General features: G+C 71.6%; 49 protein-coding genes (1 of these 49 only partly in view). 24 read left to right on the top strand and 25 right to left on the bottom strand.

Translation table 11 applies throughout. From position 1 onward, the window contains the following. Positions 1-557: 557 nt before the first annotated feature. The 9 genes from FV226_RS11820 to FV226_RS11860 all read right to left on the bottom strand — a co-directional run bounded on the left by FV226_RS11820 (position 558) and on the right by FV226_RS11860 (position 9,716). Positions 558-1,367: an MBL fold metallo-hydrolase gene (locus FV226_RS11820; protein ID WP_147763071.1), complete on the bottom strand. Its 810-nt coding sequence runs from the start codon at positions 1,365-1,367 to the stop codon at positions 558-560. Positions 1,368-1,410: 43 nt separating this feature from the next. After that, on the bottom strand, positions 1,411-2,208 hold the full coding sequence (locus FV226_RS11825; RefSeq protein WP_147754283.1) for a TatD family hydrolase: 798 nt from the start codon (positions 2,206-2,208) through the stop codon (positions 1,411-1,413). Between the two features lie 62 nt (positions 2,209-2,270). Further along, positions 2,271-3,836 (bottom strand): methionine--tRNA ligase, encoded by a 1,566-nt coding sequence (gene metG / locus FV226_RS11830; RefSeq protein WP_147763072.1) that lies wholly within the window; start codon positions 3,834-3,836, stop codon positions 2,271-2,273. A 51-nt stretch (positions 3,837-3,887) separates the two neighbouring features. Next, positions 3,888-4,949, bottom strand: a complete 1,062-nt coding sequence (locus FV226_RS11835; RefSeq protein ID WP_147763073.1) for a DNA polymerase III subunit delta' — start codon at positions 4,947-4,949, stop codon at positions 3,888-3,890. Beyond that, positions 4,939-5,667 (bottom strand): dTMP kinase, encoded by a 729-nt coding sequence (gene tmk, locus FV226_RS11840; protein ID WP_147763074.1) that lies wholly within the window; start codon positions 5,665-5,667, stop codon positions 4,939-4,941. Before tmk ends, FV226_RS11835 begins: the two co-directional genes overlap by 11 nt. Before the next feature lie 31 nt (positions 5,668-5,698). Beyond that, positions 5,699-6,907 (bottom strand): D-alanyl-D-alanine carboxypeptidase family protein, encoded by a 1,209-nt coding sequence (locus tag FV226_RS11845; RefSeq protein WP_147763075.1) that lies wholly within the window; start codon positions 6,905-6,907, stop codon positions 5,699-5,701. A gap of 235 nt (positions 6,908-7,142) precedes the next feature. Next, positions 7,143-8,399, bottom strand: coding sequence for a septal ring lytic transglycosylase RlpA family protein (locus FV226_RS11850; protein ID WP_147763076.1), 1,257 nt, complete (start codon positions 8,397-8,399; stop codon positions 7,143-7,145). A 323-nt stretch (positions 8,400-8,722) separates the two neighbouring features. Further along, positions 8,723-9,040, bottom strand: a complete 318-nt coding sequence (locus FV226_RS11855; RefSeq protein ID WP_147763077.1) for a ribbon-helix-helix domain-containing protein — start codon at positions 9,038-9,040, stop codon at positions 8,723-8,725. Beyond that, a complete protein-coding gene (locus FV226_RS11860) occupies positions 9,024-9,716 on the bottom strand; it encodes a ParA family protein (protein WP_147753340.1) in 693 nt (230 codons plus the stop codon). Before FV226_RS11860 ends, FV226_RS11855 begins: the two co-directional genes overlap by 17 nt. Positions 9,717-10,241: 525 nt before the next feature. Here FV226_RS11860 and FV226_RS11865 point away from each other — a divergent pair. Next, a complete protein-coding gene (locus FV226_RS11865; RefSeq protein WP_147763078.1) occupies positions 10,242-10,838 on the top strand; it encodes a PAS domain-containing protein in 597 nt (198 codons plus the stop codon). A gap of 88 nt (positions 10,839-10,926) precedes the next feature. Beyond that, the gene (locus FV226_RS11870; protein ID WP_147763079.1) at positions 10,927-12,573 is read left to right on the top strand and encodes an acyl-CoA synthetase; all 1,647 of its coding nucleotides are present in this window, start codon (positions 10,927-10,929) and stop codon (positions 12,571-12,573) included. 37 nt (positions 12,574-12,610) lie between these two features. Here the strand turns inward: FV226_RS11870 and FV226_RS11875 are convergent, their stop codons facing one another. Both FV226_RS11875 and FV226_RS11880 read right to left on the bottom strand, forming a co-directional pair. Beyond that, positions 12,611-14,884 (bottom strand): TonB-dependent siderophore receptor, encoded by a 2,274-nt coding sequence (locus tag FV226_RS11875; protein WP_147763080.1) that lies wholly within the window; start codon positions 14,882-14,884, stop codon positions 12,611-12,613. A 240-nt stretch (positions 14,885-15,124) separates the two neighbouring features. Continuing rightward, a complete protein-coding gene (locus FV226_RS11880; protein ID WP_246691576.1) occupies positions 15,125-16,357 on the bottom strand; it encodes an alpha/beta hydrolase in 1,233 nt (410 codons plus the stop codon). A gap of 350 nt (positions 16,358-16,707) precedes the next feature. Between FV226_RS11880 and FV226_RS27945 the strand changes: the two genes are divergently transcribed. Beyond that, positions 16,708-16,869 carry a hypothetical protein gene (locus tag FV226_RS27945; RefSeq protein WP_187273662.1) on the top strand — a complete coding sequence of 54 codons (162 nt, stop codon included), beginning with the start codon at positions 16,708-16,710 and terminating at the stop codon, positions 16,867-16,869. A 50-nt stretch (positions 16,870-16,919) separates the two neighbouring features. Here the strand turns inward: FV226_RS27945 and FV226_RS11885 are convergent, their stop codons facing one another. Both FV226_RS11885 and FV226_RS11890 read right to left on the bottom strand, forming a co-directional pair. Further along, on the bottom strand, positions 16,920-17,435 hold the full coding sequence (locus tag FV226_RS11885) for a hypothetical protein (protein ID WP_147763081.1): 516 nt from the start codon (positions 17,433-17,435) through the stop codon (positions 16,920-16,922). A gap of 158 nt (positions 17,436-17,593) precedes the next feature. Next, the gene (locus FV226_RS11890; RefSeq protein WP_147763082.1) at positions 17,594-18,709 is read right to left on the bottom strand and encodes a replication protein RepA; all 1,116 of its coding nucleotides are present in this window, start codon (positions 18,707-18,709) and stop codon (positions 17,594-17,596) included. A gap of 828 nt (positions 18,710-19,537) precedes the next feature. On the opposite strand from FV226_RS11890, the gene mazG reads away from it, so the two are divergent. After that, positions 19,538-20,410: a nucleoside triphosphate pyrophosphohydrolase gene (mazG, locus tag FV226_RS11895; RefSeq protein WP_147763083.1), complete on the top strand. Its 873-nt coding sequence runs from the start codon at positions 19,538-19,540 to the stop codon at positions 20,408-20,410. Between the two features lie 121 nt (positions 20,411-20,531). Here the strand turns inward: mazG and rimO are convergent, their stop codons facing one another. Next, positions 20,532-21,890 carry a 30S ribosomal protein S12 methylthiotransferase RimO gene (gene rimO, locus FV226_RS11900; protein WP_147763084.1) on the bottom strand — a complete coding sequence of 453 codons (1,359 nt, stop codon included), beginning with the start codon at positions 21,888-21,890 and terminating at the stop codon, positions 20,532-20,534. A 325-nt stretch (positions 21,891-22,215) separates the two neighbouring features. Here rimO and pabB point away from each other — a divergent pair, with 325 nt between their 5' ends. From pabB to FV226_RS11920, 4 genes are all read left to right on the top strand, one after another. Next, positions 22,216-23,610 (top strand): aminodeoxychorismate synthase component I, encoded by a 1,395-nt coding sequence (gene pabB, locus FV226_RS11905; RefSeq protein ID WP_246691578.1) that lies wholly within the window; start codon positions 22,216-22,218, stop codon positions 23,608-23,610. A gap of 160 nt (positions 23,611-23,770) precedes the next feature. Then, positions 23,771-24,391 (top strand): aminodeoxychorismate/anthranilate synthase component II, encoded by a 621-nt coding sequence (locus FV226_RS11910; protein WP_147753333.1) that lies wholly within the window; start codon positions 23,771-23,773, stop codon positions 24,389-24,391. Further along, positions 24,378-25,256, top strand: a complete 879-nt coding sequence (locus tag FV226_RS11915; RefSeq protein WP_147763104.1) for an aminotransferase class IV — start codon at positions 24,378-24,380, stop codon at positions 25,254-25,256. The genes FV226_RS11910 and FV226_RS11915 overlap by 14 nt, the downstream gene beginning before the upstream one ends. Then, on the top strand, positions 25,253-25,684 hold the full coding sequence (locus FV226_RS11920) for a DoxX family protein (protein ID WP_147763085.1): 432 nt from the start codon (positions 25,253-25,255) through the stop codon (positions 25,682-25,684). Before FV226_RS11915 ends, FV226_RS11920 begins: the two co-directional genes overlap by 4 nt. A 179-nt stretch (positions 25,685-25,863) precedes the next feature. Here FV226_RS11920 and FV226_RS11925 read toward each other — a convergent pair whose 3' ends face one another. Then, entirely contained in the window at positions 25,864-26,625 is a 762-nt protein-coding gene (locus FV226_RS11925; RefSeq protein WP_147753399.1) for an invasion associated locus B family protein, read from the bottom strand. A gap of 296 nt (positions 26,626-26,921) precedes the next feature. On the opposite strand from FV226_RS11925, the gene FV226_RS11930 reads away from it, so the two are divergent. Beyond that, positions 26,922-28,298 (top strand): AMP-binding protein, encoded by a 1,377-nt coding sequence (locus tag FV226_RS11930; RefSeq protein ID WP_147763086.1) that lies wholly within the window; start codon positions 26,922-26,924, stop codon positions 28,296-28,298. 316 nt (positions 28,299-28,614) lie between these two features. Continuing rightward, the gene (locus FV226_RS11935; protein ID WP_147763087.1) at positions 28,615-28,959 is read left to right on the top strand and encodes a hypothetical protein; all 345 of its coding nucleotides are present in this window, start codon (positions 28,615-28,617) and stop codon (positions 28,957-28,959) included. Between the two features lie 29 nt (positions 28,960-28,988). Here FV226_RS11935 and FV226_RS11940 read toward each other — a convergent pair whose 3' ends face one another. Further along, positions 28,989-29,285 (bottom strand): succinate dehydrogenase assembly factor 2, encoded by a 297-nt coding sequence (locus tag FV226_RS11940; protein ID WP_147753396.1) that lies wholly within the window; start codon positions 29,283-29,285, stop codon positions 28,989-28,991. A 60-nt stretch (positions 29,286-29,345) separates the two neighbouring features. Continuing rightward, the gene (locus FV226_RS11945; RefSeq protein ID WP_147763088.1) at positions 29,346-29,696 is read right to left on the bottom strand and encodes a 4-fold beta flower protein; all 351 of its coding nucleotides are present in this window, start codon (positions 29,694-29,696) and stop codon (positions 29,346-29,348) included. Positions 29,697-29,950: 254 nt separating this feature from the next. Here FV226_RS11945 and recG point away from each other — a divergent pair, with 254 nt between their 5' ends. The 3 genes from recG to mfd all read left to right on the top strand — a co-directional run bounded on the left by recG (position 29,951) and on the right by mfd (position 37,450). Next, positions 29,951-32,107, top strand: coding sequence for an ATP-dependent DNA helicase RecG (recG, locus tag FV226_RS11950; RefSeq protein ID WP_147763089.1), 2,157 nt, complete (start codon positions 29,951-29,953; stop codon positions 32,105-32,107). A gap of 119 nt (positions 32,108-32,226) precedes the next feature. Further along, complete coding sequence (locus FV226_RS11955; protein ID WP_147763090.1) at positions 32,227-33,444, top strand: UbiH/UbiF family hydroxylase; 1,218 nt, start codon at positions 32,227-32,229, stop codon at positions 33,442-33,444. A 391-nt stretch (positions 33,445-33,835) separates the two neighbouring features. After that, on the top strand, positions 33,836-37,450 hold the full coding sequence (gene mfd / locus FV226_RS11960; protein WP_147763091.1) for a transcription-repair coupling factor: 3,615 nt from the start codon (positions 33,836-33,838) through the stop codon (positions 37,448-37,450). Positions 37,451-37,589: 139 nt separating this feature from the next. Here mfd and FV226_RS11965 read toward each other — a convergent pair whose 3' ends face one another. Further along, entirely contained in the window at positions 37,590-38,882 is a 1,293-nt protein-coding gene (locus FV226_RS11965) for a patatin-like phospholipase family protein (RefSeq protein WP_147763092.1), read from the bottom strand. A gap of 214 nt (positions 38,883-39,096) precedes the next feature. On the opposite strand from FV226_RS11965, the gene FV226_RS11970 reads away from it, so the two are divergent. Next, positions 39,097-40,149 (top strand): CoA ester lyase, encoded by a 1,053-nt coding sequence (locus FV226_RS11970; RefSeq protein ID WP_147753390.1) that lies wholly within the window; start codon positions 39,097-39,099, stop codon positions 40,147-40,149. Between the two features lie 94 nt (positions 40,150-40,243). Here FV226_RS11970 and FV226_RS11975 read toward each other — a convergent pair whose 3' ends face one another. Further along, a complete protein-coding gene (locus FV226_RS11975) occupies positions 40,244-41,254 on the bottom strand; it encodes a helix-turn-helix domain-containing protein (protein WP_147763093.1) in 1,011 nt (336 codons plus the stop codon). Between the two features lie 53 nt (positions 41,255-41,307). Here FV226_RS11975 and FV226_RS11980 point away from each other — a divergent pair, with 53 nt between their 5' ends. Then, positions 41,308-42,021 (top strand): DJ-1/PfpI family protein, encoded by a 714-nt coding sequence (locus FV226_RS11980; RefSeq protein ID WP_147753543.1) that lies wholly within the window; start codon positions 41,308-41,310, stop codon positions 42,019-42,021. Between the two features lie 90 nt (positions 42,022-42,111). Then, positions 42,112-42,465 carry a heat shock protein HspQ gene (hspQ, locus tag FV226_RS11985; protein ID WP_147753544.1) on the top strand — a complete coding sequence of 118 codons (354 nt, stop codon included), beginning with the start codon at positions 42,112-42,114 and terminating at the stop codon, positions 42,463-42,465. Positions 42,466-42,509: 44 nt separating this feature from the next. On the opposite strand, the gene FV226_RS11990 is transcribed toward hspQ, so the two are convergent. Continuing rightward, positions 42,510-43,139: a nicotinamidase gene (locus FV226_RS11990; RefSeq protein ID WP_147753545.1), complete on the bottom strand. Its 630-nt coding sequence runs from the start codon at positions 43,137-43,139 to the stop codon at positions 42,510-42,512. Between the two features lie 85 nt (positions 43,140-43,224). Then, positions 43,225-44,199 (bottom strand): quinone oxidoreductase, encoded by a 975-nt coding sequence (locus FV226_RS11995; RefSeq protein WP_147763094.1) that lies wholly within the window; start codon positions 44,197-44,199, stop codon positions 43,225-43,227. Positions 44,200-44,650: 451 nt separating this feature from the next. On the opposite strand from FV226_RS11995, the gene FV226_RS12000 reads away from it, so the two are divergent. Then, positions 44,651-44,926 carry a hypothetical protein gene (locus FV226_RS12000; RefSeq protein WP_147763095.1) on the top strand — a complete coding sequence of 92 codons (276 nt, stop codon included), beginning with the start codon at positions 44,651-44,653 and terminating at the stop codon, positions 44,924-44,926. 4 nt (positions 44,927-44,930) lie between these two features. Here the strand turns inward: FV226_RS12000 and FV226_RS12005 are convergent, their stop codons facing one another. Together FV226_RS12005 and FV226_RS12010 are read right to left on the bottom strand one after the other, a co-directional pair. Further along, positions 44,931-45,743, bottom strand: a complete 813-nt coding sequence (locus FV226_RS12005; RefSeq protein WP_246685575.1) for a DUF502 domain-containing protein — start codon at positions 45,741-45,743, stop codon at positions 44,931-44,933. Between the two features lie 29 nt (positions 45,744-45,772). After that, the gene (locus tag FV226_RS12010; RefSeq protein ID WP_147763097.1) at positions 45,773-47,197 is read right to left on the bottom strand and encodes a PepSY-associated TM helix domain-containing protein; all 1,425 of its coding nucleotides are present in this window, start codon (positions 47,195-47,197) and stop codon (positions 45,773-45,775) included. 390 nt (positions 47,198-47,587) lie between these two features. Between FV226_RS12010 and FV226_RS12015 the strand changes: the two genes are divergently transcribed. The 6 genes from FV226_RS12015 (at position 47,588) to FV226_RS12040 (ending at position 53,309) form a co-directional block, all read left to right on the top strand. Continuing rightward, positions 47,588-48,295: a cell cycle transcriptional regulator TrcR gene (locus FV226_RS12015; protein ID WP_147753550.1), complete on the top strand. Its 708-nt coding sequence runs from the start codon at positions 47,588-47,590 to the stop codon at positions 48,293-48,295. A gap of 335 nt (positions 48,296-48,630) precedes the next feature. Beyond that, positions 48,631-50,355 (top strand): 30S ribosomal protein S1, encoded by a 1,725-nt coding sequence (gene rpsA, locus FV226_RS12020; protein ID WP_147753551.1) that lies wholly within the window; start codon positions 48,631-48,633, stop codon positions 50,353-50,355. A gap of 433 nt (positions 50,356-50,788) precedes the next feature. Continuing rightward, complete coding sequence (gene sppA, locus FV226_RS12025) at positions 50,789-51,772, top strand: signal peptide peptidase SppA (RefSeq protein ID WP_147763098.1); 984 nt, start codon at positions 50,789-50,791, stop codon at positions 51,770-51,772. Between the two features lie 54 nt (positions 51,773-51,826). Then, positions 51,827-52,138: an integration host factor subunit beta gene (gene ihfB, locus FV226_RS12030; protein WP_147753553.1), complete on the top strand. Its 312-nt coding sequence runs from the start codon at positions 51,827-51,829 to the stop codon at positions 52,136-52,138. Between the two features lie 146 nt (positions 52,139-52,284). Beyond that, complete coding sequence (locus tag FV226_RS12035) at positions 52,285-52,641, top strand: LapA family protein (protein ID WP_147753554.1); 357 nt, start codon at positions 52,285-52,287, stop codon at positions 52,639-52,641. Positions 52,642-52,667: 26 nt separating this feature from the next. Next, positions 52,668-53,309, top strand: a complete 642-nt coding sequence (locus FV226_RS12040; protein ID WP_147763099.1) for a phosphoribosylanthranilate isomerase — start codon at positions 52,668-52,670, stop codon at positions 53,307-53,309. Between the two features lie 113 nt (positions 53,310-53,422). Here the strand turns inward: FV226_RS12040 and FV226_RS12045 are convergent, their stop codons facing one another. Further along, positions 53,423-54,133: a GNAT family protein gene (locus FV226_RS12045; protein WP_147763100.1), complete on the bottom strand. Its 711-nt coding sequence runs from the start codon at positions 54,131-54,133 to the stop codon at positions 53,423-53,425. Then, on the bottom strand, positions 54,130-54,774 hold the full coding sequence (locus FV226_RS12050) for an FMN-binding negative transcriptional regulator (protein ID WP_147763101.1): 645 nt from the start codon (positions 54,772-54,774) through the stop codon (positions 54,130-54,132). Before FV226_RS12050 ends, FV226_RS12045 begins: the two co-directional genes overlap by 4 nt. Before the next feature lie 90 nt (positions 54,775-54,864). On the opposite strand from FV226_RS12050, the gene FV226_RS12055 reads away from it, so the two are divergent. Next, positions 54,865-55,881 carry the 5' portion of a PLP-dependent aminotransferase family protein gene (locus FV226_RS12055; protein WP_246691577.1) on the top strand. 528 nt of this gene lie beyond the right edge of the window, so 1,017 of the gene's 1,545 nt are visible here — the first part of the coding sequence; the start codon lies at positions 54,865-54,867; the stop codon falls past the right edge of the window.

A 55,881-nucleotide genomic window follows, 5' to 3' on the forward strand; every position in this document is an offset into this window, starting at 1 on the left:
AAATCCAGGGCTATCAACCCCAAACCACCTTGCCCGTCTTGGAGAACCGTGATACCGAACCAACCACTCGGTGGTCCGCCTCAGCGGTGGGAGGCGTCTAAGCCCGCCCAGACCCCCTGTCAACCCCGTTTTCAGCAGCGCTGAAATCCGGACCCGACACTCACAACCGACAAAAACAGCAGAGCGTCCGGTTTTCACCGGCCTGCCCAGCCAATCCATCGGAGGTGATACCGGCTCCGAAAGGTCCGCGTCGCCGCCGCCCCGTTGCCGATGAGCGGGGTATACGGACCACGCAGACGCCCGTCAACAGGGGGGCGCAAAGAATCCGAAAAATCCGCGACAGGCATGTGACGGGGCCCTGGATCCGGCCTGTGCCGCCGGATGGTGTCTCTCGATCGTCAGGTCTTCCTGGTCGAGCGGCGTCTGCAAAAGCGCTCGGTTTCGTTTGCCGGATCGATCGACGTGACCCCGCCGCTTCTACCGTCGTGGTGGCCAGGGTGACCGCGTTCCACGGGTCCGGAGCGCCTTCACCTCCCCGCCTTCGGCGTCGAGCCGTTCTAAGCGGGCAGGTCGAGGGTCACGGTCAGCCCGTCGTAGGCGGGCACCACGCCGGGCGGGAGCTTGGCCGCCAGGGTCGCGTGGTCGAGGTCGGTGTGCAGGTTGGTGAGGATCGCGCGGCGCGGGCGCACGTCGTCGATCAGCGCCAGCGCCTCCGAGACCGAATAGTGGGTCGGGTGCGGGGTCTCGCGCAGGGCATCGATGATCAGCAGGTCGAGGTCGTGGAGGCGCGCGCGCGACGCGTCCGGCAGCAGGCTGAGATCCGGGATGTAGGCGGCCGGCCCGAGACGGAAGCCGAGGGCCGCCTCGTTGCCGTGCTCCACCGGCAACGCCTCCGCCTCGATCGCCCCGCCCTGCCCCTGCACCGCGACGGTCTCGTGGTGCGGCAGGTCGCGAAGCTCGAGGATCGGCGGGTAGGCGCTGCCCGGCGGCGTCGTGAAGCAGTAGCCGAAGCGTGCCCGGAGCAGGTCGCTCGTCAGCGCGTCGGCGTGGACCGGGATGCGCGCGCGCATCTGGATCACCAGGGGGCGCAGGTCGTCGATGCCGTGGGTGTGGTCGGCATGCGCATGGGTGAACAGCACCGCATCGAGCCGCGTCACGCCCGCGTCGAGCAGCTGCTCGCGCAGGTCCGGCGAGGTGTCGATGAGGAGCGTCGTGGCGGCGTCGGCCTCCCGGCGCGCGACGAGGATCGAGCAGCGGCGGCGGCGGTTCTTCGGGTCGCGCGGGTCGCAGGCGCCCCAGCCGTAGCCGACGCGGGGCACGCCGCCGGACGAGCCGCAACCGAGGATGCGCAAAGTCAGCGTCGCCATCCGGACCTCCGGCTCGGGTGGTATCCGAGGACGGCGCCGGTTGTCACGCGGGCGCGCCTGCCTTCGGCTGCGTCTTGGCGAACAGGCGATGGAAATTCGCGCTGGTGAGGCGCGCGAAGGCCTCCGCGTCGAGGCCGAGGGTTGCGGCAAGCGATCGCGCGGTGTCGGCGGTGTAGGCCGGCTCGTTGGTCCGCCCGCGATGCGGCTCGGGGGCGAGGAACGGCGCGTCGGTCTCCACCAGGATGCGATCGTGCGGCACCTGCCTGGCGATGTCGCGCAACGCGGTGGAGCGGCGGAAGGTGACGATCCCCGAGAACGAGACGAAGAGGCCGAGCTCGACCCCGGCCTCGGCCAGCCGCGCGCCGGACGAGAAGCAGTGCAGCACCGCCGAGAACCGGCCGCGGCCCATCTCGTCGGCGAGCACCCGCTCCATGTGCTCGTCGGCGTCGCGGGCGTGGATCACCAGCGGTAGCCCGGTAACGCGGGCGGCCTCGATGTGGGCGCGCAGCACCTGCTCCTGGACCATTGCGGGCGCCGCGTCCGCGTAATGGTAGTCGAGCCCCGCCTCGCCGATGCCGACGCAGCGCGGGTGGTCGGCGAGCCGGGCGATGACGTCCGGCGCGACGTCCGGCTCCTCGGCGGCCCCGTGCGGATGGGTGCCGACCGTGTACCAGACCTCCGGGTGGGCCTCGGCGATGGCGCGGTAGGTGTCGGCCTTGGCGACCCGCGTCGCGATCGTGAGCATCCCGCCGACGCCGGCGGCCTTCGCCCGGGCGATCACGCCGGGGAGGTCGGCGGCGAAATCGGGGAAGTCGAGATGGCAGTGGCTGTCGACGAGCATGCGGTCCGGGAGCCTGGGCGAGGGGTTCGTTCGGCGGATTCGATGCGGCGGAGACGGCCGGCTCAGGCGGCCGGGGCCTCGGGCTTCTCGAACCGCGGGAAGATCGGGCTCGGCGCCGGCAGCGGCGTTCCGGGGGCCAGGCGGGCGCCCTCCCCCACGTGGGCGAAGTCGCGCCGGCCGGCCGGCACCGCCAGCACATCGAGCAGGCTCGCGGCCGAGCGCGGCACGAAGGGCTGCACCAGGATGCCGACCGCGCGCAGCACCTCCGCGGTGACGTAGAGCACCGTGCCCATCCGCTCCGGATCGGTCTTCTTCAGCTTCCACGGCTCCTCGGACGCGAAGTAGCGGTTGGCGTCGGCCACCACCGCCCAGATCTCGGCGAGGATGGCATGCAGCGCGAGGTCGTCCATCAGCGCCCGCGCCCGCGCCGGCAGGGCGTCGGCGGCGGCGAGCAGGGTCCGGTCGGCCTCCGTGAAGGCGCCGGGCTCCGGGACCACGCCGGACAGGTTCTTGGCGATCATCGAGAGCGAGCGCTGGGCGAGGTTGCCGAGGTCGTTGGCGAGGTCCGCGTTGATGCGGGTGATGATCGCCTCGTGGCTGTAGCTGCCGTCGCCGCCGAACGGCACGTCGCGCAGCACGAAGTAGCGCACGGCGTCGACGCCGTAGGTGTCGGCGAGGTCGATCGGGTCGAGGACGTTGCCGAGCGACTTCGACATCTTCTCGCCCTTCGAGAGCAGGAAGCCGTGGCCGAAGACGCGCTTGGGCAGCGGCAGCCCGGCCGACATCAGGAAGGCCGGCCAGTACACCGCGTGGAAGCGAACGATGTCCTTGCCGATGACGTGCAGGTCCGCCGGCCAGAACCTGCGCCGTTCGTCGGCCTCGTCGGGGAAGCCGGTGACGGTGAGGTAGTTCGTCAGCGCGTCGACCCAGACGTACATGACGTGGCCCGGCCGGTCGGGCACCGGCACGCCCCAGTCGAAGGTGGTGCGGCTGACGGACAGGTCCTTGAGGCCGGAGCGGACGAAGCTCGCGACCTCGTTCATCCGCGATTCGGGGCCGATGAAGTCGGGCTGCGCCTCGTAGAGCGCCAGGAGCCTGTCCGCATAGGCCGAGAGACGGAACAGGAAGTTCTCCTCCTCCATCCACACCACGGGGGTGTCGGTGGCGAGCGAGCGGCGGGTGCCGTCCTCGAGCAGGCGGGTCTCGTCCTCGCCGTAATAGGCCTCGTCGCGGACCGAGTACCAGCCGGCATAGGTGTCGAGGTAGATGTCGCCGTTGGCCTCCATCCGCCGCCAAAGCGCCTGGGCGGCGGCGGTGTGGGCAGGTTCCGTGGTGCGGATGAAGCGGTCGTAGGCGCAGTCGAGGCGGTCGGCCACCGCCTGGAAGCGGGCCGCCATGCCGTCGACGAAGGCCCGCGGCGTGGTGCCCGCGCGCGACGCCGTCTGCTGGATCTTGAGGCCGTGCTCGTCGGTGCCGGTGGTGAACAGCACGTCGTAGCCGTCGAGGCGCTTGAAGCGGGCGATCGCGTCGGTGGCGACCACCTCGTAGGCGTGGCCGATATGCGGCGCACCGTTGGGATACGAGATCGCCGTGGTGATGCTGAAGGTTTTGGCGGTCACGTCGGACATTCCCGGATACACGGCTCTGAGGGATCGGCGCCGATCCGTCGGGACGATGCTCTAGCCGGTCCGCACGGCGCCGGCGAGGTCCGCGAACAGCGACAGGACCACGGGCCGGCGATCGAGATTGTAGGTCGCGGCCTCGCGCGCCGTACGGCCGAACTTCTCACACACCTCGACCAGGGCCGCAAGGCGGGCCGGCGGCTCCGCCCGGCGGCGATGGAGCTCGGCCGAGACGAAGCGCTCGACGGTCTCCAGCCCGGCTGCGAACAGGGGCTCGGCCTCGCGCCCGGCGAGCTTGTCGGCGAGCTTGAGGACGCGGCCCCAATCCGGATGCCCGGCGCGCGACAGCAGGGTCTCCATCTCGGCGACCAGCCCCTGCATCGCCGGGTCGAGCATCGCCACCGCCCGGGCCACCGAGCCCTCGGACAGGTCGGCGGCGCGGGCGAGCGCCTCGGCTGACGGGGCCGGGAACGGGGCGGGGAAACCGGACACCACCGCCGAGACGGAGGCCGCGTCCAGCGGCCGGAGCGCGAGGGCGCGGCAGCGCGAGCGGATCGTCGGCAGCAGTCGGCCCGGCGCGTGGCTGACGATGAGGAACAGCGCGCGGACCGGCGGCTCCTCCAGCATCTTCAGGAGCGCGTTGGCGCCGTTGCCGTTCAGGTCCTCGGCGCTGTCGACGATGCAGATGCGGTAGCCGGCATTGCCCGCGGTGGAGCCGAACAGCTCCAGGGCCTTGCGCACCGCGTCGACCGGGATCTTGGTCGGCAGCGTCTTGGCGGTCGGCACCCGATGGCGGCGCAGGGCCACGAGGTTCGGATGCGAGAGCGCCGCGATCTTACCGACCACCGGATCGTTCGCGGCGATGCCAAGGCCGGGCGCCCGCGAGGCGCCCTCGGGGTCGGCGAGCAGCCGGCGGGCGACGCGGTAGGCCAGGGTCGCCTTGCCGATGCCGGCGGGGCCGCCGATCAGCCAGGCATGGTGCAGGCGACCCGAAGCGATGCCCTCGGCGAAGGCGGCCTCCGCCTCGGCATGGCCGACGAGGCGCGTGGTCTCGCGCGGGCGGACGATGCCGGCGAGGTCGCCGGGCTCGACGTCGTCGGGCGCGCGCTCAGGCGGCATCGGTACGGCCTTCGGTGTCGTCGACGAGATCGGGCAGGCGTGCGGCGACCGCCCGCCGGACCGCCTGCGCGACCGCATCGGGGTCCTGCGCCGCGTCGACGAGGACGCAGCGCATGGGTTCGGCCTCCGCGATCGCCCGGAAGGCGTCGCGCAGGCGGCGGTGGAAGGCGAGATCCTCGGCCTCGAAGCGGTCCGGGGCGATCTGCCCTGCCTGCGACGCCTCTTGTGATGCCTCTTGCGACGCCCTCTGACCAGCCGCGCGCGCGCGCGCGCGGGCCAGACCGATCTCAGGGTCGAGGTCGAAGACCAGGGTGAGGTCGGGCCGCGTCGGCCCGACGACGACGCGCTCGAGCGCCGCCACGGCGGTGGCGTCGAGGCCGCCCGCGGCCCCCTGGTAGGCGCGGGTCGAGTCCATGAAGCGGTCGCACAGGACCACCTCGCCGGAGGCCAGGGCCGGGCGGACCAGCCGGTCGAGGTGGTCGATGCGGGCGGCCGAGAACAGCAGCGCCTCGGCAAACGGTCCGTAGGGCTTGGCGATTCCGGCGAGCAGCGCCGTGCGGATCTCCTCGGCGCGGACCGAGCCGCCGGGCTCGCGGGTGGTCGTGACCGTGCGATGCGGGGCGAGCGCCCGGGCGAGGCGGGCCACCTGGGTCGACTTGCCGGCCCCCTCCCCGCCCTCGAAGGTGATGAAGACGCCCGGCGGTGTCGGAGCGGTCATGGCTGAACGGAGCCGCCGCGCCTCTCCGTCGTCACGACGGGTTGGCGGACTTGTCACTGGTCCTGTCGCCTTTGCCCGCCTTGTCGAAGGCGCGGCGGACGATGCCGGTGCTGAATTCGAGCGCGGCGTCCATCGCGCGCTGCTGGAGCGTGCCGGCCTCCACCGAGGCGCCCGCGTAGAGCGGCTGGTCTAGGGCGACCGCGTCGCCGCGCATGATCCTGAGGCGGCCGACCTCGCGGCCCTCCGTCACGGGGGCGACGAGAGGTCCCTGGTAGATCGCGCGCGCGGTGACGCGGTCGGACGACCCGCGCGGCAGCAGCACCCGCACCGGCTTCTTGGCGACCAGCGGGACCGACCCCGACGCGCCCCCGAACACCGAGGCCTCGGCCACGGTCTCGCCGGGGGTGAAGACCTGCCGCGGCTCGAAGGCGCGGAACCCCCACTCCATCAGCTTGCGCGCCTCGGCCGCGCGGTCCCGCGCCGTCTTGAGCCCGGAGATCACCATGATCAGGCGCTGGCCGTTCTGCACCGCCGACCCGGTGAGCGCGTAGCCGGATTCCTCGAGGTAGCCGGTCTTGAGCCCGTCGGCCCCGATGTCGAGGGCGAGCAGCGGGTTGCGGTTCTGCTGCTTGATCTTGTTCCAGGTGAACTCGCGCTCGGAGAAGATCTTGTACAGGTCCGGGTAGGTGTCGATGATGTGCGCGGCCAGCTTGGCCATGTCGCGCGCGGTGACCCGCTGGTCGGGCGCCGAGTAGCCGGTGGCGTTGCGGAAGGTCGAGCGCGTCAGCCCGATCTCCTTCGCGCGCTGGTTCATGATGCCGGCGAACGCCTCCTCGGAGCCGGCCATGTTCTCGGCGATGGTGATCGCCGCATCGTTGCCCGACTGGACCACGAGGCCGCGCAGCAGGTCCTGCATCTTGATGCGGCTGTTGACCTGAGCGAACATCGACGAGCCGCCGCCCCCCGCCCCGCCCCGGCGCCACGCGTCCTCGGTGACCGTGAACTCGGTGTCCGTGCTCAGGCGGCCCGATTTCAGGGCGTCGAACACGATGTCGGTGGTCATCAGCTTGGCCATGCTGGCCGGGGCGAACGGCTCGTCGGCCGCCTTCTCGAACAGCACCGAGCCGGAATCGGCGTCGACCAGGATCGCGTGCGGCGCCGCGGTCTGGAAGACCTGGGCGCAGGCCGGCGCCGCCAGCGCGCAGGCCGCCGCCAGAAGGAAGACCCAGGTCCTGCGCATCACCAACTCCCGTGCGGCCGGGCCGCCACGTTTCCGAACGTCCCGCCTCGCATAACAAGCGTGACCATATTACGGTTTCCGCGCGGGATCGAATGCGAAATGACGCAGCGCACCGCCTCGCACACCCTACGGTGCGCATTCCCCCGATCTCAGATGGCCTTGCGTGAGGCGTTCCGAGGCCCCGGGGAGCCCCTTTCGCGGGGACCGGCCGGGCGCTTTCGGGCCCGATCGCCCGTCAGTAGATCCCAGCGAGCCGTGCGCCGCGCTTGTCAGGTGACTTGTCGGCAAACTTGGCCGCCGGCTTCGCCGCGAGGTCGGGACGGCCCTTCGCGGCCGTCTGCGCCGTCCCCTTGCCCCCAGGGGCAGTGGCGGTGGCGGGGACGTTGGTGAGACGCGCGAGCGCGAGCTTGGCCGAGGGCAGCATCGCCGGCGGCACCGCGCCAACCCGGGCCGCCGGGGCCCGCGGTGCCGCGGCCTGCGCCATCCGCGGCGCGGCGGGGGCGTTCGCGGCGAGGCGGACCGGCACGGGGCGGCCAAGGACCTTCGCGCCCGGCGCTTGAGCCGGGATGGCACGCTCGGCGGACGGGTTGAGCCCGGCCACCCGCACCGGCTCCGGCCGGAACGGCTGCCCGCGCACGGCCGTCGGCTGCAGCGCGGCCGGCACGGCCACCGCCGCGCGCGCCAGAACGATCGGCGCGCGCACCGGCCGCGGGGCGGGCGCCTCGTCGCGCTCCTCGCGCTCGGGGGCCGGCTTGAACGCCAGCGGCGCCGGCGCCGTCCGCGAGAACCGCTCCGGCTCCTCCGAGGGGCCGAGGTCGGCCACCATCACCGGGGCGCGCCCGCCCGCCGGCACGCCGTCGGTTCGCAGGGTCGCCAGGAGCTTGCGGTCGTCGGAACCGGCGACCGAGGCCTTGCCGAGATAGGCGACGCGCACGTGCGCCGTGCCCTTGTTGTGGAATTCGAGCGCCCGGGCGACCTCCTCCGAGACGTCCATGACGCGGTCGGCGTGATAGGGGCCGCGGTCGTTGACGCGCACCACCATCGAGTAGCCGTTGGCCGTGTTGGTGACGCGGACGTAGCTCGGCAGCGGCAGGGTCGGGTGGGCGGCGGCGATCGAGTGCCGGTCGAACACCTCGCCGTTGGCGGTCATGCGCCCGTGGAAGGCGGCGCCGTACCAGGAGGCCAGCCCCTCGCGGACGTAGCCGCGGGCATCCTCCTTCGGCACGTAGGTGCGGCCGGCGACGACGTAGGGCTTGCCCGAGAAGCGGCGTCCGCCGCCCTTCGGGATCACGTCGCCCTCGTTGTAGAGGCGCGGGCTGGTCTTCACGCCGTATTTCGGGTCGAGCCCGTTGCCGGCGGGGCCGGCGAACTTCTGCGGGTTCGTGCTGCAGTTGGCGGTGGCCAGCGCGATCGCCGAGACCGCGAGCAGGCGCCGCAAGGGGAGCGGGCCGCGGCACGAATCCGGGATTCGAAGAAGCGTCGAACGCGCCATGCCCACCGGATCCGCCTGTACGCCACGTGCCGAGACACCGGCCCGCGGGGAAGCGGTCGCGCCGGAGCATTCGGTTCGCCCCCTGCACAAGGGGACGGTCACCGAACGAACCGACACTTGTCCGAACGCCGTAAAGGAAGCCTGAACGGGCCGGGCGCCGGGGCGTCCGGCTCACGGGATTCACAGGGTTTCGCGCTCCGTCGACGCATGAGGATGCGGCAGCAAAGCGTTGCACTGACATTCAGAAAGCGGGTTCTGGCCCATCGACGGGACCGGTCGGACGTGCCGCCTCGGCCGCGGGGTTTCCGGGCAGGCCTCGGATCTCAGCGCGGGAGATGCTCCGAGAGCTGCTCGATCGAGCGGGCGCCGCGCTGCTTGAACAGCAGGTCGAGGGCTTCCAGCATGATCGCGTGCATCTTCGTGCGCTCGGCGTAGGCGAGGTCGCGCAGCTGGTCGTAGACCGGCGGCTCGAGGTAGACCGACATCTGTCGTGCGCGCTCCTTCAGGGTGGCGGGGCCGCGCTTCTGCGGGGCTGCGCCGCGGTCGAGCTGGACGATCTCGGCGGTCTGCGGCGCCCCGCGCGTGGCCGGCGACGAGGCCGCGACGATCGAGGCGAGGTTCAGCTTAGGCGGCTTCGACATGCTTCACCGCCTTGCCCGAAACAAGCTTGCCCGAGACCGCCTGCCCCGATCCCACCTTGCCCGCCTGGGTGCGCTTCTCGATCCAGGACCAGAGCCGGCGCACCTCGCCCGCCGCCTGCCCCTTCGGGTTGAACTCGGTGACGCCCTGGCCGACGCCGATCGCGTCCTGGTGGTCGGTGCGCGCCACGATGTTGACGTCGGGCAGGATGCCCAGCACCGCGAGGCCGTCGGCCGCGTCGCGGATGCGGTAGGAGCGCGGCGGCGTCTGGTTGAGGACGAAGGCGAACTTCTTCTCGAGCCGGTACACGGCGGCCAGGGTCGGCTTGAAGGCGCGCAGGTCCGCGGGCGTCGGCCGGCACGGGATGATGCAGAGGTCGGCGGCGCGGATCGCCGAGAGGGTGCCGGTGGAATCGACGCCGGGCGTGTCGATGAAGACGTAGTCGTAGGACGATTCGCGAAGCTGGTTCATCACCGCGTCGATCTGCGTGGCGTCGATCTGCGCGACCTCGGGGCCTTCCGCGGTGCGGTGGTCGAGCCAATCGGAGATCGTGGCCTGGCGGTCCATCTCCAGGATGCAGACCGAGCGCCCGGCCTCCTGCGCGGCGACCGCGAGCGAGATGCAGAGCGTGCTCTTGCCGCTGCCCCCCTTCTGGGTGACGAAGGTGATCGCTTTCATCGGGTGGTCCTCGGTTCAGGCTTGCCGTGTCCAGGGCTTGTTTCGTCTAAGGCTTGCTTCATCCAAGGCTTGCTTCGTGCAAGACCCGCTTCGCCCGAGGCTTGCTTTGCCTAGGACTTGCCTGGGTCGAGATCGGCCTGCGGACGTTCCGTTCGCGAGCCGAAGCGAAGTTGCGGCGCACGCGCTCGGAGCAACCTAGCGTCAAGAGATCCGCGCCGAGGCGATGATCCTGTGACCCAGGGATGCCGTGATCCCGATATCGCGTCGGTTATGGTTAAGAGGCCGTTAACGCAGGCGCGGGCCGTGCCGCACGGCCGGGCGCCTGCCGGAGGTCCGTCGACGCCGCGGCGCAGGGCGGACGCGGAACGCGGATCCAAAGCCAACCTCAAGTTCGTTTTTGCGGTCCCGGACGTCTTGGCACTTTTCTTAACTCAGGTAATGAATTAGATTGGTTTCCAGCCTCAACGCGGTGGTGGTAAATATACCTCAGGTTTACGTTCTAGAGGATCGGTCTTCAGGAGTTGCATGACACAGGCCCCGCCCCCTCATCCGAACGACGATCTCCGGGCGGTCCTCGATGCCTCCGGCGTCGTCGGCGCCTGGGTGCACGACCACTGGGCGGGGCGCCTCGCGCTGTCGGGCGACTTCGCCGGCCTGCTCGGCCTCGATCCCGAGGTCGCGGCCGCCGGCGTGTCGCTCGGCGCCTTCCTCGACAGGACCCATCCCGAAGACCGCGCCCGGATCGAGAGCTGCCTTCACGCGGCCGGCGAGGTCGGCGGCCCGATCGAGGCCGAGTTCCGCACGCTCGAATCGGAGGTCGGGACGCGCAAGCTCCTGATCCGCGGCCGCGTCGAGCGGAACGCGGCCGACGGGACGGCGCAGGGGCGCGGCATCGTCATCGACATCACCGAGAACCGGTCGGCCGACCTGCGCCAGGCGGAGCGCCTGGTGAACCGCATGGCCGAGCACGTCATCGCGCTGCGCGCGCTGGCCGACGGCCTCGGGCAGGCGAACCTGACCAAGCTGGTCGACGGCCTGATGATCGAGATCGGCTTCGAGCTCGCCAAGTTCCTGCACGAGCCGCACACCCTCGGGCCGGGGCGGGCCGAACGCCACCACTGATCGGAGCGGGTTTCGGTGGGCCGAGGGCCGTTGGACCCCGCAGCCGCGCGCGGTACTGTCCCGGCGACACCTTGGCCCGGAGGCCGCCATGCGCCGCGACACGATCTACGACCGCGACCTCGACCGGAACCCGGCCAACCACCAGCCCCTGACGCCGCTTGGCTACCTCGACCGGGCGGCGCGGGTCTTCCCCGATCAGGTCGCGGTGATCCACGGGCCGCTGCGGCGCTCCTACGCCGAGCTCTACGCCCGATGCCGCCGCCTGGCTTCGGCGCTCGCCGCCCACGGGATCGGTCGCGGCGACACCGTCGCGGTGCTGCTCGCCAACACCCCGGCGATGATCGAGTGCCACTACGGCGTGCCGATGGCCGGCGCCGTGCTCAACACCCTCAACACCCGCCTCGACGCGGCGGCGCTGGCCTTCTGCCTCGCGCACGGCGAGGCCAAGGTCCTCGTCGTCGACCGCGAGTTCTCGGGCATCGCGCGCGAGGCGCTGGCGCAGGCCGGGCGCAGCCTGCTGGTGATCGATGACGACGACCCGGAATATGCCGGCGCCGGCGAGGCCCTCGGCACCTGCGACTACGAGGCGTTCCTCGCGAAGGGCGATCCCGAGCACGACTGGGCGATGCCCGACGACGAGTGGGACGCGATCAGCCTGAACTACACCTCCGGCACCACCGGCGACCCGAAGGGCGTGGTCTACCACCATCGCGGCGCGGCCCTGCTCTCGCTCGGCAACGTCGTCATGGGGGCCTTGGGGCAGCACCCCGTCTATCTCTGGACGCTGCCGATGTTCCACTGCAACGGCTGGTGCTTCCCGTGGACGCTGTCGATCGTGGCCGGCACCCATGTCTGCCTGCGCCAGGTCCGGGCCGGGGCGATGTACGCGCTGATGGCCGAGCACGGCGTCACCCACCTGTGCGGCGCGCCGATCGTGATGCAGCTCCTGATCAACGCGTCCGACGCCGAGCGCCGGCCCCTGCCCCGCCGGGTCGCGTTCTTCACCGCCGCCGCACCCCCACCGGAGGCGGTGCTGGCGGGCATGCGCGAGGCGGGCTTCGCCGTCACCCACCTCTACGGGTTGACCGAGAGCTACGGCCCGGCGGTCGTCAACGCCTGGCACGCCGAATGGGACGACCTCCCGGCCGACGCCCAAGCCGCGAAGAAGGCGCGCCAGGGCGTGCGCTATCCCGTGCTCGAGGGCCTCGACGTGCGCGACCCCGAGAGCCTCGAATCCGTGCCCGCCGACGGCAAAACGATGGGCGAGGTGATGATGCGCGGCAACGTGGTGATGCGCGGCTACCTCAAGAACCCGGCCTCCACCGAGGCGGCGTTCCGGGGCGGCTGGTTCCACACCGGCGACCTGGGCGTGAAGCACGCGGACGGCTACGTGCAGCTCAAGGACCGCTCGAAGGACATCATCATCTCGGGCGGCGAGAACATCTCCTCGATCGAGGTCGAGGACGCGCTGTTCAAGCACCCGGCGGTCGCCGCCGCGGCGGTCGTCGCCAAGCCCGACGACAAGTGGGGCGAGACGCCGTGCGCCTTCGTCGAGCTGAAGGAGGGCGCGTCGGCCGACGCCGACGACCTGATCCGCTGGTGCCGCGGCCGGCTCGCCGCCTACAAGATGCCCCGGACCATCGTGTTCGGCGAGCTGCCCAAGACCTCCACCGGCAAGGTGCAGAAGTACCTGCTGCGAGAGCGGGCGCGCGCGGGGTCGGAGCAGGAATCGTAGCCGGCGACGCGGGCGGCACGCGCCGCCCGCGCGGGGATCACCACTTGTAGGCGAGGCTCGCCACCACGCGGCGGGCGTCGCCGTAGAAGCACGAGAAGGACGACTGGCAGGAGGAGACGAAACGGCGATCCGCGATGTTGGTCGCGTTGACGGCCAGCCGCCACCGGTCCCAGTTGTAGTGCACCTGCGCATCGAACAGGACGTATTCCGGCACCCGCAAGGTGTTGGCCGTGTCGGCGTAGGATCGACCGACGTAGCGCACGCCGCCGCCGAAGCCGAAGCCGCGCCATTCGCCGGCGGGAATGGTGTAATCCAGGAACAACGAGGCGAAGTTCTCGGGAATGTTCACCGGCACCTTGCCGAGGGTGGTCGGGTCGGCGCTCTTCTCCGTGGTCAAGCCGTAGACGGTGTAGGCGGCGACCGCATTCAACCCTTCCGCGAGGGTCGCGGTGAACTGCGCCTCGAAGCCCGTGGAACGGACCTGTCCGATCTGGGATGAGAAGAAGGTGTTCGGAACAGGCGTCTGCACGTTCTGGCGATGGATGTCGAAGCCGGCCAGCGTCAGGAAATAGCCCGCACCCGGCGGCTCGAACTTGACGCCGCCTTCGATCTGGTCGCCGGTCTCCGGCTTGAAGGCCTGATTGTTGATGTCGGTGCCGAGCAACGGCTGGAACGAGGTCGAGTAGCTGACGTAGGGCGCCAACCCGAAATCGTAGTTGTAGATCAACGCCGTGCGATAGGTGAAGGCGCTGTCGCTGCGGCCGTTGCTGCCGGCCCCGGCAGTGAGCTTGTCGACCACCCGGTTGTCGGCGAAGTCCTGTCGGCCGCCGAGGACGAGGGTCAGGCGATCCGTGAGCTTGATCTGGTCCTGGAAGTACAGGCCGAGCTGCGTGAAGGAATCCGCGTTGACGAGGTAGGGCGAGGGGCGGCCTGTCGCCGGTCCGTAGGTCGGGTTGATGATGCTGATGTCGGGGACGGCGTAACCTGCCGCGAAGTTGGTGCCCTGGTTGTCGTGCAACTGGAAATTCTTGTAATCGAGGCCGATCAGCAGGTCGTGCTTGAAGATTCCGTCGAAGAAGCGCGCCTCGGCCTGGTTGTCGACCTGGAACAGCCCGATCTTGCTCGACGTCAGGAACTGGTAGCGCGCAAGCCGGGTCTCTGCGGCGTTGCTGTAGCCGAGCTGGCCGATATCCGAGTTCTGGAAGCTTTCGCTGAACGAGTAGCGCAGGTTCTGGCGGATGGTCCACGTCTCGTCGAAGGCGTGCTCGAACTCGTAGCCGGCAAAAGCCTGCTGCCGTCGGAAGGTGTTGAAGCCGGCGTCACCCAGATTGAGCGAGCGCGGGATGTACAGGCCCGACAGGTTCCGACGCACGGTGCCGGAGTAGGGCAGGAAGTTCGCGGTGACGGCCGTGTTGTCGTACTGGTAGCTCGTCAGCACCGTGAGCTTGGTCGCCCCGTCCGGCTTGTAGGTGAAGGCCGGTGCGATGTAGCCGCGGTCCTCGGGAGCGCCGTCGACCTGGGTGCCGCCGGAGCGGCCGAAGCCGGTGAGCCGGTAGAACCAGTGGCCGGACTCGTCGGCCGGGCCGCCGACGTCGAAGGCGGCGTATTTCTGATCGAACGAGCCGCCTCCGACCTCGACGTAGCCGAACGGATCCAGCGGCGGCCGCTTCGTGATCTGGTTGATGATGCCACCGGGCGAGCCCGCGCCGAACAGCACCGCGGCCGGCCCGCGCAGGATCTCGATCCGCTCCAGGCCGAAGGTCTCGGCCTTGAAGGTCCCGAAGCCGTAGTTCAGGAGCTGCAGCCCGTCACGGTAGATGCCGTAATCGCTCGCGACGAAGCCGCGGATGGTGAAGTAATCCACGCGGGAATCGGCGCCGAAGGTGCCGGAATAGACGCCGGCGACGTACTGCGTCGCCTGGGTCAGGGTCTGGGCCTTCTGCGCATCGATCTGCTCGCGACCGACGACGCTGATCGATTGCGGCGTCTCGATCAGGGGCGTGTTGGTCTTGGTGGCGGTGGCCGAGCGGGTCGCGACGTAGCCGTCCACCGGGCCGGTCGGACTCTCGATCGCGCGCGCGCCGACGCCGGAAGCCACGGGCGACGCCGGGCCGGCGCGGCCTTCCACCGTCAGCGTCTCGAGCTGCACGCTCGCCTCGGCGGGCGGGTTGCCGACGCCGCGGCGCGGCGCGGTCGCCTCCTGCGCCTGCGCGGGGGCCGACGGGACGAGGGACGCCAGCGCGAACAGCGAGGCGCCGGCCAGCACGAGGCTGCGCAGGTCCGGAGTTGGGCGGAGGGCGGAACGACACATGGGACTGAGGGGCCTTGCCAGGATGCGGACAGCAGAGGTCAATCGCTGCGAAACAGGCTTCGCGGCGTTGTTTGGAATAATGCTAAACTGATGTTCTAATTGGCTTTTCTGGATCTTCGTTACGGCCGGGGCCTGGCGCGCACAAGGCCTCGGCGGACGGATGCGCCCGCCTGTGGCCTGCACGCCACGGTTGGTGCCGGCACCGCGGGCTTCGCTCGGTTCGATCGGTCTCGACCGGCCTCAGCGCGGGCGCGCGGCGATCCAGCCGATCAGCGCGTCGGCGACCGCGTCGCTGTTCTTCTCCAGCATCATCATGTGGCCGTTGCCGCGCAGGCCCGCCTCGGCGAGCTTGAGGCTGTCGGGCCGGGCGCCGGCCTGGGCGAGGAAGGCGGTGGTGCAGTCGTCGACGGCCGTGCGGAACGAAGCCTCGGCGGTGACGATCACCGCGGGCACGCGGGCGAGGTTCGGGAGGCTGCGCACCGGCTCGCCCTGGAGCCAGCAGCGGATCCGCCCCTCGGCCGCGGGCGCCTTGGCCTGCATCACCACGAGATCCTCGGGCGACTTCACCGGCGGGTCGAAGGTCAGCGGCACGCGGGTGATGCCGTAGGCGCGGGCGCGCCCGTCGCCCGACTTCTCGTAGAAGTCCTTGCCGCCGCGCAGGCGCACGTCGAAGAAGGGCGGCCCGTTCGGCTCGACCGCGACGTGCGCCTTCACGAGGTCGGGCCGCGCGTCCGAGACCGCCCATCCGAAGAGCCCGGCCTGGCCGTGGGTGACGAGCACCGCGGGCCCGATCTTGTCCAGCAGGGCGATCAGCGCCGGGTCGACCAGCTCCTCGGTCTGCTGCGCGCCGGCGAGGTAGGGCACCTGGCTCGCGAAGAACTGGTCGAAGGCGGCGTTCCCCTGCACCCCGGGGCCGCCCGGCCACTGGGTGTGGAGCTTGGCCTGCGGGAACAGGTCGTAGAGCTCCTGGGCGGTGTAGGTCTCCTCCAGGGCGCGGGTGGAGAACCGGGCGTAGGGGCCGTAGACCTCCGGGTTGGTGCCGGAGCGGCCGCGGCCGACCTGGTCGACGATGTAGACCGCAAACCCCTTCTCGACGAAGCGCTGGGCCCAGCCGGGCCGGCCGTCCGGCGTGCCGAGGAAGTTGACCCCGGTCTGCGAGATGCCGTGGACCATCACCACCGGCCAGGGCTGCGTGACGGCGGCGGGCCGCCGCGACTGCACGAACATCTGGCCGACCATCACGGTCTTGTCGGCGACGCGCTCGTAGCGGCCGCCGACGTAGAAGTAGCCTGCCACCGTCGGAGGCCCGCCGGCTGGGGCGTCCTCGGCGGCGGACGATGGCGCCGGCGCCAGGAGGGCGGCGAGGCTCGCGACGAGGGCCGCCGCGAGCCGCGCCCGGTGCCGGCTCGGCCGCTTGCGCACCACCTGCCCTGCGCGCGCGCCGTGCCGTGAAATGCCTCGCGTGGCGACCATGCCGTGCTCCCGCCGAGGCCCTGCCCTCGCCGGGCGGCTTATCGCGGGATTTGCCGCGATGGACCAGCCGTGCGGCGCCGCACCTGACCGGTTCGACCCGGAATTTCGCGCGCCGACACCTCGATGGCGGCCAGCGTCGGCGCGAACCTGGGGGCGAACCTGGGGGCGAACCGGCAAACGTTCACGAATTCTCCATCCTCGTTGCGTTTCATGCAGGTCTCGCGTGCGGTGGCGCACGAGGCTTGATTCGAACGCATGACTGCCACCGCCCGCGCCCCGGTGGTGCCCCGCGAAGGCGAGGCCCACATCTGACGGGAACGCAAACCTCTCCCCCACCAGGATTTTTCGCCGTGGACGTCGCGACCGCCAAGACCCTCGTCTCCGCCATGCTGGTCGGCGCCATCGTGGTGTTCAGCATCGTCTCCCTGCGGATGTTCGTGCTGGAGGTCGGGCGGGATCTCCGCTCCGCCCGGGCGCAGCGCGCCGCCTCCGGTCGCGACACCGTCGCGTAGGGCCGGAGCGGGCGCGGCTTCGCCCGCACCTCATTCTTACCCTGCCCCGCCTACTCCGCCCCGAGCGCCGGCGCGTAGACCGCGTCGCCCAGGCGCCGCAGCGGGCCGTGCGGCCCCGAGCGCTTCCACAACCGGGTGTTCAGCGCCGCGACTGGGTCCTGGCCGGGGACCGCGAACCCCTCGGCGACGAGGGCCTCCAGGATCTCGCCCGCATGCATCGGCCGGCCGGCCCGCACGAGGATGCCGCAGGCGGCCTCGATCAGGGCGCGGCCGTAGCAGCGCGCGCCTGCCGGATCGACCTCGAAGGCGACGGGCACCCGCTGCGGCGGCTCAGGCGCGGCCGGCATGGTTCGGATGGCGGCCGGCGCGCGCGGCGAGACCGCCTCGGGCGGTTCGTGCAGCTCCGAGGCTCGCTCCTCGGACTGGGCCGGCGCCGGGCCAGCGCCGCGCAGGCGCCGGCCGAGTTCGAGATACAGGACGTGGTCGGCGATCTCGCGGTCGAGGGCCTCGCGCCGACGGCGCAGGTCCGACAGGCGCGCCTCGATCTCCGCTTCCGACAATTCCATCACGCCCGGCGCTTTCCTTCCAATGGAAGAGATGGAATATCATCATTCCTAGAGGGAAGGAAGATGCAGAGGCGGTGGCAGCTCGCGACGCTTCAGGGAATGGAACACTCGTTCCCAACGACGGAGCAGCTCGTATCGCTGGAATACACGGGCATTCCCTAAACGGCTCCCTCTTTCCCTGCCTGCATCTTCCGTATTCCCTTGCGGGGCGGAACGAGGAGCATGCCGGGATCGGCCGGCTGCAGGGTCATGCCGCCGTCGTCGAGGGCGACCGGCAGCTTGGGAAACACCTCGCACAGATGCGCGACGTCGGTCTTGAACGCCTGACGGAAGCTGCGGATGCAGGCGTTCTCGGCGCCGAACTGCCCGTGCAGGTTCGTCCAGGTGAGCCGCAGGGGTCGCTGCAGGGCGCGCAGGCGGTAGCCGACCCAGAACAGCAGGTCCAGCTTGCGCGCGGAGCCGGAGAAGGCCCGCGCCGCCCGGATGTCGACGGGCAGGGCGTGCCGGATCAGGTTGTCGTAGAAGTCCTGGTGGAACTGCACGGTGCGGGACCAGGCCGCGCCCTCCCCGTCCCTCGCCCCCTCCCGCGCGCTCGGGCGCCACAGGTCGAGGCTGCGGAACGGCGGCACGTTGAGGGTGCTGGCCTGGTCGTGCCCGTCCCACAGGCCGATCTGCATCGAGCAGGCGGCGAGCCGGTTGAGCTGTTCCTTGAACTGCCGGATCGTGCCGCGCTCGCCGCCGGTGACGGCGAACCCCATCTCGCGCATGAAGCCGGACAGGGAATCGGCGACCTCGATGGTCGGGCTGCGCTGGCGCACGGCCTCGGTGCAGAGGTGGAGCAGCACGAGCCGCGCCTTCGGGCCGTAGGGCAGGCCCTGCGGCTCCATCTCGCCGGTGACCGGGCTCTTCAGCCGGCCGGCGACGAGGTTGAGCGAGTTGCGCCCGTAATCGCGGGAGAACTCCCGTACCGGGCCGGGATCGCGATAGGGCAGGCCGCACAAGGCCAGCACCGAATGGATGTGCTGGAGGTTCTCCGGCACGGTCGGCTGGTTCTCGATCACCTCGCGCACCGCGTCGCGCCGGCGCTGGTCCCGCCCCATCCCGGCTCGCCGCCCGGCGACCGCGCCCTGGGCCGAGGCCTCCGCGTCGCGGACCTGCTGCCGGTGGAGGATGTGCTCGACGATCTGGGCGAACAGGAAGCCGCCACGCGCCGCCTCGACCTCCGCGCGGAGGTCGGCGTCGCGGATGCCGGCCAGTCTGTCCTCGATCCCCATGCGTGTCGTCCGAAAACTCCGCGACCGCACCGTGGGCGGACCATCCCTCCCGGCCCCGCCGCAAGCGGCAGCCCGAGCGCCCGGCAGGGTCCTGCGAGGCGCGGGCCGTGATGACACGATTCACCGGCCCGGAGTCTCCCGCCGGGCCGGAGTCCTTCGGGGGCAGGGCGGTTATCCCGGCAATCCACGCTTCCCCTCCCCTCGGCCGTCCTCTCTCCGGCTTTCCGCACGGCATCCGGTGCGCGGGGGTGTCTCGAGGCCTCGTGCGCAGAGTTCGATGCGCCTCCGCGACGGGCCGCCGACCACGCAGAGTTCGATACGGGCCGGAGCTTGCGACTTGTCCCCGTTCCTCACCGGAAAACCGGCCGGATCACGCCGAATCGCATGCGGACCCGCGCAGACTCCGATGCGGCGCCGCGGGAATCCCGCGCAGAGTTCGATGCGATCCCACGCAGAGTCGAATGCGGAACCACGCAGAGTCGGATGCGAGAACCTGGGTCAACCTCCTGTCGGGGTAGCGTTTTTCGCTACCCCTTATAACCTTCAGAACAGACTCTCTGAGAATCCTTCCTGATAGTCTTCCTAGGGGGTTTTCGCGTCGTCCGCTTCGACGAACGATCCGTCACCCTCAGAATGTCCACTTGGAAGATAGGGAATATGACGCTTTTGTCCCCATAGGAGCGGCTGAGCCGGACGAAACGGGTAGGCGGATCGGCGCAGCGAAGGGTCATCGCAGCAGGCCGATAAGCGGAGGTGATTTCGCGACCAGGGCGGTCTACCCCTGCCCCGTCGGGGTCGGACGGGCCGTCCCCTCGGGAGCCCTGACGCATGGTCGAAGCGCCACTCGACGCCTTGAGGCGGGTGATGGCCGAGCTGCGCGATCCCGAGCGCGGCTGCGCCTGGGACGTCGCCCAGACCTCGGCGAGCATCGCGCCCTACGCCCTGGAGGAGGCCTACGAGGTCGTCGACGCGATCGCCCGAAACGACTTGGGCGACCTGCGCGAAGAACTCGGCGACCTGCTGCTGCAGGTGGTGTTCCACGCCCGGATGGCCGAGGAGGCCGGCGCCTTCGATCTCGACGACGTGGCTCGGTCGATCGTGGCGAAGCTGGTGCGCCGCCACCCGCACGTGTTCCAGCCAGGCGGCGCCCTGCTCCCCGTCGGCAGCCCGCGCCGGGCCGCAAGCGCCGTCGAGGCGCAGTGGCAGGCGATCAAGGCGGCCGAGCGCGCGGCCAAAAATGCGGCCAAGGATGCGGCCAAGGGCGCGGCCAAGAGCGCAGGCAAGCCGTCTCCTGCCCCCGAGGGTCCCCTCGACGGCGTCGCCGGGACGCTGCCGGCCCTGACGCGGGCGGAGAAGATCTCGCGGCGGGCGGCCGGCTACGGCTTCGATTGGGCGGATGCGGCGGACGTGGTCGCCAAGGTCCACGAGGAGGCCGACGAGGTCGCCGAGGCGCTGGCCGGCGGCGACGCGCAGGCGGTGGCCGAGGAGGTCGGCGACCTGCTGTTCTCGGTGGCCAACCTCGCCCGGCACGCCGGAATCGACCCGGAGGCGGCGCTGCGGGCCGGCAACGACAAGTTCGTGCGCCGCTTCACCGCCATGGCCGCCCGGATCGAGGCCGAGGGTGGAACCCTGTCGGACGCCGACCTCGCGGCGATGGAGGCGGCCTGGATCGCGGTGAAGCAGGCCGAGCGCAAGGCCTGATCCTGGATGCGGGATACCAAAGGGATCATCCCTTTGGCGGGTGTCGGGCGGAGCCCGACGAACCACCCCCAGGACATCGCCCTGGACCCACGAAAGGGATGATCCCTTTCGAAAACCAATCTTAGACGACGCTGCCGCGCAGGTCGTAGGCGTCGGCCGCCTCGATCTTCACGGTGACGACGTCGCCCTGGCGCACCGGCCGGCGGCTGGTGACGTGGACGCTGCCGTCGATCTCGGGCGCGTCGTATTTCGAGCGGCCCTTGATGCCGTCGGCGCCCACCGTGTCGATGATCACGGGCAGGCGCTTGCCGATGCGCGCCTTCTGCAGGCGCAGCGAGACAATCTGCTGCGCTTCCATGAAGCGGCGCTTGCGCTCCAACTGCAATTCAGGCGGCACCGCCTCGCCTACCGTGTTGGCGATGGCACCCGTCACCGGCTCGTAGGTGAAGCAGCCGACGCGCTCGAGCTTGGCTTCCTTGATCCAGTCGAGCAGCTCCGAGAACTCGGCCTCGGTCTCGCCGGGGAAGCCGACGATGAAGGTCGAGCGGATCGCGAGATCCGGACAGGTCTCGCGCCAGCGCCGGATGCGTTCGAGCTGGCGCTCCTGGTTGCCCGGGCGGCGCATGCGCTTGAGCACGGTCGGCGAGGCGTGCTGCAGCGGCATGTCGAGATAGGGAAGGACCTTGCCCTCCGCCATCAGCGGGATCACCTCGTCGACATGCGGGTAGGGGTAGACGTAGTGCAGCCGCACCCAGGCGCCAAGCTCGCCGAGTTCTTTGGCGAGGTCGTAGAACTTCGCCCGCACCGTGCGGTCCCGCCACGGGCTCTCGGCGTAGCGGATGTCGACGCCGTAGGCGCTGGTGTCCTGCGAGACGACGAGCAGCTCCTTCACGCCGGCCTTCACCAGCTTCTCCGCCTCGCGCAGCACGTCGCCGGCCGGCCGGCTGACGAGGTCGCCGCGCAGAGACGGGATGATGCAGAAGGTGCAGCGGTTGTTGCAGCCCTCCGAAATCTTCAGGTAGGCGTAGTGCCGGGGGGTCAGCTTGACGCCCTGCGGCGGCACCAGGTCGAGGAACGGGTCGTGGGCCGGCGGCACCGCCTCGTGGACGGCGGCCACCACCGATTCGTAGGCCTGCGGCCCCGTCACCGCGAGCAGGTTCGGATATTTTTCGCGAATTTCCTCCGGTTGCGCACCCATGCAGCCGGTGACGATGACCCGGCCGTTCTCGGCCATCGCCTCGCCGATCGCGGCGAGCGACTCGGCTTTCGCCGAATCGAGGAAGCCGCAAGTGTTGACGATGACCACGTCCGCCCCGTCATGGCGCCGGGCGAGCTCGTAGCCCTCGGCCCGCAGGTGCGTCAGGATCCGCTCGGAATCGACCAGCGCCTTCGGGCAGCCGAGCGAGACGAACGAGATTTTTGGCGCGCCGAGTGTCTTGGCCGTGACCTTCGGATCGGACGGAAGTGCGGATGCGGTCATGCTGCCTTCGTGCGGCGTGGACGCCGCCAGGTCGAACGCCTCGAGGATCCCGGGTCTTCGGGGCCGGCTGGTCTTCGCGGCCGGCGCGTCATCGGACCCGGATTGTCGTGATGCGTCATCGCTATAGCGGGATCGCGCAGGCCGCGCGAGCCCCGCGCCGCCACCGGGAGGGATTGCGTCCGGCGCATCGGTCGCGAAACCCTGCGGCATCGGCTGCGGCTTCCCAGGGGCAACCGCCTGTGCGAGGCCTTCGCACTTGAACCGACGGGCCGGCACCCGGCACTCCACACCCATGGCCCTCGAACCGGACGTGACAGCGCAGGATATGGCGGCGCAACAGATCTGGACCCGGGAGATCCCGTTCGTCGACCCCGTCGCGGCGGCGATGCGGCTGCGGCGCTGGCCCGGCCTCGCCTTCCTCGACAGCGCGATGCGGCACGACACCCTCGGCCGGGTCTCGATCCTGGCGGCCGACCCCTTCGCCCGCTTCCGTTTTCGCGACGGCCGCGCCACGCTCGACGGGCGGCCGGTGCCGGGCGGCCCGATGGCGGCCCTGCGCGCCTGCCTCGCGCCCTATCGGCTCGAAGCGGAATCCGGCGAGACGTTCTCCGGCGGCGCGATCGGCTACTGCGCCTACGATCTCGGGCAGGCGCTGGAGCGCGTGGTCGCGCCCGCCCGCCGGGCCGGGCTGACGGACGACGCCGCCTTCGACCTCCACGACGTCGCGCTCACCGTCGACCACGGCGCCGGCACCTGTCGCCTGGCAGCCACCGGGTTCCCGGAGACCGATCCGGCCCGGCGCGAGGTGCGGGCGCGGGTGCGTCTCGCGGCCTTCGCCGACTGCCTGGCAGGGGCGGCGCCGGAACCCGCCGCCCCGCCCGCATTCGCTGCGCCGCCGACCTGGCACTCGAACTTCACGCGCGCGGGCTACGAGGCGGCGGTCGAGCGGGTGCGCGACTACATCCGCGCCGGCGACATCTACCAGGCCAACATCGCCCAGCGCTTCACCGCCGCCCTGCCCGAAGGGTTCGACCGGTTCGCGTTCTACCGCGCCTTGCGCGAGACCAACCCGGCGACCTTCGGCGCCTACCTCGAGTTCGACGGGCTGACCGTCGCGTCGAGTTCGCCCGAGCGCTTCCTCAAGCTCGAGGCCGGCCAGATCGAGACCCGGCCGATCAAGGGCACGCTCGCGCGCAGCGACGACCCGGTCGAGGATGCAGCCCGCGCCGCGCGGCTGCTCGGCGATCCGAAGGAGCGCGCCGAGAACACCATGATCGTGGACCTGCTGCGCAACGACCTGTCCCGGGTCTGCGCGCCGGGCAGCGTGCGGGTGCCGGTGCTGTGCGGGCTGGAATCCTATGCCGGCATCCACCATCTCGTCTCTGTCGTCACGGGCACCCTGCGCGACGGCCTCGACGGCTTCGACCTGCTCGAGAGGACGTTTCCCGGCGGCTCGATCACCGGCGCGCCGAAGCTCAGGGCCATGGACATCATCACCGAGATCGAGGGCGACGCGCGCGAGCTCTATTGCGGGGCCATCGGCCGGATCGGGTTCGACGGGTCGATCGACACTTCGATCGCGATCCGCACCGTGTTCATGGACGCGACGACGGCCGTGCTCCAGGCCGGCGGCGGCGTCACGCTGCTCTCGGACCCGTCGGCCGAGTACGACGAGACCCTGACCAAGGCCGCGCGCGTGTTCCAGGCGTTCGAGGCATGAGCGCGCCCGGCCGATCCCGGGCCGGCCGGATGGCGGGCCGCTCGCCGGCCGCCGGCCACCCCAAGACTCCCGACCGAAGGTCGGCAAGCGCGATCGCGCGTCGCCGCGGGTGCGGCGGACGCCCTCGGCCGACCACGGCCGCGGGCCACCGAGAACGTCCATGATCCTCGTCGTCGACAACTACGATTCGTTCGTCTTCAACGTCGTGCGCTACTTCGAGGAGCTCGGCGAGACCGTGCGCGTGGTGCGCAACGACGCCCTCGACGTGGACGGCATCCGCGCGCTGGCCCCCGAGGCCCTGGTGATCTCGCCCGGGCCGTGCACGCCGGCCGAGGCCGGGATCTCGCTGCCGGCGATCCGCGCGCTGTCAGGGCAGATGCCGATCCTCGGGGTCTGCCTCGGGCACCAGGCGATCGGCGCGGCCTTCGGCGGCAGCGTCGAGCGGGCGCAGAAGCCGCTGCACGGGCAGGCGACGCCGGTGACGCATATGGGCGAGCGCTTGTTCGCCGGGCTTCCGGCCGGGATGCAGGTCGGGCGCTACCACTCCCTCGTGGTGGCGCCGCGGCCGGCCATGGCGGCCAACCTCACCGTCGACGCGCGCTCGGCCGAGGGCGAGGTGATGGCCCTGTCGCATCGCCGCCACCCGACCTACGGCATCCAGTTCCACCCGGAATCGGTGCTCACCGAGAACGGCCACGCGATCTTCTCGAACTTCCTCGGGCTCGCCCGCGGCTGGCGGGCGCGGGGCCCCTCGGGGGAGGGCCATGATGCTGTGGCATGACGGGCGCCTGAGCGACGGCACCACCCTGCCCTTCGACCTCACCGATCGCGGCCTGACCCTGGCCGACGGCGTCTTCGACACGGCCCTGGCGCTCGCCGGCCGCGTCGCCTTCGCGGAAGCGCACGTCGCCCGCCTCGTCGCCTCGGTCGCGGCGCTGGGCTTCCCGGTCTGCCCCGAGGCGGTCGAGACGGCGATGCGGGCCCTCGCCGCGACCGGCGGGCGCCTGGCGATCCGCACCACCGTGACCCGCGGCACCGGCCCCCGCGGCCTCGCCCCGCCCGCCGACCCGCACCCGACGCTGTTTGCGACCGCGGCGGCCAGCGACCCCGGCATCGCGTTCGCGCCGCTGCGGCTCTGGCCCACGGCCATCGCCCGGAACGAGACGTCGCCCCTCGCGCAGCTGAAGGCGCTGGGCTACGGCGACGCGATCCTCGCCGCGCGGGACGCCCGCGCCGCCGGCTTCGACGAGGCCCTGTTCAGCAACACTCGGCAGGCGCTCGCCTGCGCCGGCACCGGCAACGTCTTCGCGCTGTTCGGCGAGCGCCTGGTCACGCCGCCGCTCACTGATGGAGTGCTGGCCGGCATCGTCCGCGCCGTGGTGATCGCGCAGCTCGCGCCGGCCTGCGGGCTCGCCTGCGAGGAGCGCTCCATCACGCTCTCCGAGCTGCGCCGCGCCGACGCGGTGTTCGTGACCAACTCGCTGCGGCTGATCGCGCCGGTCACGGCGATCGGCGATTCTGGCGGCGGCGACACCGGCTACGCCCGCGACCATTGCCTACTGATGCGGCTGATGGCGGCCCTGCGCGACCGCGTCGCTGCGGAGTGCGGCGTGTCAACGAACGACGTCTCGATCGGGGCGACATGACGGGGGCTCAAAAGACGCATGCGCCCGACGGTCCCGGGCGGGTCTGGCTGCGGCGCGGCCTCGTCGGCCTCTACGGCCTCGTCGGCGCGGTGCACCTCGCCTCCCCCGACACCTTGATGCCGATCATGCCGGCCTGGGTGCCGGAGCCGCGCCTCGTCATCCTCGGCACCGGCCTCTGCGAGATCGCCGGCGCCCTGGCGCTGACGAGCCCAACTTGGCGCCGGGCTGCCGGGATCGGGCTCGCGCTCTACGCGCTCTGCGTCTGGCCGGCCAACGTCAAGCAGGCGATCGAAGGGATCGTCGTGCCGCCGCTGCCGGATTCCTGGTGGTATCACGGGCCCCGCTTGGCGTTCCAGCCGGTGCTGATCTGGGCGGGGCTGTATGCCGGCGGCGCGATCGACTGGCCGTTCGGCGGCGCGCGGCGCTGACCCTAGCCTCCGAGAGACCAGGATCGCGTGATCTCAGGATCCGGTGATGCAACGATCCCGTGATCCCGTGATCACGGGCCGGTCGGCGAGGACGCCCGACGCATGAAAAAAGCCCGGCGCTTCGGAGCGCCGGGCCTTGTCGGTGCGCCGATCCCGAGGGCGGGATCGGCGGTCGCGGATCAGGGCTTGGGGGCCGGCGCGGCGCCGGCCGCGCCGGGCTGCTCGAGCTTCTTGCGCATGTCCTCGCTGCGCTTCTCGAGCTCCGACTGCAGCTTCTTCTGCTGCTCCTCGAGCACCTTCGGGTCCATGGCCGGGCCGTCGAAGGCCTTGCCGAAGCCGGCGAGCGGCACGGCGAAGGTCACCTCGCGCTGGGTCTGGTTCTGCACCGAGACGTTGAGCGTGGTGCCCTTCTTCATCGCGGCGACGACGCCGGCGTCGACGCCGCCGGCCTCGGCGAAGCAGCCGTTGGGGAAGCAGACGGCGAACTTGCCGGCGGTGCCCTGCTGGCCGTCGACGGTGAAGCGGATGCCGGGCTGCAGCAGCAGGCCGAGCGGCAGCAGGTAGCGCACCACGCGCACCTCCTGCTTCGTGGCCGGGTTCTTCATCTCGTACACGGCGACCGCGAGGACCGGCTGGCCCTGGTCGGAGACGAAGTCGCGGGTGGTGTAGCAGATGTCGGTGCCCGAGCCGCCGTCCTTGCCGCAGACCTTGGTCCAGTCGGCCTGGCTCGGCTCGGACTTCACGGTCACGGTCTGCGGGCCGGTCTGCGCCGCGGTGTTGGCCGCCGGCGTGCTCTGGCCCGGTGCCGGCGCCGTCGGCGCGGGGGCCGCTGGGGCGGGCGGCGCCTTCTTCGGCTGGGCGAGGGCGGGCCCGGCAAGGCCGGCGAGCGCAAGGAACGCGGCGGCGCGCATCAGGTGCGCCGGGCTTTTGGCGAAGGACATCGGCTCAGACCCTTTGAAGTTCGTCGATTGGAGGAGGACGTCGTGACGGGAAAAACGTGACGCGGTGCGGGATAGCGGGGCGACCGGTCCCGACAGGGGGCGCCGCGCTGGTCCCGGGCGATCGGGCGGCCTGCATTCCCCGCCGAATGCGGCGAAGGCATGACACCTGCCAGGACGCCCGCGACGTCGCCCGGCGCGGTACCCGCGACGGGCGCGCCCACGAACCGCGAATCCGCCGGCCGGCCTTAGGCGCGGGTTAACCCTAAACCGGCATCGATGGCCAGTCGTCATGCGGGATGCACGCCGACCTTCGGATGGAGTTCGAGAACCCCGTGAGCGCGGCGCAGCCCTCCATCGAGCCGTTGACCGCCGGATGGGGACCGGCCACCCGCGGTGCGGTGCGGTCCCAGGTCGTCCCGGAGGTCGCTTCGGAGATCGCCCCGGAGGTGATCCTGCCGCGGGCGGGCCTGTGCGCGCTGCTGGCCGGAACCGCCCGCCTCGATCCCGGCCGCCTCGCCTTCGCCGACGCCGCGCCCAAGCGCGGCTGGAGCGGCAGGCCGCCGATGGCGTGGACCTATGGGACGGCCGCCGAGATCATCGGGCGCCTCGCCCAGGCGCTGCGGACCTGGCGGCTGGCGCCGGGAAGCCGGATCGGCCTGTGGTTCCCCGGGAGCACCGAAGGCCTCGTCGCCCACCTCGCCGTCGAGGCGGCCGGCCACGTCCCCTGCCCCCTCCCCCCGTCCTGGACCGAGGCGCAGGCCGCCGCCGGCATCCAGGCGGCCGGCCTCTCCGCGGTGCTGACCCAGACCCAGGTCGGCGCGAACCGCCCGGCGGAGGCCCTGTGCCGGATCGCGGCCGGCTATTTCGGCCTGCGCTACCTCGCGGCCTTCGGGCCGGCCGTCCCCGACGGCGTGATCAACCTCGATGCGCTGGCCCTCGACCGTGCCGGCGGGACCGCGCCCTTGCCCGAGACCGGCGGCGGCCTCGTCAGCTTCGCGGCCGGCGATCCGGCCCGGCCGGTCCACCGCACCGGAGACGCGCTGCTCGCGGCGATCGCCGCGCATCTCGTGTCGGCCCGGATCGAACCCGGCGACCGAATCCTCACCCTGCTGCCGCCCTCCGACCTGCGCGGGCTCGTCACCGGGCTCGGTGCGGCGCTCGCCGCGGGCGTCGACCTCGAGACGATGCCGGTCTTCGACGGGCCGGCCCTGATCGAGAACCTGGCGCAGCCGCGCCCGACCCATCTCGTCGCCCCGGCTTTCCTGGAACAGGCCCTCGACGCCCTGCCCCCGGCGACGCGCTCCGTGGTCCTGGCCCGTCGCGCCCCAGGGTCGGTGCCTCCGCACGCGGCGGATCGGGCCGCGGGATCGCCGGTCCTCGACGTGCTGGCCTTCGACGAGGACGCGGTGCTGTCGGTCAGGCGCTCCGGGTCGAGCGGTCCCGCGTCGGATCTCGCCTCGGTGCTCGCGGAGCCCGCCCGCCTCGCCCTGCCCCCTGCCCTGTTCGACCTGCGCCGCGACCCCGACGGCCGCCTCGCCTTCCGCGGCCAGGCCTGCGCGACGACTCGGGTGCAGCGCGGCGAGGTGGACGCGACCGAGGCCGGAAGCTTTCGCGCCTCGCGCTTCCGGGCCGATCGCTTTGCCGGAACCGGGATGGCGGTGACGGAGGCCTGAGCGGCCGCGCCCCCGACCCCGCGCCGCGCCATTCGGCCGGGCTGCGGCGCGTCCCCGCCCGTCCGATCTCCTGATCGCGCCGCCTAACGGGCCGCCCGGGATCGCACCGAAAACCCAAAGTCTCGAAGGCGTTGGACGCTCGTCCGCACCCGCATCCCCGGCGCGCGCGGCGTTCCCGGCCGCGCAGTTCATCGCACGCTCATCGGACGGGTTTATTTTCGCATCTGCAAACGGTGCCGGCGAACCAAACCGTCTGCGGTGGGTTTAAAGCTCAGCTCTCTTCCCAACTCGTCAGCGATGGGGTAGCTCTCGGTCTATGGGTGCGCTGCAACAAGTGCTCGTCGTCGACGACGGCGTCCGTGCTGTCGATCACTCGCTGGCCGGAGAGCTGGCCGAGCTCGGCTATGCCAGCGTCACCGTCTCCCTCGAGGCGGCGGCGGACGTGCTGGCGGTGATCGCCCGTCCCGCCGCGATCCTGCTCCAGACTTCGTCACGCCGCGACTCGGGCTACGCCCGCCTCGCCGCCCGGCTCCGGGCTGAAGTGCGCGACCAGGGCATCCCTGTCTTGGTGATCGACGGCGAGAACGCGCGCCGCGCCGGTGCTCCCATCGACCTGATGAGCCGCATCGGCCCCTACGTCGTCAACGAGCCCGACCTCTAGTCAGAGCGCTCAGCCGCGGCGGCGATCCGTCACGAGTGGATCGGCGCGTCGTGCTTGTGGAAGGCCTTGAGCCGACGGAACAGCGTCGTGTCGTAGTTCGCGGGCGCCGGCTCCTCGCCAACGAGCCAGCGGAACAGGTCGCGGTCGGGCACCTCGATCAGCGCCTCGAACAGGTCGAGGTCCGCGTCGCTCATGACGCCGATCTCGGCGTCGGCGAAGCGTCCCATGATCAGGTCCATCTCGCGGATGCCCCGGTGCCAGGCGCGAAACAGCGTGCGGCGGCGGCGGGGATCGAGATCCGCGCTGGTGCGGGTGGTGCCGGACATGGTTCTAGCCTTGGGTCGAAGGAGACGACCCGTGATCCGTGGATCACGGGACGATGATGGTCAGACCAATCCTGCGAAGGCGGTCTCGGACCACGACGCGGACGGCCCGGGCGGGGCGGGGGCGCGATCGCGCGGGCCCGGCGGCGGCTTCTGTCCGCGCTGGCCTTTGGCGACCCTGGGGCCGCGCTCCGGCTTGGCCGGGCCGCCGACCGCATCGAACTCGAACAGCACCCGGTGCCCGTGCGCGTCGCTGATCCACCCGTCGGAGAACCAGCCGACGAAGCGGCCTGAATAGGCGAAGACCTTGTCGTCGTCGATGATCGCCGCCGGGCGGCCGTCCCAGTGGTAGATCGCCCGGCCGTCGTCGCAGAACGCGGCGGGACGCCCCTCCCGGTCAAAGAACTCGATCATCGCCTCAGCTCCCGCCCCCGGCCGCGCGAAGCGCCACCTTCGACGTATCTAAGCCGTCGCGGCCGGCCTGCCAGCCGATCGCGCGTCGTCGTGCCGAGGATCCTGCGATCCGATGATCACGGGATGCCGGGCGTTCCCGTCGCGCGCCAGCGTCGAGCGGCCGCGCGACGGGGCGGACGGCACGGGATATTGACGACCCGCCGGGCAGGATGGCCCGCACGAGCGGCAGGATGGGCGGGACGAGCGAAGTGTCGATGCGCGACGAGACACCCCCGGCGCTCCTGCGCCCCAGCATCCTCGACCCGCTGTTCGCGCCCGTGCGCGGGCTGCCGCGCGTCGGCGCGAAGATGGCGCCGATGATCGAGCGGCTGCTCGGCACGCCCGAGCGGCCGGCCCGCATCGTCGACCTGCTGTTCCACCTGCCCCAGGGCGGCATCGCGCAGAAACTCGTCGGCTCGGTCGGCGAGGCTCCGGTCGGCGAGCCGGTCACCGTCGGCGTCACCGTCTCCCTCCACCGGCCGGCCGGGACCGGGCCGGGCAAGCGCCCGCACCGGGTGCTGGTCGAGGACGAGACCGGCGACATCACCCTGGTGTTCTTCGGGATGCCGGCAGCGCGCGTCGAGAAGATGCTGCCCCTGGGCAGCCACCGCTACGTCACCGGCCGCATCGACCTCTGGGACGGCAGCCGCCAGATGGTGCATCCGTCGCGCATCGTCGACGCGGAGGGCCTGGCCGCCCTGCCCTCCGTCGAGCCGGTCTACGGCGCCACGGAAGGGTTGACCTCGCGGGCGATCGGCAAGCTCGCGGTCGCCGCCCTGGAGCGGCTGCCGGTGCTGCCCGAATGGCAGGACCCCGCCTGGCTGCAGCAGAACCGGTTGCCGCCCTTCGCCGACGCGCTGCGCGCCGAGCACCGGCCCGAGGAAGCGCCGAAAGCCCCGACGCTGGGCGCCAACGGCGTCGCCATCCCCCCGCCCGCGACGCCGTCGCGAAAACGGCTGGCCTACGACGAGCTTTTGGCCTCGCAGCTCGCCCTCGCGCTGATGCGCGCGCGCAGCCGCCGCAAGCCCGGGCGGGTCAACGCCGGCGACGGCCGCCTCTCCGCCCGGATCGAGGCCGGCCTACCCTTCGCTCTCACCGGCGCGCAGACGCGGGCCGTCGCCGAGATCCGCGGGGATCTGGCCTCCGACAAGCGGATGCTGCGCCTGCTTCAGGGCGACGTCGGCTCGGGCAAGACCGCGGTGGCGCTGCTCGCCATGGCCTCGGCCTGCGAGGCCGGCCGGCAGGCGGCCTTGATGGCGCCGACCGAGATCCTGGCGCGCCAGCACTTCGAGCGCTTGAAGCCGCTGGCGGGCGCCCTGCGCCTGCGCCTGATGACCGGCCGCGACCGCGCCGCCGAGCGCCGGGCGACGCTCACCGACCTCGCCGCCGGCGAGATCGACATCCTGGTCGGCACCCACGCGCTGTTCCAGGACAGCGTGGTGTTCTCCGATCTCGGGCTGGCGGTGGTGGACGAGCAGCACCGGTTCGGCGTCCACCAGCGCCTCGCGCTCGGGGCCAAGGGCGCGGCGGTGGACATCCTCGTCATGACCGCGACCCCGATCCCGCGGACGCTGGCCCTGACCTGCTTCGGCGACATGGACGTCTCGATCCTCGACGAGAAGCCGGCCGGCCGCCAGCCGATCCGCACGCTCACCATCCCGACCGAGCGCATCGACGAGGTCGTGGCCGGGCTTCATCGCGCGCTCCAGGGCGGCGAGCGCGTCTACTGGATCTGCCCGCTGGTGGCCGAATCCGAGTTCGTCGACCTCGCGGCGGCCGAGGAGCGCTTCGAGGACCTGAAGCAGCATTTCGGCGCCGAGGTCGGGCTGATCCACGGCAAGATGCCCGGCGCCGACAAGGATGCGGCGATGGCCCGCTTCGCCGCGGGCGAGACCAAGGTGCTGGTCTCCACCACCGTGGTCGAGGTCGGCGTCGACGTGCCGGAGGCGACGATCATGGTGATCGAGCATGCCGAGCGCTTCGGGCTGGCCCAGCTGCACCAGCTGCGCGGCCGGGTCGGGCGAGGCTCGAAGGCCTCGTCCTGCCTGCTGCTCTATCGCGGGCCGCTCGGCCAGGTGTCGAAGGCCCGCCTCGAGATGATGCGCGAGAGCGAGGACGGGTTTCGCATCGCCGAGGCCGACTTGCGGCTCCGCGGCGAGGGGGAGGTGCTGGGTACCCGCCAATCCGGCGTCGCGGCCTTTCGGCTGGCCCGCCTGGAGAGCGACGGCGCCCTGCTGGAGGTCGCCCGCGACGACGCGCGGCTGATCGTCGAGCGCGACCCGGCCCTGCGGACGGAGCGCGGCCAGGCCCTGCGGGTGCTGCTCTACCTGTTCGAGCGCGACGCCGCGATCCGGCTGCTCGGGGCCGGCTGACGATCGTTTCGCCGACGCGTCGAGCCGGCGCGGGTTGCCGCAGCACCGGCGACAGGAATGCGGAATCGCCCTAGATCCTCCCTGCCGGATCGCCGGCCCGCCCTGAGGATTGTTCGCCCGTGCCCCAGCCGCCCCGAGAGGACCGAGTTTTCGCCGTCGCGGTCGTCGGGGCCGGGGCCGCCGGGCTCAGCGCCGCCCTGGCGCTCGCCCGCGACGGCATCCCGACGGCGCTGGTCGGGCGCCATGCACCCGTGGCGGACGGGCGCACCGTCGCCCTGCTCGACGGCTCCGTGCGCTTCCTCGACGCGCTGGGGGCCTGGGCGGGCATCGCCCCGCAGGCCGGCCCGCTGGCGACGCTTCAGATCATCGACGACACCGGAAGCCTCTTCCGCCCGCCGCCGGCACGCTTCCATGCCGGCGAGATCGGCCTCGACGCGTTCGGCTGGAACGTCGAGAGCCGCCTCCTGGTCGAAGCCCTGCGCCGGCAGGCGCGGGCGACCGAACACCTCACGCTGTTCGAGAGCGACGCGGCGGAAGCCGTTGCGGGCGAAGAATTTTCCGAGGTTCGCCTTGTTGATGGCGGTCGGGTCTCGGCCCGGCTCGTGGTGGCCGCGGACGGAGGCCGGTCGCCCCTGCGGACGGCCAGCGGCATCCGGGTGCGGGACTGGTCGTACCCGCAATCCGCGATCACGACGATCCTCGCGCACGACCGCCCGCACGGCAATGTCTCGACCGAGTTCCACACCCGCGGCGGCCCCTTCACCCTGGTGCCGCTGCCCAACAACCGCTCCAGCCTCGTGTGGGTCGCGGCCGAGGGCGTCGCGCGCCGCCTCTCCGCCCTCGACGACGCAGCCCTCGCCGAGGCGGTCACCGCCCAGGCGCAGGGCATGCTTGGGACGATGCGGGTCGACGGGCCCCGCGGCCTCGTGCCGATGCGCGGCCTCTCCGTGGCGACCCCGACGGCCCACCGCCTCGCCCTGGTCGGCGAGGCCGCCCACGTCTTCCCGCCGATCGGCGCGCAGGGGCTGAACCTTGGGTTGCGGGATGCCGCCGCCCTCCGCGACGCGGTGCTCGGCGCGGTCCGCGAGCACCGTGATCCGGGCTCGCGCGCGGCGTTGGCCGGCTTCGCCCGCGCCCGGCGCCTCGACGCGGCGTTGCGATCGACGGCGGTCGACACCCTCAACCGCAGCCTGCTCGCCGACCTCATGCCCGTCGACGCGTTGCGCGGCGTCGGCCTGCTCGCGATGAGCGCGATCGGCCCGCTGCGCCGCGCCGTGATGCGCGAGGGCGTCCTGCCGCGGCTCGGCGCCCCAGAGCAGATGCGGGTTTCGCGTTGAACGAAAAATCTTTCTGGTACTGAAGGTTGGGGCCGGCGGTTCAGGTCGCGCATCAAGGGCTGCCGGCGCGAGAACCTGCTGCGCTCGTCTTTGGCCGCGCGCTTGGTCGACACCGGCATGCGCGTGCCGAACCGGACCCTCTGCAACTCGCCGTGCTGGCCCAACAACGACCGCGCCCGGTGAGCTCAATCGAAAAAACGCAGTCTATCGAGCGGGTTGTCGCCGGGTGCTCACCGAGCACCTCGGCCCAACCGGACCATCCCGGGCCGCATCGCCCGGCGGCTGCCACCTGACACCCCGCCTTCCGGTCTATACACCCCGTCTCGCGGGCTCCACCTCCCGCCATCCGGGCATCGCCTGCCCGCCCGATCCGACGACGAACAGACACACGATGGCCAAGCCTGGATCCAAGACGCCCGCACCTCCGGCCCCCGCGCCGAAGGTCCAGACGGCGCGCTTCGCGCTTCCGAAGTCCGGGCCGCTGGCGCGGATTCGCGACGCGTTCGCCCGTGGCGAGAGCCCGACGCTCGCCGGCGTCCCGGACGGGTTCGACGCCCTGGTGGTGGCCGACCTCGCCCGGGCCTTGAGCGCCGGCTTCGAGGGGCCGGCGGTGCTGGTCCACGTCGCCCGCGATTCCGGGCGCTCGGCGGCCTTCGTCAACGCGCTGAAGTTCGTCGCCCCCGAGATCGAGGCGATGAGCGTGCCGGCCTGGGATTGCCAGCCCTACGACCGGGTCTCGCCCAACGGCGCCACGGCGGCGCAGCGCATGACCGCCTTCTCGCGGCTGACGCGCACGCGCTCCTCCGAGGCCGCGCCCCGCATCGTCTGCACCACGGTCAACGCCCTGATCCAGCGCGTGCCGCCGATGAAGCGCATCGCCGTGGAGACCTTCTCGGTGGCGATCGGCAACGTCGTCTCGATGGACAAGGTCGTGGCCTGGGTCGAGGCCAACGGCTTCCTGCGCACGGGGACGGTGCGGGACACGGGCGAATACGCCGTGCGCGGCGGCATCCTCGACCTGTCGCCGCCGGGACTCCCGAACCCGATCCGCCTCGACTTCTTCGGCGACACCCTGGAATCGATCCGCGCCTTCGATCCGGAGACGCAGCGCACCGTCGGGCAGCTCCGCTCCCTCGACCTCGTGCCGATGAGCGAGGTCCAGCTCACCACCGAGACCATCCGGCGCTTCCGCCAGGGCTACATCGCCAACTTCGGCGCCGCGACCCGCGACGACCGCCTCTACGAGACCGTGAGCGAGGGCCGGCGCTACGCCGGCCTCGAGCATTGGATGCCCCTGTTCTACGACGGCCTCGACACCCTGTTCGACTACGTCGCCGGGGTGCCGATGGTGTTCGAGCCGCAGATCGAGGACGCGGCCTCCGAGCGGCTGGCCTTGATCCAGGACTACTTCCAGGCTCGCGAGCAGGCGCGCAAGACCCCGCAATCGGGCGTCGCGCCCTACAAGCCGCTGCCGCCGCGCGCCCTCTACCTCACCCAGAACGAGCTGCGCGACCGGATCGCGGCCTGCTCGGTCGCCCGGCTGACGCCGTTCGCGGTGCCCGATGGCGGGGCCGACGGCCCGGCCATCGATTGCGGCGCCGAGCCCGGCCGCACTTTCGCGGCCGAGCGCGCCAGCGAGGCGACGAGCGTCTTCGACGCGGCGGTGGCGCACGTGAAGGACCTGCAGGGATCCGGTCACCACGTGATCCTGGGATCCTGGTCCGAGGGCTCGCGCGACCGCCTCTGCGGCGTGCTCGCCGACCACGGCCTGAAGAAATCGATGGCGATCTCCCGCCTCTCGGACGTCTACGCGTTGAAGCGCGGCACCGACGTGGCGGTCGCGGTCTGGGGCCTCGAATCCGGCTTCACGACGGGCCAGCTCGCCGTGGTCTCGGAAGGCGACATCCTCGGCGACCGGCTCGTGCGCCAGAAGCGCAAGTCCAAGCGGCCGCAGGACGTCATCCTGGAGGTGCAGGCGCTCCAGCCCGGCGACCTCGTGGTGCATGCCGACCACGGCATCGGCCGGTTCGTCGGCCTGAAGACGGTGACGGCGGCGGGCGCCCCGCACGATTGCCTGGAGCTGCAATACGCCACCGGCCTGCTGCTGCTGCCGGTGGAGAACATCGAGCTTCTGACCCGCTACGGCTCCGAGGATTCGGAGGTCGCGTTGGACCGCCTCGGCGGCGCCGGCTGGCAGGCGCGCAAGGCGCGGATGAAGAAGCGCATCCTCGAGATGGCCGGCGAACTCATCAAGGTCGCAGCCCAGCGCTTCGTGCGGCAGGCGCCGCGGCTGGTGCCGCCCGAGGGGCTCTACGGCGAGTTCGCCGCCCGCTTCGCCTTCGAGGAGACCGAGGACCAGGCCAACGCCATTGAGGCGGTGCTCTCGGACCTGAACGAGGGCCGCCCGATGGACCGGCTCGTCTGCGGCGACGTCGGCTTCGGCAAGACCGAGGTGGCGTTGCGCGCCGCCTTCGCCGCCTCGATCTCGGGGCGGCAGGTGGCGGTGGTGGTGCCGACCACCCTGCTCGCCCGCCAGCACTTCCGCACCTTCGCCGAGCGCTTCAAGGGCCTGCCGATCCAGGTGGCGCAGCTCTCGCGCTTCGTCGGCGCCGCCGAGATGAAGCAGAACCGCGCGGGGATCGCGGCGGGCACCGTCGACATCGTCGTCGGCACCCATGCGGTGCTCGCCAAGACCATCGCCTTCAAGGACCTCGGCCTGATCATCGTCGACGAGGAGCAGCACTTCGGCGTCAGCCACAAGGAGCGCCTGAAGGCGCTGCAGGCCGACGTGCACGTGCTGACGCTCTCGGCCACCCCGATCCCGCGGACCCTGCAGCTGGCGATGACGGGCGTGCGCGACCTCTCGATCATCGCCACGCCCCCGGTCGACCGCCTGGCGGTGCGCACCTTCGTGACGCCGTTCGATCCGTTGACCATCCGCGAGGCGCTGCTGCGCGAGCGCTACCGCGGCGGGCAGTCGTTCTACGTGGTGCCGCGGATCGAGGACCTCGCCGAGGTGAAGCGCTTCCTCGACACCGAGATGCCCGAGACCACGGTCGCGGTGGCGCACGGGCAGATGGCGGCGGGCCAGCTCGAGGACGTGATGACCGCGTTCTACGAGGGCAAGTACGACGTGCTGCTCTCGACCACGATCGTCGAATCGGGCCTCGACATCCCCACCGCCAACACGCTGATCGTGCACCGGGCCGACATGTTCGGCCTGGCCCAGCTGTATCAGCTGCGCGGCCGCGTCGGCCGCTCCAAGGCCCGCGCCTACGCCCTGTTCACGACGCCGGCCAACCGCACGCTGAGCGCCCAGGCCGAGCAGCGCCTCAACGTGCTGCAGACCCTCGACACGCTCGGCGCCGGCTTCCAGCTGGCCTCCCACGACCTCGACATCCGCGGCGCCGGCAACCTGCTCGGCGACGCGCAGTCCGGCCACATCAAGGAGGTCGGCTACGAGCTCTACCAGCAGATGCTGGAGGACGCGGTCACCGCGCTCAAGGCCGGCTACGAGGAGCCGGTGGAGGAGGCGTGGTCGCCGACCATCGCGCTCGGCGCCCCCGTCACGATCCCCGAGACCTACGTCGAGGACCTCGGCGTGCGGCTCGCGCTCTACCGCCGGCTCTCGACCCTGGAGAACGACGCCGAGATGGAGGGGTTCGGCGCCGAGCTCATCGACCGCTTCGGGCCGCTGCCGCCGGAGGTGGAGCAGCTGCTCAAGATCGTCACGATCAAGATCCTGTGCCTGGCCGCCAACATCGCCAAGGTCGAGGCCGGCCCCAAGGGCGTCGTCGTCCACTTCCGCGACAAGTCGTTCGCGAACCCGCAGGGGCTCGTCGCCTACGTCGCCGAGCAGGCCTCGTTCGCCAAGGTGCGTCCGGACATGAGCGTGGTGTTCATCCGCGAGCTCGACTCGATCCCGGCCCGGCTCAAGACCGCGACGCAGGTGGTGCGGGCGCTCGCAGGGATCGCCGAGCGCGGGGGGAAGAAGAAGGCGGCGTGACCGCCTCCCGCTCGGCGGGAGACGGGCTAGAGCATTTTCGAGCGAGGTGGATGCCGTCTCGCGTGAAGAAAACCTGATCGCACAACAAGATAGAGCATTTTCGGTGATCCAGGGATCACCGAAAATGCTCTCGCGCCGCTCAGCGCGTCGCCAGGGCCTGGGACGCGTCCGGACGCGATGCGTCCAGGCGCGGCATCTCGGCGGGATGCGGGGCCTTCGCATGCACGGCGCCGAGCGCACCCGTCGGCGGGTTCGACGGAGCGCCGGCCATCGCTTCCGAGCCGTCGAAGGCCGTGCCGGCTCGGCCCAGCGTCTCGGCATGCGCGAACAACGCCTTCATGTAGCGCTGGTCGAACGGGGCCGGCGAGGTCTCGGTGAAGCGGTCGTCGATCTCGGCGACCTTCAGGTCGAGGGATTCGCGGCGGGCGAAGGCGTCAGCGAGCGCGAGGGCGTCGCGCGTCTGCGCCTTTATCGCCGCCGACATCGCCCGGCCGAGCACCGAGAGCGTGGTGTGCGTCGCCATCTGGAAGTACGGCGCGAGCTTGTTGTTGACCACGAGGTAGACCGTCCGGGCCGGGATCTTCACCCCGCCCGAGCCTGTCAGCGCGGCGATGAGCGCCGGCTTCGGCGCCAGGAAGAATGGCGCCGTGGTGCCGCCGTCCACGTGCATCTCCTGGATCGTCTTGCCATCTGCGGTGGCCGAATCGATCGAGACCGGCGGGAACACGCCGGGCACCGCGGACGAGGCCAGCACGATCGCGCGGAACAGGTTCAGCGCCTTGTCGTCGCCGACCGTGGCGATGGCGCCCATGTCCCACAGCACCGGGCGCTCCGTGTCGAGCTCGGTGGTGGCGACCAGCAGCCGGCGGCCTTTGGCGTGCTCGGCCGCGATCGCCTTCAGCAGGCGCGGCGTCACCGCCTTCTCGATCCGGCGCTTGAGCGGCCAGGTGTCGGTCAGGGCCTCGTTGGAGCCGCCGAACTCGAACACGTCCGCCGCCGAGACCGTGGTGTAGGCCTCGCGCAGGGCCGCGTCGCCGGCGTCGCCGATGAAGGCGAAGGGCGCGATCAGGGCCCCCGTCGAGACGCCGGTGATGACGCCGAAGGCCGGGCGGCGGCCGCTGGCGCTCCAGCCGGAGAGCAGTCCGGCCGCGAATGCGCCGTTCTCGCCGCCGCCGGAGAGGACGAGCCATGGGTCGGCGGCCGCGGACGCTTGGTCGATCAGCGCCTGGAAGCCCTGGGGGTCGTCGCCGGCGATGCGCAGGGGGCCCTTCAGGGCGGCGGGACGCGCCGTGGCGATTTCGCCCGGGGTGAAGACCGTGCGCTCGGCCCGCTTGGCCGTGTCCGATCCGGCGAAGGACAGATCGGGCGCACCGATCCCGAGAGCGAGGACTGTCGCGCAGAGGGCGATCCGACGCGTCTTGGATGTGGGCATAGCCCGATTCCCGATATCGATTGACCCGCCTCGATTCGAAAAACGCCGCGCCGTCCGTCGCGTTCCCGATATGGGGCGTAACCGCCGCGCCCAGGGTACCCGTCGTGCGGCAGCGCACCATGATTCGAACCGCGCGGATCGCTTTACGCCGGGCCTGTGCTTGCACTAACCGGACGAACCGCTCGGTCACGCCGACCCGCAACGAGGTTTTGACATGAAACTGCCGCGCCGCTTCTTCCAGCCGCTCGCCGCCGGCGCGCCCGAGCCCTTCCGCGAGCTGCCGGTGCGGCTGGAGCGGATGATCCACTTCGTGCCGCCCCACAACGACAAGGTCCGCGCCCGCGTGCCGGAGCTCGCGCCGACCGTCGACGTCGTGCTCGGCAACCTGGAGGACGCGGTGCCGATGGACCAGAAGGAGGCGGCCCGGAAGGGCTTCGTCCAGATGGCGCAGGCGACCGACTTCGCGGCGACCGGCACCGGGCTGTGGAGCCGCATCAATGCGTTGAACTCGCCGTGGTTTCTCGACGACCTGTTCGAGCTCGTGGCCGAAGTCGGCTCGAAGCTCGACGTGGTGATGATCCCCAAGGTCGAGGGTCCGTGGGACATCCACTACGTCGACCAGCTCCTCGCCCAGCTCGAGGCGCGCCACGGCGTGACGAAGCCGATCCTGATCCACGCGATCCTCGAGACGGCCGAAGGCGTCGCCAACGTCGACGCCATCGCCTGCGCGTCGCCCCGCATGCACGGCATGAGCCTCGGCCCCGCCGACCTGGCGGCGTCCCGCGGCATGAAGACCACCCGCGTCGGCGGCGGCCATCCGGAATACCGGGTGATCGCCGACCCGACGGCTGAGGGCGTCGCCCGCGCCAGCGCGCAGCAGGACCTCTGGCACTACACCATCGCCAAGATGGTCGACGCCTGCATGGCCAACGGCATCAAGGCCTTCTACGGCCCGTTCGGCGACTTCTCGGACGGCCCGGCCTGCGAGGTCCAGTTCCGCAACGCCTTCCTCATGGGCTGCGCCGGCGCCTGGACGCTGCACCCGAACCAGGTCGCCATCGCCAAGCGCGTCTTCGCCCCCGATCCGGACGAGGTGGCCTTCGCCGCCCGCATCGTCGCGGCGATGCCCGACGGCACCGGCGCGGTGATGCTCGACGGCAAGATGCAGGACGACGCCACCTGGAAGCAGGCCAAGGTCATCGTCGACCTGGCCAAGCTCGTGGCGGCCAAGGACCCGGAGCTGGCCGCGGTCTACAAGCTCGGCTGATCCCGGGCGCCGCCCGAGCCCGGCCACCGCTTCGGCGGCGCGGCGGCTCTCCGCCGGACCTCATCGGTTCACCCATGAGGCCTGGTGGGCGCCGTCACGATCCGAACCGGGTGCGGTAATCCTGCGGCAGCGTAGCGACGAGCCGCAGGAAGCTGCGGCGCATCGTTTCCTCCGAACCGAAGCCGCAGGCCTGCGCGATGCGCTTCACCGGGCGCCGCGTCTCGGACAACGCCCGCTGCGCCGCCTCCACCCGCAGCCGCTCGACCCCCTTGGCCGGCGTCAGCCCGGTCGCCGCACGGTAGTGGCGCCCGAGGCTGCGCTCGCTCATGCCCGCCGCCGCCGCGAGCGCCGGCAGCGAGAGGTCGCCGGCCAGGTTCTCCCGGATCCAGGCATGGAGGGCGTCGAAGCGGTCGTCGCCGGCCTGGAGCGCGAGCGCCGCGCGGAACTGCGCCTGCCCGCCCGGCCGCTTGAGGAACATCACGAGATGGCGCGCGACCCCGAGCGCCAGGGGGCGGCCGAGGTCCTGTTCCACCAGCGCCAGCGCCAGGTCGATGCCCGCGGTGATCCCCGCCGAGGACCAGACCGGGCCGTCCTGCACGAAGATCGGGTCCGGCTCGACGCGTGCCAGCGGATAGCGTTTCGCGAGCCGCGCGCAATAGGCCCAGTGCGTTGCCGCCCGGCGCCCGTCGAGGAGCCCCGCGGCCCCGAGCAGGAAGGCGCCGGTGCAGACCGAGGCGACCCGGCGCGCCCGCGCCGCCCGCGCCCGCATCCAGTCGACGAGGTCCGCGTCGGCGCAGGCCGCGACGACGCCGGGGCCGCCGGCCACGATCAGCGTGTCGAGGGGGGCGTCGCGGTCGGGCGGCGGGTCGACCGCGAGCCGCAGGCCCGCGGACGAGGTCGGCGCGCAATCGCCCCAGCCGACCACCCGCGGCGCGTAGGGCCTCGCGCCCCGCGCCTGCTCGTTGGCGGTCGCGAAGACCTGCAGCGGCCCGGCCACGTCGAGGAGCTGCACCGACGGGAAGGCCAGCACCTCGACGATGCGGGGCGCCCCCGTCGGCGCAGACTTGCCGGAAGAGTTTGGCTGGAAACGAGGGTCATCTGGCATCCTGGCCAGATCGTGCGGGATTAAGGCTCGCCTGTCCACCACGGAGACCCGCCATGATCCCGCCCGAGACCCACCTGCAGATCGGTTCCCTCCTGTTCGAGGGGCTGGACCAGATCGACCTCACCGGCCCCTTCGAGGTGCTGTCCCGCATCCCGAACGCGACCTACCGGATCTACGCGCCGACCGCCGAGAGCGTGCGCGACATCCGCGGCCTGCGGCTCACCCCCGACGCGGCCCTGGCCGACGCGCCCCAGCTCGACGTGCTGCACGTGCCCGGCGGCTTCGGCCAGGAGGCCCTGATGCGCGACGAGGCCGTGCTCGGCTGGATCCGCAGGCAGGCGGAGGGGGCCGGGCACGTCTTCTCGGTGTGCACCGGCGCCCTCCTCCTCGGCGGCGCCGGGCTGCTCAGGGGGCGCCGGGCGACGACGCACTGGAGCGCCTTCGCGCTGCTGCCGTATTTCGGCGCGCAGCCCGTCGACCGGCGCGTCGTGGTCGACGGGACCTGGGTGTTCGCGGCCGGCGTCACCGCCGGGATCGACGGCGCGCTGCGGCTTGCGGCCGAATTGCGCGGCATCGAGGTCGCCCAGGCGATCCAGCTCGGCATGGAATACGCCCCCGAGCCGCCCTTCGACAGCGGCACGCCGCGGACCGCCCCGGCCGCGATCCTGGAGCGGGCGCGCTCCGCCGTCGCCGAGATCACCGCGCGGCGGGAGGCCACCGCGCGCGGGATCGCCGCCGACCTCGGGATCGCTTTGCCCGCCGGCTAGGAGCCGGACGCGGACGCTTCGCTCGCGCGCCGGAACCCGGTGACAAGCCCGTCATCCGCGCCTATCTGGTCCGTCATGATGGATCAGGCCATGACCGACGCGCGACCGACCGAAACGAGACTGCGCATCGCGAAATTCGGGATCGGCGCCGTGGTGCGCCACCGGATCTACCCGTTCCGCGGCATCGTCTTCGATGTCGACCCGGTGTTCGACAACACCGAGGATTGGTGGCTGGCGATTCCCGAGGAGGCGCGTCCGCGCAAGGACCAGCCGTTCTACCACCTGCTCGCCGAGAACGCCGAGACCGAGTACGTCGCCTACGTGTCCGAGCAGAACCTGGTGCCCGACACCTCGGGGGAGAGCCTGCGCCACGCCGGCATCCCCGAGATGTTCGAGCGCGACCCCGGCGGCACCTACCGGATGCGCGACCGCACCGCGAACTGATCCTTTGCCACTTGGCGTTGCGACCGCTCCGGCGGCCGCGCCGACTACGCGCCGGTGACGTCGGCGCTCAGGCTCCGCCCGATTCCGGCCGCCTCCATCCGCGCCCAGGCGGCGGCGAGCGAACCGTCCCGGTCGATCGCCCGCGTCGCGTCCGCGACCACCACGGCCTCGAACCCCGCCGCGCGCGCGTCGAGCGCGCTCCAGGCGACGCAATAGTCGGTGGCGAGCCCGCACAGCACCACGCGCCCGACGCCGCGCTCGCGCAGGTAGCCGGCGAGCCCCGTCCGCGTCCCGTCGGCCTCGACGAAGGCCGAATAGCTGTCGACGCCCGGGTTCAGGCCCTTTCGCAGGACGAGGGCGGCGCCGGGCAGGTCGAGGCCGGGGGCGAGCGACGCGCCGGCGCTTCCCTGCACGCAATGGTCCGGCCACAGCACCTGCTCGCCGTAGGCGAGCCGCACCGTCTCGAACGGCGCCCGGCCCGGATGCGCGCTCGCGAACGAGGCGTGCCCGGGCGGGTGCCAGTCCTGCGTCAGCACCAGGGTCGCGAAGCGCGCGGCCAGCGCCCGGATCGGCGCCACGACGGCGTCGCCGTCGGGCACCGCCAGCGCGCCGCCGGGCAGGAAGTCGCCCTGCACGTCGACGACGAGCAGGGCGTCGGCCGCGCCGACCCTCACGGGCGGCCTCCGGAGCGCGAGGGACGAACGATCGAGACCGGGATCCTCCGATCCGATGATCCCCGGATCGTTGCCGATCCTCGGATCACGGCACCATCACCGTCGAGCCCGTGGTCTCGCGGCCGGCCAGATCCCGGTGGACCTGCTGGGCTTCCGCGAGCTTGTAGGTGCGGTTGACCGGGATCTTCACCGCGCCGCTCTGCACCACCGAGAACAGGTTCTTGGCCATCTCCGCCAGGATCTCCGGCCGGCTCGCGTAGGTGAACAGCGTCGGACGCGTGACGTAGAGCGAGCCCTTGGCCGCGAGCAGCCCGAGGTCGAGGGCCTTGATCGGACCGGAGGCCGAGCCGAAGCTCGCGAGCAGGCCGAGCGGCGCCAGCGAATCGAGCGAGCCCGCCAGGGTATCCTGGCCGACGCCGTCGTAGACCACCGGAACGCCCTTGCCGCCGGTGATCTCGCGGACGCGGGCCGCCACGTCCTCCTCGCGGTAGAGGATGACGTGGTCGCAGCCGTGGGCGCGGGCGAGGTCCGCCTTCTCGGCCGAGCCGGCGGTGCCGATCACGGTGGCGCCGAGGTGTTTCGCCCACTGGCAGGCGATCAGGCCGACGCCGCCGGCGGCCGCGTGCCACAGGATCGTGTCGCCGGGCTTCACCGCGTAGGTCCGGTGCAGCAGGTACTCGGCGGTGAGCCCCTTCAGCATCATGCCGGCGGCGGTCGAGTCGTCGATCCCGTCTGGCACGTGCACGGCGGCCGAGGCCGCGATCAGCGGCTCCTCGGCATAGGTGCCCTCCCCCGATCCGGTGGCGACCCGGTCGCCGACCGAGAACCCGGTCACGCCCTCGCCGACCGCGGTCACCGTCCCGGCGACCTCCTTGCCCGGCGTGAACGGCAGCTGCGCCGCCTTGTAGGCGCCGGAGCGGAAGTAGATGTCGATGAAGTTGACGCCGATCGCGCCGGCGCGGATGCGGATCTGGCCGGGGCCGGGCTGAGGCGTCGGCACGTCCTCGTAGGCCATCACTTCGGGGCCGCCGTAATCCTGAACGCGTATCGCCTTCGGCATCGTCTCGTCCTCGCGTGAGATCGTTCACGGCGAGATAAGGGATCGGACGCTTGGCGCAATGGCCCACGCGGGACAGGCAGGGCTATCGCTTGACAGCGCCGGCCCTATTTTTCCGACGGCCTCAATCGCCGACGCCCGCGTCCGCGGGCTTGGGCGTGGGCTTTCGCTTCGCTCGACGCCGTACAGGACCAAGGTCCTGAACGGCCCGCTCCGCGGGGCGCTCTTCGCACCCTGGCGGGACAGACCGTCGGCGTCTCGGCGCACGGGCCGCGGCGCGAGGGTTTCGGGTCCTGGCGGAATCGTCGATCCGGTACGGAACGCGAACGGTCCGGCGGCCGTTGAGAGCCCCACGTAGCCGAGCGTGCCTTGCAGTGGCCATGTTTCAATCTTAACTGAACCTGAACGAAAGGCTGATTCGTTCAGGCCGTCACGGGAAAGATGGAGGACAGCGATGCTGACCGGACCGTTCCAACGCCTGCCGGGTTCTTCCGAGGGATGGCAGTCCCTCGCTCACGAGCCCTGGCTCCTGCCGATCTCCGACGCGGCCTCCGCACAGGCCTCCGACGTGGCGCTCGCCGTGCGTCGGGCCGCCCGTCCCTTCTGGATCGCCGCCAACGGTCTCGCCCTCGCCCTGGCGCTGCTCCTCGCCGCCGAGACCTCGACGGGCTGGATGAACGGCAGTCAAGCCGTCGCCCCGGTAAAGACCGTCGTCGCCAGCGCGTCCTGATCCGTCAGGCTTCCTCCCGCACCGGCGCGGCGCCTGCCGACGGTGCGCCCTGTGCCGTCCGCAGGGACGCGGCCATGGCCTGGAGCCGGGCCTGCGGATCGTCCGGCTGGATGACGCCGGCCGACATCACCAGCTTGGCCGCGTCGTCCACGCTCATCCCGACCTCGATGATGTCGGCGCGCGGCAGGTAGAAGAAGAACCCCGTGGTCGGGTTCGGCGCGCAGGGCAGGAACACGCCGACGTAGTCGTTGCGCGCTTCGCTCCCTCCATTTCCCGTTGGCTCCCCCTTGCCGCCTGGCAGCGCCGCCTGGACGTCGGGCGCGGCCGGCGCCGACAGGAACACCACCGACCACGTTCCCTTCACCGGGAACTCGACGAGGCCGACCGTGCGGAACGAGGTTCCGTTGGCGGAGAACAGCGTCTCGAAGATCTGCCGCAGGCCTTTGTACAGCCCCGAGATCACGGGGGTGCGCGCCAGCAGCACCTCGCCGAACTCGATCACGCTGCGCCCCACGAGGTTCGCCGTGAGGAACCCGAGCAGGGTCACCGCGACGAAGGCGATGAGCATGCCGAGCCCCGGGATCGAGAACGGCAGGTAATGGTCGGGCAGGTAGCTCGCCGGCACCAGCGGCTTCACGAACCCGTCGATCAGCGTGATGATCCACCACGTGATGTAGGCGGTGATCGCCAGCGGCCCCGCGACGATGATGCCGGTGAGGAAGTAGGTCCGCAGCCGTCCGCGCGCGCTGACGCGGGGACGGGGGCCGGCGGCGTCCGGCTCGGGCGGCAACTGGGTCGGCGGTCTCACGGAAACCAGGGCAGCCCCCGAAGGCATGATCGCGAAGGCTAAGTCGGCGCGTTGCCGGGCATGGCTCCGGTGCCGTCAGGCCTACTCCCTCCGCCGGCCCGCCTCAAGACCGATCCCCGTGCGGCGCCGGCGCGGCGCCGCAGGACGTACAGCACCAGTCCGGTGACCGCGAGCGGCGGCATCGCCAGGGCGGCGAGGCAGAAGACGAGGGCGAAGGCCGCGCCGAAGTAGCGCCCGCGATGCACCTCCAGCATGGAATCGGCGATTTGCCGGCCGAGCGGCTTGTCTGAGAAGCGCGACAGGGAGAGGCGGCCGCCGGTCGCGGCGTCGAAGATCGATTCGTTGCGCGCCTTCGGGGCGTCGGCCTCGGCGATCCAACGGATGCGGATCCGCGCCGCGTCCGGCCCCGGCGGCGTCACGGTGGCCAGCGCCGCCGACGCCCCCTCCTCCGCCCGGAACGCGGCCCAGGCCTTGTCGAGGGCCGGCGGGGCGTCCGCGCCCTTGTCCGTCCGCTCCGCGCCCTTGTCCGTCCGCTCCGCGCCCTTGTCCGTCCGCTCCGCGCCCTTGTCCGTCCGCTCCGCGCCCTTGTCCGTCCGCTCCGCGCCCTTGTCCGTCCGCTCCGCGCCCTTGTCCGTCCGCTCCGCGCTCTTGTCCGTCCGCTCCGCGCTCTTGTCCGTCCGCTCCGCGCTCTTGCGCCCGCCCACCCGGTCCGCGCGCGCCTCCGCCGGCTTGTTCGCGCCCTTGACGGCGACCTCCCCCGTGAGGAGCCACGTCGCGGCCGACTTGTACGCGTCGTAGGACCACCACAGCCCCGTCAGCGCGATCACCGCGTAGACCGGCAGCAGCCAGGTGCCGGCGACGGCGTGCAGCGACCAGTAGCGCGGCCGCCCGGGCCGGCGCAGGCTCGGCTTCAGCCAGATCCGCCAGGCGTGGACCTTGGGCCAGCGCAGAACCAGGCCGGTGGCGAGGAACACGAGGAGCGCCAAAGCCGCGGCGCCGGTGATGGTGCGGCCCCAGCCCCTGCCCTCTCCGGGCAGCAGCAGCAACCGGTGCAGGCCGCGAATCGTGGCGAAGGTCGCCTCGCCCCGGACCTCGCCGCGCAGGGTGCCGTCGTAGGGGTCGAGGTAGACCGACGGCGCCCGCCCGCCGGGCTTGACGTCGCCGGCTTTGGCGTCGTCGGCGAAGCGCGCCCGCGGGGCCAGCGCGGGGTCGCCGAAGAACGTCAGCGCGCCGACCCTCAGGCCCGGCCGCTCCGCGGAAAGCCGCGCCACCAGCGCCTCCGGCCCGAGAACCGGCCGATCCTGGACCGCGACCTGCGCGCGGTCGGCGTTGGCGAGGTCGAGGATCGCCTCCTCGTAGCTCATCATCGCACCGGTGACGCCGACCAGGGCGAGGACGAGCCCGGCGGTGAGGCCGAGCGCCCAGTGCAGGCGAAACAGGACGGTGCGGAGGGAGACAAACATCGCAGGCGGTACGTCACGGAAACGGCGTGCGGTCAAGTCTTTCCGTAGAAGTCCTGAGTTGTGGAGTCTAATTTATTACAATTCGAAAGAGCATCGACTTGTGTTTCTCGGGCCGCGGCGATCGAAAGCCTCGGAACCCTTCGCGCGCCCCGGACAGACGAATGGCTGTGCCGGATGAAGCGCCGAGGGTCGATACTCCGACGCCGCGTGTTCGATGATCGGCCCACCGCAGGCCGTCGAGTCGATTGCGCCCTCCGGCGCCCCCGCGTATACGAGGTCATTCCCCTTTTGAACGCGTGAGACGGGACTTTCGGATCGAGCGGTCCGGAGCCTGCGGACCGATGCCCGGCCCCGTCCGTCCCCGCGTCGGTTTTGGAGCCCGTGCGAAACATGACCCAGGGTCCGCTGATGCCCAAGGCGACCGCCGTCTGGCTGGTCGAGAACACCTCGCTCGCCTTCGAGCAGATCGCCGATTTCTGCAAGCTGCACCCGCTCGAGGTGAAGGGCATCGCCGACGGCGAGGTCGCCGCCGGGATCAAGGGCTTCGACCCGATCACCGCTGGCCAGCTCACCCGCGACGAGATCGAGAAGGCGCAGAAGTCGCCGGCCTACAAGCTCAAGGTCGCGGTCTCGAAGGTGAAGCTGCCCGAGGTCAAGCGCACCACCAAGGGTCCGCGCTACACCCCGCTGTCGCGCCGCCAGGACCGACCGAACGCGATCCTCTGGCTGCTGCGCAACCACCCCGAGCTGAAGGACGCGCAGGTGATCCGGCTCGTCGGCACCACCAAGTCGACGATCCAGCAGATCCGCGAGCGCTCGCACTGGAACTCCGGCTCGCTGCAGCCGATGGACCCGGTGACGCTGGGGCTCTGCACCCAGATCGACCTCGACTTCGAGGTCCAGCGCGCCGCCAAGGACCGTCCCGCGGCGCTGGCCGCCGATTCGGGCGCCTCGCTGCTGCCGACCGAGGTCTCCACCCGCGAGGAGGCGCCCGAGGCCGACGAGCACCGCCACGGCGGTCGCGAGGAGCGGATCAACGCCGATTCGGTGTTCGCCAAGCTCAAGGGCGTCCGCCCGGCGGACGACGACGAGGACTGATTTCTTCGCGGTCTCCCAAGTCTTCGGACCGACGCTGCGGGCCTGCTTCGAAGGAAGCGGGCCCGTTCTGCGTCGACACCCGTTTCTGTTGAACTTCCGGGCCCGTTGCTGTAGAGAGCCGGCGTCCTTCCAGGCCGACCGCACGCGCGTGTTTCAGTGTTGCGCGGCGCCGCCCCGGGACGACCGCCCTCGGACACCGTACGAACGCGTCGGCAAGCCGATCCCATTTTCGGATCGGTCGCTCCTCGATCCGGAGCGGCAGCGGCAACGGGGGCGTTCGCAACACGAGCCGCCGACGTGAGGGCATCCCCGAGGGAGCCCGTTCAGGAGACAGAATGACTGCTGGTACCGCTCTGCAGCGCGACACCTACCGCGACGACTTCGCGGCGCTGCTCGAGGAATCGTTCCTCCAACACGAGATCACCGAAGGCTCCGTCGTCAAGGGTCGCGTCGTCGCGATCGAGAAGGACGTCGCGGTCATCGACATCGGCGCCAAGACCGAGGGTCGCGTCGCCCTCAAGGAATTCAACGGCCCCGGCCGCGAGGGCGAGCTCGCCGTCGGCGACGAGGTCGAGGTCTACGTCGACCGCATCGAGAACGCGCTCGGCGAAGCCGTCATCTCGCGCGACAAGGCGCGCCGCGAGGAGTCGTGGGTCAAGCTCGAGAAGGCCTTCGAGGCCAACGAGCGCGTCTCCGGCACGATCTTCAACCAGGTCAAGGGCGGCTACACCGTCGACCTCGACGGCGCCGTGGCGTTCCTGCCGCGCTCCCAGGTCGACATCCGCCCGGTGCGCGACGTGACGCCCCTGCTCGGCACCCCGCAGCCGTTCCAGATCCTCAAGATGGATCGCCGCCGCGGCAACATCGTCGTCTCGCGCCGCACGGTGCTGGAGGAGAGTCGCGCCGAGCAGCGCTCCGAGCTCGTGGCCAACCTCGAAGAGGGTCAGGTCATCGACGGCGTCGTCAAGAACATCACCGAGTACGGCGCCTTCGTGGATCTGGGCGGCATCGACGGCCTGCTCCATGTCACCGATATGGCGTGGCGCCGCGTGAACCACCCGTCCGAGGTCGTGACCATCGGCCAGACGGTCAAGGTCAAGATCATCAAGATCAACCACGAGACCCACCGCATCTCGCTCGGCATCAAGCAGCTGCTCGCCGACCCGTGGGAGGGAATCGCCCAGCGCTACCCGGTCGACGCCAAGCTCAAGGGCCGCGTCACCAACATCACCGACTACGGCGCCTTCGTGGAGCTGGAGCCGGGGATCGAGGGCCTGATCCACGTCTCCGAGATGAGCTGGACCAAGAAGAACGTCCACCCCGGCAAGATCGTCTCCACCTCGCAGGAAGTGGAAGTGCAGATCCTCGAGGTCGACCCCGTCAAGCGCCGCATCTCGCTCGGCCTCAAGCAGACCCTGCAGAACCCGTGGGAGGCCTTCAACGAGAAGCACCCCGTCGGCTCCGAGGTCGAGGGCGAGGTCAAGAACAAGACCGAGTTCGGCCTGTTCATCGGCCTGGAAGGCGACGTCGACGGCATGGTCCACCTGTCGGACCTCGACTGGAACCGTCCCGGCGAGCAGGTGATCGAGGAGTTCAAGAAGGGCGACATGGTCAAGGCGCAGGTTCTCGACGTCGACGTCGAGAAGGAGCGCATCTCGCTCGGCATCAAGCAGATCGGCGGGGACCCCTTCGCCGAGGCCGGCGACGTCAAAAAGGGCCAGATCGTCACCTGCGAGGTCGTCGAGGTGAAAGATTCGGGCATCGAGGTGAAGATCGTTGACACCGACATGCAGAGCTTCATCCGTCGCGCCGAGCTCGCCCGCGACCGCGGCGACCAGCGCCCCGAGCGCTTCGCCGCCGGCGAGAAGTTCGACGCCCGCGTCATCCAGTTCGACCGCAAGGCGCGCCGCGTCCAGCTATCGATCAAGGCGCTGGAAGTCGCCGAGGAGAAGGAGGCGATGGCCCAGTTCGGCTCGGCCGATTCGGGTGCCTCGCTCGGCGACATCCTCGGCGCGGCCTTCAAGAAGGCCCGCACCAGCGACGACGTCGAAGAGAAGTAGTCCGGTCCTCGCTGGCCGCCCGGGTTCCGCCCGGGCGGCCGGCGGGCCCATTCGATCCGAGGCCCGCGCCGGACACCCGTCCGGCGCGGGCCTTTCTTTTTGGCGGTCTCGTGCCCTCGGCAGCGTGACCGGTTTCAGGGCCTGCACGGATTCGGTCGGCCATGACGGGTGCAGCGCAACCTTAAGGCGATGCGGTTTTGGTTCCCCGCGCCCCTTGCCGGTCCGTGTCCGGCAGGGCTAGAACACCGCTCGCGGGCAACGGCCCGGCGCCCACGAGTTCAAGCCTGCCAAGGACTTGGTCTGTACCGACGCGTGCGGTGCGGATCGTGCCGCGGCACGCGGGCCTCGTGCGCCCTGCCCCGGACATCGGTCTGCGGGTGGGCTGAGAACCGGCCGGCCGCGAGGCCGGGACCGCCAGGGAGCAGACCAGCGCATGGCAGCCGACGCCGAACTCCTGATCGACCGGCGGCGGTTGCGCCGCAAGCTGTCCGTGTGGCGCGTGGTCGGCATCGGCGGCCTCGTCGTCGCCGTCGGCGCGGTCGGCCTGCGGGTCCGCGCCGGCACCGAGGGCGGCCTGTTCGGCGCGGTGAAGCCGCAGATCGCCCGGATCTCGATCTCGGGCTTCATCTCCGGCAGCGAGGCCACCGCCAAGCTGATGAAGCGGGTCGGCGAATCCGCCGCCGTCGAGGGCGTGGTGGTCTCGATCAACTCGCCCGGGGGCACCACCACCGGCTCCGAGGAGCTGTTCCGCAACCTGCGGGCGCTCGCCGAGAAGAAGCCGATCGTCGCCTTCGTCGACGGCACCGCGGCTTCGGGCGCCTACATCACCGCGATCGCCGCCGACCACATCGTCGCGCGCGAGACCTCGCTCGTCGGCTCGATCGGCGTGCTGTTCCAGTATCCGGACGTGTCGGGGCTGCTCGACAAGGTCGGCGTGAAGGTCGAGTCGGTGAAGTCCTCGCCGCTCAAGGCCGAGCCGTCGGGCTTCACCCCGACCTCGCCCGAGGCGCGGGCCGCCCTCGCGGCGGTGGTCGGCGACACCTATGCCTGGTTCAAGAACCTCGTGGCCGAGCGGCGCGGGATGGACGGCGCCCAGGTCGCCACGGTCTCCGACGGCCGGGTGTTCAGCGGCCGCCAGAGCGTGCCGCTGAAGCTCGTGGACGAGCTCGGTAGCGAGCGGCAGGCGATCGCGTGGCTCGAGACCGCGCGCAAGGTGCCCAAGGACCTGCCGGTGACCGACTGGAAGCCCGCCTCCAACCAGGGCTTCGGCCTGTTCTCGGCGCTCGGATTCGGGGCCGACCTCCTCGGGTTCGAGGGCCTGTCCGCGCGGCTGGCCGAGGCCGGCGCCGAGGCGGGGGCCGTCACCCAGGGCGGCATGCTCGTGCTGTGGCGCCCGAGCCCGTCCGCCGCGCCCTGATTCGGTGCGATCCACCAGGATTCGCACCCCGGAACTTCGAGAAGACCAGACGCCATGATCAAGTCGGAGCTCGTCATCAAGATCGCCGAGCAGAACCCGCACCTCTACCAGCGGGACGTCGAGACGCTGGTCAACGCGATCCTCGACACGATCGCCGACGCGCTGGCACGGGGCGACCGGGTCGAGCTGCGCGGCTTCGGTGCGTTCTCGGTGAAGCGCCGGGATGCGCGCCGCGGGCGCAACCCGCGCACGGGTGCGGCCGTTGCCGTGTCGGAAAAGGCCATCCCCGTGTTCAAGACCGGCAAGGAGATGCGCCTGCGCCTCAACGCGGCCGGGATCGGCGAGAGCCAGTCCGCGGCCGAGTAGGGTCCTTCGCGAGACATCGCGGCGGATCGGCCGGTTCGTCTTCCGCGAAGCGGGCCAAGCGCGACGGCGCGTCGCCGCCGGTGGGGCGGATCGCGGATGTCCTCCCGGACCATCCGCGGCACAGTAAGAACGGTTCGGAGAGATCGATGGTCCGCTTCCTCAAGAGTCTGGTGCTGCTGCCCATCGCGATCCTGGTGATCTTGGTCGCGGTCGCCAACCGTGATCCCGTGCGGCTCTCCCTGGACCCGTTCTCGCCCGATCCGGTGTTCAGCGTGATGCTGCCGCTCTACGCGATCCTGTTCGGGGCGGTGGCGCTCGGCATCGTCGTCGGCGGCATCTTCACCTGGCTCGGGCAGGGCAAGGCCCGCCGCCAGGTCCGCCACCGCGGCCGCGAGATCCGCCGCCTCGAAGGCGAGACCGAGCGGCTGAAGGCCTACGCCCCGCCGGAGCCCGGCACCGGCCTGACGCTGCCGGGACGGACCGCGCTGCCGGCCCCGCGCTGACGCGACCGGGTCTCGAAGCGCCAGCCATGTCGATTCGCGTCAAGATCTGCGGCTTGAGCACGCCCGAGACCATGGCCGCCGCCCTGGAGGCCGGCGCCGACTGGATCGGCCTCGTGCGGTTTCCCAAAAGTCCGCGCCATGTCGACCTCGACGCGGCCCGCACCCTGTCCGCTCAGGCGCGCGGCCGGGCCGAGCGGGTCGTCCTGCTGGTCGACCCCGACGACGCCGCGCTCGACGCCGCGCTGGAGGCGATCGATCCCGACCTGATCCAGCTGCACGGCGCCGAGACGCCGGAGCGCGTCGCCGCGATCCGCCGGCGCGCCGGCCGCCCGGTGATGAAGGCGCTGGGCGTCGCGAGCCGGGCCGACCTCGACCGGATTTCGGCCTTCGCCGCCGCCGACCGCCTGCTCCTCGACGCCAAGCCGCCCTCCGGCGCCGTGCTTCCCGGCGGCAACGGCCGCGCCTTCGACTGGACCCTGCTCGACGGCGCAGACCTCCCCTCCGGCTGGATGCTGTCGGGCGGCCTCGACCCGTCGAGAGTCGCCGCGGCGCTCGCCCGCACCGGGGCGACCGCGGTCGACGTCTCCTCGGGCGTCGAGTCGGCGCCGGGCGTGAAGGACCCGGACCGCATCGCCGCCTTCGTCAGGGCGGCCCGCGCCGCCGGCTGAGCCGGGTCATACCAAATCCGGTCGATCCCTTCGGGATGGCGGATTTGGGCTTCGCTCAGCCGCCGCGCGGGCTTGCCTGACCCGGCCTCCGCTTTGAGCAAGCGGAGGCCGGGTCAGCCCGTTCGCAGGTCGGCGAGGGCTCGCCGCTGTCGCCCGTCTTCGAAGAAGTTCTCCGGGGCGAGCCAGGCCCGGAACGCCGCCCTCACCCGCGGCCATTCGGCGTCGGTGACCGAGAACCAGGCCGTGTCGCGGGAGCGGCCCTTGACCACGACGGCGTTGCGGAAGACGCCCTCGAAGGTGAAACCGTAGCGAAGGGCCGCGGCGCGCGAGGGCGCGTTGAGGGCGTCGCACTTCCACTCGTAGCGGCGGTAGCCGAGCTCGTCGAAGGCGCGGGCCATCATCAGGGCCATCGCCTCGGTCGCGGCCGGCCGCCGCGCCAGGGCGGGCGAGAAGTGCAGGTGCCCGACCTCGATGACGCCGTTGGCCGGATCGATGCGCAGGTACGATGCGAGGCCGACCGCCCGGCCGGTCTGCCCGTCGACGATCGCTTGGAACAGCGGGTCGGCGCCGGCCGCCATCGCCGCCAGCTCGGCCTGGTAGGCGCCTTCCGTCTCCGGCAGGGTGCCGCCGAGATAGGTCCAGCTCCGCCGGTCGGGGGCTGCCGAGAAGGCGGAAAACAGGTCGGCCGCATGGCGCTCCGCATCCAGTGGCTCGACACGGCAGGTGCGTCCCTGCATCGCCATGCGCGGCGGAAGCGGGCGCGGGCGCCAATCCGGCAGGGCCGGCCCGATCGCCTGGCCGAAGTCGTTCTCGCGCGCGCTCATCGTCCGCTCCGTGCCTGCACCAGGGCCGCCATCTCTTCAGCCATGCCGTCCCCGTCGCCCGCGGCGCGAAAGCCTGCGACCACGCCATCGCGGTCGGCCGCCGGCCGGTTCTGGCTGACCTTCCACTTGCCCACGATCTGCGCCACGGGAATCTCGATCCCGACGATGCCCTTGAGCTGCGCGTCGGTGAAGGCCCGCGGTGCGTCGTCGACCGCCCAGGGTTCGGGCCGTCCCGCCTCGCGCAGGTCCGTGAGGTCGGCGATCTGGCGCCGGAGCCAGGCCGCATCCTCGATCACCCGCGGTCGCCCCCGAGCGTGGACCGTGGCGTAGTTCCAGGTCGGCACCACCTTCCCGGTCTCGCGCTTGGTCGCGTACCAGGACGGGGTGACGTAGCCCTGCGGACCCTGGAACACCACGAGGCATTCCGCGACCTGCGCCAGCTCGCGCCAGTGCGGGTTGGCCCGCGCCAGGTGCGCGCGCAGCGTCCCCCGCTCGGAGGCCTGCCCGTCGATCAGGAACGGGATCGGGTTCGCCATCGGGCCCCCCGGCCCGGCGGTGACCAGGAGCCCGAGGGGGTGGGCGCGGATCAGGGCGTGCTGCGCCCCGAGGTCGTCCTCCCTGAAATGCGGCGGCTGGTACATCGCGGCGCTCCCGACCGGTGGAGGCCTGGGCTTGACCGATCGCCGGTCCAGGCAAAAGATCCGGTTTCACGCAAACGACTGGACCACTTCGTGCCCGAAGCCCACGGTGCTAGGCCCGTCGAGACCCACCCACGCGGAGAGGGCGGCCTGCCCCTCGTCCTCGATCTCGCCCACGGGGCGGCGACGCCCCTGCACGTGCGGATCGGCGACGCGCTGCGCCGCGCGATCCTGGAGCGTCGCATCGCCCGCGGCGCCCGCCTCCCCGGCTCGCGGGCGTTGGCCGAGGACCTCGGCTGCGCCCGCGGCACGGTGCTGACCGCCTTGGAGCAACTGGTCGCCGAAGGCTATCTCACGGCGCATCGGGGCTCCGGCACCCGCGTGGCCGCCACCCTGCCCGACGACACGCTGGCCGTCGCGAAAGCCCCCGACGCCGCGCCTACAGCTTCGGCGCCCTCTCCGCCTCCGCTGGCCCTGTCGCGACGCGGGACGGCCCTGATGGCGTCGTCGGCGCGGGTTTGGTTCTCGGCGCCGGTGGCGCCGGACGCCTTCGCCCTCGGGCGCCCGGCCGCCGACGCGTTCCCGTATGCGATCTTCGGGCGCCTGCTCCAGACTGAGTGGCGCGACGGCGCCCCGCCGCCTCATCCCCTCGGCGATCCGCGGCTGCGCGCCGCCACCGCCGCCTACCTCGCCGCCACCCGCGGCGTCGCCTGCACGGCCGACGCGGTGATCGTCACCGCCGGCATCCGCCAGAGCTTGCGGCTGCTGGCGCAACTGCTGCTCGATCCGGGCGAGACGGCGCTGGTCGAAGATCCGGGGTTTCCCGGCATCGCCCTGGCGCTGGCGGAAGCGGGCCTGCGCCCCGTGCCCGTGCCGGTCGGACCCGGCGGCCTCGCGATCGACCGGGCGGGGGCCGCCCTGGGCGCGCGCCTCGCCGTGGTGACGCCGGCGCATCACTATCCGCTGGGCCACGCCATGAGCCTGGAGAACCGGCTGGCGCTGCTCGCCTGGGCCGAGGCGGCGAACGCCTGGATCGTCGAGGACGATTACGGCGGCGAGTACCGCTATGCCGGCCGGCCGCCGCCGCCGCTGCGCGCCCTCGACCGGACC

The organism is Methylobacterium sp. WL12 (assembly GCF_008039475.1).
Lineage (GTDB): Bacteria > Pseudomonadota > Alphaproteobacteria > Rhizobiales > Beijerinckiaceae > Methylobacterium > Methylobacterium cerastii.

Excerpts from the sequence above, each read along its gene's own strand:
- FV226_RS11820 (WP_147763071.1), bottom strand. The coding sequence starts at position 1,367 with ATGGCGACGCTGACTTTGCGCATCCTCGGTTGCGGCTCGTCCGGCGGC.
- FV226_RS11825 (WP_147754283.1), bottom strand. The coding sequence starts at position 2,208 with ATGCTCGTCGACAGCCACTGCCATCTCGACTTCCCCGATTTCGCCGCC.
- metG (WP_147763072.1), bottom strand. The coding sequence starts at position 3,836 with ATGTCCGACGTGACCGCCAAAACCTTCAGCATCACCACGGCGATCTCG.
- FV226_RS11835 (WP_147763073.1), bottom strand. The coding sequence starts at position 4,949 with ATGCCGCCTGAGCGCGCGCCCGACGACGTCGAGCCCGGCGACCTCGCC.
- tmk (WP_147763074.1), bottom strand. The coding sequence starts at position 5,667 with ATGACCGCTCCGACACCGCCGGGCGTCTTCATCACCTTCGAGGGCGGG.
- FV226_RS11845 (WP_147763075.1), bottom strand. The coding sequence starts at position 6,907 with ATGCGCAGGACCTGGGTCTTCCTTCTGGCGGCGGCCTGCGCGCTGGCG.
- FV226_RS11850 (WP_147763076.1), bottom strand. The coding sequence starts at position 8,399 with ATGGCGCGTTCGACGCTTCTTCGAATCCCGGATTCGTGCCGCGGCCCG.
- FV226_RS11855 (WP_147763077.1), bottom strand. The coding sequence starts at position 9,040 with ATGTCGAAGCCGCCTAAGCTGAACCTCGCCTCGATCGTCGCGGCCTCG.
- FV226_RS11860 (WP_147753340.1), bottom strand. The coding sequence starts at position 9,716 with ATGAAAGCGATCACCTTCGTCACCCAGAAGGGGGGCAGCGGCAAGAGC.
- FV226_RS11865 (WP_147763078.1), top strand. The coding sequence starts at position 10,242 with ATGACACAGGCCCCGCCCCCTCATCCGAACGACGATCTCCGGGCGGTC.
- FV226_RS11870 (WP_147763079.1), top strand. The coding sequence starts at position 10,927 with ATGCGCCGCGACACGATCTACGACCGCGACCTCGACCGGAACCCGGCC.
- FV226_RS11875 (WP_147763080.1), bottom strand. The coding sequence starts at position 14,884 with ATGTGTCGTTCCGCCCTCCGCCCAACTCCGGACCTGCGCAGCCTCGTG.
- FV226_RS11880 (WP_246691576.1), bottom strand. The coding sequence starts at position 16,357 with ATGGTCGCCACGCGAGGCATTTCACGGCACGGCGCGCGCGCAGGGCAG.
- FV226_RS11885 (WP_147763081.1), bottom strand. The coding sequence starts at position 17,435 with ATGGAATTGTCGGAAGCGGAGATCGAGGCGCGCCTGTCGGACCTGCGC.
- FV226_RS11890 (WP_147763082.1), bottom strand. The coding sequence starts at position 18,709 with ATGGGGATCGAGGACAGACTGGCCGGCATCCGCGACGCCGACCTCCGC.
- mazG (WP_147763083.1), top strand. The coding sequence starts at position 19,538 with ATGGTCGAAGCGCCACTCGACGCCTTGAGGCGGGTGATGGCCGAGCTG.
- rimO (WP_147763084.1), bottom strand. The coding sequence starts at position 21,890 with ATGACCGCATCCGCACTTCCGTCCGATCCGAAGGTCACGGCCAAGACA.
- pabB (WP_246691578.1), top strand. The coding sequence starts at position 22,216 with ATGGCGGCGCAACAGATCTGGACCCGGGAGATCCCGTTCGTCGACCCC.
- FV226_RS11910 (WP_147753333.1), top strand. The coding sequence starts at position 23,771 with ATGATCCTCGTCGTCGACAACTACGATTCGTTCGTCTTCAACGTCGTG.
- FV226_RS11915 (WP_147763104.1), top strand. The coding sequence starts at position 24,378 with ATGCTGTGGCATGACGGGCGCCTGAGCGACGGCACCACCCTGCCCTTC.
- FV226_RS11920 (WP_147763085.1), top strand. The coding sequence starts at position 25,253 with ATGACGGGGGCTCAAAAGACGCATGCGCCCGACGGTCCCGGGCGGGTC.
- FV226_RS11925 (WP_147753399.1), bottom strand. The coding sequence starts at position 26,625 with ATGTCCTTCGCCAAAAGCCCGGCGCACCTGATGCGCGCCGCCGCGTTC.
- FV226_RS11930 (WP_147763086.1), top strand. The coding sequence starts at position 26,922 with ATGCACGCCGACCTTCGGATGGAGTTCGAGAACCCCGTGAGCGCGGCG.
- FV226_RS11935 (WP_147763087.1), top strand. The coding sequence starts at position 28,615 with ATGGGTGCGCTGCAACAAGTGCTCGTCGTCGACGACGGCGTCCGTGCT.
- FV226_RS11940 (WP_147753396.1), bottom strand. The coding sequence starts at position 29,285 with ATGTCCGGCACCACCCGCACCAGCGCGGATCTCGATCCCCGCCGCCGC.
- FV226_RS11945 (WP_147763088.1), bottom strand. The coding sequence starts at position 29,696 with ATGATCGAGTTCTTTGACCGGGAGGGGCGTCCCGCCGCGTTCTGCGAC.
- recG (WP_147763089.1), top strand. The coding sequence starts at position 29,951 with ATGCGCGACGAGACACCCCCGGCGCTCCTGCGCCCCAGCATCCTCGAC.
- mfd (WP_147763091.1), top strand. The coding sequence starts at position 33,836 with ATGGCCAAGCCTGGATCCAAGACGCCCGCACCTCCGGCCCCCGCGCCG.
- FV226_RS11965 (WP_147763092.1), bottom strand. The coding sequence starts at position 38,882 with ATGCCCACATCCAAGACGCGTCGGATCGCCCTCTGCGCGACAGTCCTC.
- FV226_RS11970 (WP_147753390.1), top strand. The coding sequence starts at position 39,097 with ATGAAACTGCCGCGCCGCTTCTTCCAGCCGCTCGCCGCCGGCGCGCCC.
- FV226_RS11975 (WP_147763093.1), bottom strand. The coding sequence starts at position 41,254 with ATGCCAGATGACCCTCGTTTCCAGCCAAACTCTTCCGGCAAGTCTGCG.
- FV226_RS11980 (WP_147753543.1), top strand. The coding sequence starts at position 41,308 with ATGATCCCGCCCGAGACCCACCTGCAGATCGGTTCCCTCCTGTTCGAG.
- hspQ (WP_147753544.1), top strand. The coding sequence starts at position 42,112 with ATGACCGACGCGCGACCGACCGAAACGAGACTGCGCATCGCGAAATTC.
- FV226_RS11995 (WP_147763094.1), bottom strand. The coding sequence starts at position 44,199 with ATGCCGAAGGCGATACGCGTTCAGGATTACGGCGGCCCCGAAGTGATG.
- FV226_RS12000 (WP_147763095.1), top strand. The coding sequence starts at position 44,651 with ATGCTGACCGGACCGTTCCAACGCCTGCCGGGTTCTTCCGAGGGATGG.
- FV226_RS12010 (WP_147763097.1), bottom strand. The coding sequence starts at position 47,197 with ATGTTTGTCTCCCTCCGCACCGTCCTGTTTCGCCTGCACTGGGCGCTC.
- FV226_RS12015 (WP_147753550.1), top strand. The coding sequence starts at position 47,588 with ATGACCCAGGGTCCGCTGATGCCCAAGGCGACCGCCGTCTGGCTGGTC.
- rpsA (WP_147753551.1), top strand. The coding sequence starts at position 48,631 with ATGACTGCTGGTACCGCTCTGCAGCGCGACACCTACCGCGACGACTTC.
- sppA (WP_147763098.1), top strand. The coding sequence starts at position 50,789 with ATGGCAGCCGACGCCGAACTCCTGATCGACCGGCGGCGGTTGCGCCGC.
- ihfB (WP_147753553.1), top strand. The coding sequence starts at position 51,827 with ATGATCAAGTCGGAGCTCGTCATCAAGATCGCCGAGCAGAACCCGCAC.
- FV226_RS12035 (WP_147753554.1), top strand. The coding sequence starts at position 52,285 with ATGGTCCGCTTCCTCAAGAGTCTGGTGCTGCTGCCCATCGCGATCCTG.
- FV226_RS12040 (WP_147763099.1), top strand. The coding sequence starts at position 52,668 with ATGTCGATTCGCGTCAAGATCTGCGGCTTGAGCACGCCCGAGACCATG.
- FV226_RS12045 (WP_147763100.1), bottom strand. The coding sequence starts at position 54,133 with ATGAGCGCGCGCGAGAACGACTTCGGCCAGGCGATCGGGCCGGCCCTG.
- FV226_RS12050 (WP_147763101.1), bottom strand. The coding sequence starts at position 54,774 with ATGTACCAGCCGCCGCATTTCAGGGAGGACGACCTCGGGGCGCAGCAC.